Source organism: Elioraea sp. (assembly GCF_022842375.1).
Taxonomy (GTDB): Bacteria; Pseudomonadota; Alphaproteobacteria; order Acetobacterales; family Acetobacteraceae; genus Elioraea_A.
This window is the reverse complement of record NZ_JALHPR010000025.1, coordinates 1-56067: the sequence shown is the minus strand read 5'-3', so window position 1 is coordinate 56067 and position 56067 is coordinate 1. Positions and strand designations below refer to the sequence as shown.

General features: G+C 65.9%; 55 protein-coding genes and 1 tRNA gene (1 of these 56 only partly in view). 35 read left to right on the top strand and 21 right to left on the bottom strand.

Features of this window, described 5'->3' with window-relative positions; genetic code table 11:
- The 7 genes from Q0C38_RS18075 to Q0C38_RS18045 form a co-directional block, all read right to left on the bottom strand.
- A protein-coding gene (locus Q0C38_RS18075; protein ID WP_291298517.1) for a branched-chain amino acid ABC transporter substrate-binding protein crosses the window boundary here: on the bottom strand, positions 1 to 563 show its 5' portion. The gene continues 541 nt to the left of window position 1, outside the view; the window shows 563 of its 1104 coding nt (coding positions 1-563); it begins with the start codon at positions 561 to 563; its stop codon lies beyond the left edge, outside the window.
- Between the two features lie 114 nt (positions 564 to 677).
- Positions 678 to 1391: an ABC transporter ATP-binding protein gene (locus Q0C38_RS18070; protein WP_291298538.1), complete on the bottom strand. Its 714-nt coding sequence runs from the start codon at positions 1389 to 1391 to the stop codon at positions 678 to 680.
- A 23-nt stretch (positions 1392 to 1414) separates the two neighbouring features.
- Positions 1415 to 2227, bottom strand: coding sequence for an ABC transporter ATP-binding protein (locus Q0C38_RS18065; protein ID WP_291298537.1), 813 nt, complete (start codon positions 2225 to 2227; stop codon positions 1415 to 1417).
- A gap of 59 nt (positions 2228 to 2286) precedes the next feature.
- Positions 2287 to 3609, bottom strand: coding sequence for a high-affinity branched-chain amino acid ABC transporter permease LivM (gene livM, locus Q0C38_RS18060; protein ID WP_291298516.1), 1323 nt, complete (start codon positions 3607 to 3609; stop codon positions 2287 to 2289).
- Positions 3610 to 3613: 4 nt separating this feature from the next.
- Positions 3614 to 4528 carry an ABC transporter permease subunit gene (locus Q0C38_RS18055; RefSeq protein ID WP_291298515.1) on the bottom strand — a complete coding sequence of 305 codons (915 nt, stop codon included), beginning with the start codon at positions 4526 to 4528 and terminating at the stop codon, positions 3614 to 3616.
- 131 nt (positions 4529 to 4659) lie between these two features.
- On the bottom strand, positions 4660 to 4941 hold the full coding sequence (locus Q0C38_RS18050; RefSeq protein ID WP_291298514.1) for a hypothetical protein: 282 nt from the start codon (positions 4939 to 4941) through the stop codon (positions 4660 to 4662).
- Entirely contained in the window at positions 4941 to 6053 is a 1113-nt protein-coding gene (locus tag Q0C38_RS18045) for an S-(hydroxymethyl)glutathione dehydrogenase/class III alcohol dehydrogenase (RefSeq protein WP_291298513.1), read from the bottom strand. Before Q0C38_RS18045 ends, Q0C38_RS18050 begins: the two co-directional genes overlap by 1 nt.
- Before the next feature lie 97 nt (positions 6054 to 6150).
- Between Q0C38_RS18045 and Q0C38_RS18040 the strand changes: the two genes are divergently transcribed.
- Positions 6151 to 7497 carry an NAD(P)H-dependent oxidoreductase gene (locus tag Q0C38_RS18040; RefSeq protein WP_291298512.1) on the top strand — a complete coding sequence of 449 codons (1347 nt, stop codon included), beginning with the start codon at positions 6151 to 6153 and terminating at the stop codon, positions 7495 to 7497.
- A 98-nt stretch (positions 7498 to 7595) separates the two neighbouring features.
- Positions 7596 to 8669, top strand: coding sequence for an NAD(P)-dependent alcohol dehydrogenase (locus Q0C38_RS18035; protein ID WP_291298511.1), 1074 nt, complete (start codon positions 7596 to 7598; stop codon positions 8667 to 8669).
- A 23-nt stretch (positions 8670 to 8692) separates the two neighbouring features.
- Here Q0C38_RS18035 and Q0C38_RS18030 read toward each other — a convergent pair.
- Positions 8693 to 8766 (bottom strand) — tRNA-Gln (locus Q0C38_RS18030).
- Positions 8767 to 8906: 140 nt separating this feature from the next.
- Between Q0C38_RS18030 and Q0C38_RS18025 the strand changes: the two genes are divergently transcribed.
- The 8 genes from Q0C38_RS18025 to Q0C38_RS17990 all read left to right on the top strand — a co-directional run bounded on the left by Q0C38_RS18025 (position 8907) and on the right by Q0C38_RS17990 (position 18170).
- On the top strand, positions 8907 to 9968 hold the full coding sequence (locus tag Q0C38_RS18025) for a Ppx/GppA phosphatase family protein (RefSeq protein WP_291298510.1): 1062 nt from the start codon (positions 8907 to 8909) through the stop codon (positions 9966 to 9968).
- 5 nt (positions 9969 to 9973) lie between these two features.
- Complete coding sequence (locus Q0C38_RS18020; protein ID WP_408870046.1) at positions 9974 to 10741, top strand: RlmE family RNA methyltransferase; 768 nt, start codon at positions 9974 to 9976, stop codon at positions 10739 to 10741.
- 90 nt (positions 10742 to 10831) lie between these two features.
- On the top strand, positions 10832 to 12373 hold the full coding sequence (guaB, locus tag Q0C38_RS18015) for an IMP dehydrogenase (RefSeq protein ID WP_291298508.1): 1542 nt from the start codon (positions 10832 to 10834) through the stop codon (positions 12371 to 12373).
- Positions 12370 to 13074: a haloacid dehalogenase type II gene (locus Q0C38_RS18010; protein ID WP_291298507.1), complete on the top strand. Its 705-nt coding sequence runs from the start codon at positions 12370 to 12372 to the stop codon at positions 13072 to 13074. The genes guaB and Q0C38_RS18010 overlap by 4 nt, the downstream gene beginning before the upstream one ends.
- Positions 13071 to 14411, top strand: coding sequence for an RsmB/NOP family class I SAM-dependent RNA methyltransferase (locus tag Q0C38_RS18005; protein WP_291298506.1), 1341 nt, complete (start codon positions 13071 to 13073; stop codon positions 14409 to 14411). Before Q0C38_RS18010 ends, Q0C38_RS18005 begins: the two co-directional genes overlap by 4 nt.
- Positions 14408 to 14983 (top strand): GNAT family N-acetyltransferase, encoded by a 576-nt coding sequence (locus Q0C38_RS18000; protein WP_291298505.1) that lies wholly within the window; start codon positions 14408 to 14410, stop codon positions 14981 to 14983. The genes Q0C38_RS18005 and Q0C38_RS18000 overlap by 4 nt, the downstream gene beginning before the upstream one ends.
- 66 nt (positions 14984 to 15049) lie before the next feature.
- Positions 15050 to 16597 carry a glutamine-hydrolyzing GMP synthase gene (gene guaA, locus Q0C38_RS17995; RefSeq protein ID WP_291298504.1) on the top strand — a complete coding sequence of 516 codons (1548 nt, stop codon included), beginning with the start codon at positions 15050 to 15052 and terminating at the stop codon, positions 16595 to 16597.
- 292 nt (positions 16598 to 16889) lie between these two features.
- Complete coding sequence (locus Q0C38_RS17990) at positions 16890 to 18170, top strand: tyrosine-type recombinase/integrase (RefSeq protein WP_291298503.1); 1281 nt, start codon at positions 16890 to 16892, stop codon at positions 18168 to 18170.
- Here Q0C38_RS17990 and Q0C38_RS17985 read toward each other — a convergent pair.
- The 10 genes from Q0C38_RS17985 to Q0C38_RS17940 all read right to left on the bottom strand — a co-directional run bounded on the left by Q0C38_RS17985 (position 18100) and on the right by Q0C38_RS17940 (position 29544).
- Entirely contained in the window at positions 18100 to 18396 is a 297-nt protein-coding gene (locus Q0C38_RS17985; protein WP_291298536.1) for an AlpA family transcriptional regulator, read from the bottom strand. The genes Q0C38_RS17990 and Q0C38_RS17985 overlap by 71 nt on opposite strands.
- Positions 18397 to 18538: 142 nt before the next feature.
- A complete protein-coding gene (locus tag Q0C38_RS17980; protein WP_291298502.1) occupies positions 18539 to 20239 on the bottom strand; it encodes a recombinase family protein in 1701 nt (566 codons plus the stop codon).
- Entirely contained in the window at positions 20236 to 20736 is a 501-nt protein-coding gene (locus Q0C38_RS17975) for a GNAT family N-acetyltransferase (RefSeq protein ID WP_291298501.1), read from the bottom strand. The genes Q0C38_RS17980 and Q0C38_RS17975 overlap by 4 nt, the downstream gene beginning before the upstream one ends.
- Positions 20737 to 20759: 23 nt before the next feature.
- Positions 20760 to 21065, bottom strand: coding sequence for a DUF1778 domain-containing protein (locus Q0C38_RS17970; RefSeq protein WP_291298500.1), 306 nt, complete (start codon positions 21063 to 21065; stop codon positions 20760 to 20762).
- Between the two features lie 85 nt (positions 21066 to 21150).
- Positions 21151 to 21390, bottom strand: a complete 240-nt coding sequence (locus Q0C38_RS17965) for a hypothetical protein (protein WP_291298499.1) — start codon at positions 21388 to 21390, stop codon at positions 21151 to 21153.
- 147 nt (positions 21391 to 21537) lie between these two features.
- The gene (locus Q0C38_RS17960; RefSeq protein ID WP_291298498.1) at positions 21538 to 22866 is read right to left on the bottom strand and encodes an ATP-dependent helicase; all 1329 of its coding nucleotides are present in this window, start codon (positions 22864 to 22866) and stop codon (positions 21538 to 21540) included.
- Complete coding sequence (locus Q0C38_RS17955) at positions 22863 to 24695, bottom strand: ATP-dependent endonuclease (protein ID WP_291298497.1); 1833 nt, start codon at positions 24693 to 24695, stop codon at positions 22863 to 22865. Before Q0C38_RS17955 ends, Q0C38_RS17960 begins: the two co-directional genes overlap by 4 nt.
- An 84-nt stretch (positions 24696 to 24779) precedes the next feature.
- Positions 24780 to 26744 (bottom strand): AAA family ATPase, encoded by a 1965-nt coding sequence (locus Q0C38_RS17950; protein ID WP_291298496.1) that lies wholly within the window; start codon positions 26742 to 26744, stop codon positions 24780 to 24782.
- Entirely contained in the window at positions 26741 to 29338 is a 2598-nt protein-coding gene (locus tag Q0C38_RS17945; protein ID WP_291298495.1) for a BsuBI/PstI family type II restriction endonuclease, read from the bottom strand. The genes Q0C38_RS17950 and Q0C38_RS17945 overlap by 4 nt, the downstream gene beginning before the upstream one ends.
- The gene (locus Q0C38_RS17940) at positions 29335 to 29544 is read right to left on the bottom strand and encodes a hypothetical protein (RefSeq protein ID WP_291298494.1); all 210 of its coding nucleotides are present in this window, start codon (positions 29542 to 29544) and stop codon (positions 29335 to 29337) included. Before Q0C38_RS17940 ends, Q0C38_RS17945 begins: the two co-directional genes overlap by 4 nt.
- Positions 29545 to 30103: 559 nt before the next feature.
- Here Q0C38_RS17940 and Q0C38_RS17935 point away from each other — a divergent pair.
- The 7 genes from Q0C38_RS17935 (at position 30104) to Q0C38_RS17905 (ending at position 39088) form a co-directional block, all read left to right on the top strand.
- Positions 30104 to 31294, top strand: a complete 1191-nt coding sequence (locus tag Q0C38_RS17935; RefSeq protein ID WP_291298493.1) for an IS110 family transposase — start codon at positions 30104 to 30106, stop codon at positions 31292 to 31294.
- Between the two features lie 432 nt (positions 31295 to 31726).
- On the top strand, positions 31727 to 32938 hold the full coding sequence (locus Q0C38_RS17930; protein WP_291298492.1) for a DUF932 domain-containing protein: 1212 nt from the start codon (positions 31727 to 31729) through the stop codon (positions 32936 to 32938).
- Positions 32939 to 33079: 141 nt separating this feature from the next.
- A complete protein-coding gene (locus Q0C38_RS17925) occupies positions 33080 to 35212 on the top strand; it encodes a ParB/RepB/Spo0J family partition protein (protein ID WP_291298491.1) in 2133 nt (710 codons plus the stop codon).
- A 69-nt stretch (positions 35213 to 35281) separates the two neighbouring features.
- Positions 35282 to 36325, top strand: coding sequence for a toprim domain-containing protein (locus Q0C38_RS17920; protein ID WP_291298490.1), 1044 nt, complete (start codon positions 35282 to 35284; stop codon positions 36323 to 36325).
- A 318-nt stretch (positions 36326 to 36643) separates the two neighbouring features.
- Complete coding sequence (locus tag Q0C38_RS17915; RefSeq protein WP_291298489.1) at positions 36644 to 37570, top strand: DUF2493 domain-containing protein; 927 nt, start codon at positions 36644 to 36646, stop codon at positions 37568 to 37570.
- Between the two features lie 166 nt (positions 37571 to 37736).
- Positions 37737 to 38180, top strand: a complete 444-nt coding sequence (locus Q0C38_RS17910; RefSeq protein WP_291298535.1) for a hypothetical protein — start codon at positions 37737 to 37739, stop codon at positions 38178 to 38180.
- Between the two features lie 584 nt (positions 38181 to 38764).
- Positions 38765 to 39088 carry a DUF736 domain-containing protein gene (locus Q0C38_RS17905; protein ID WP_047558430.1) on the top strand — a complete coding sequence of 108 codons (324 nt, stop codon included), beginning with the start codon at positions 38765 to 38767 and terminating at the stop codon, positions 39086 to 39088.
- A 210-nt stretch (positions 39089 to 39298) separates the two neighbouring features.
- On the opposite strand, the gene Q0C38_RS17900 is transcribed toward Q0C38_RS17905, so the two are convergent.
- Positions 39299 to 39526, bottom strand: a complete 228-nt coding sequence (locus tag Q0C38_RS17900) for a helix-turn-helix domain-containing protein (protein WP_291298488.1) — start codon at positions 39524 to 39526, stop codon at positions 39299 to 39301.
- Between the two features lie 186 nt (positions 39527 to 39712).
- On the opposite strand from Q0C38_RS17900, the gene Q0C38_RS17895 reads away from it, so the two are divergent.
- The 10 genes from Q0C38_RS17895 (at position 39713) to Q0C38_RS17850 (ending at position 45620) form a co-directional block, all read left to right on the top strand.
- A complete protein-coding gene (locus Q0C38_RS17895) occupies positions 39713 to 39976 on the top strand; it encodes a DNA -binding domain-containing protein (protein WP_291298487.1) in 264 nt (87 codons plus the stop codon).
- A gap of 124 nt (positions 39977 to 40100) precedes the next feature.
- Positions 40101 to 40331: a transcriptional regulator domain-containing protein gene (locus tag Q0C38_RS17890; RefSeq protein WP_291298486.1), complete on the top strand. Its 231-nt coding sequence runs from the start codon at positions 40101 to 40103 to the stop codon at positions 40329 to 40331.
- Entirely contained in the window at positions 40252 to 40881 is a 630-nt protein-coding gene (locus Q0C38_RS17885; RefSeq protein WP_291298485.1) for a DUF2285 domain-containing protein, read from the top strand. Before Q0C38_RS17890 ends, Q0C38_RS17885 begins: the two co-directional genes overlap by 80 nt.
- Before the next feature lie 128 nt (positions 40882 to 41009).
- Complete coding sequence (locus tag Q0C38_RS17880) at positions 41010 to 41303, top strand: AlpA family transcriptional regulator (protein ID WP_291298484.1); 294 nt, start codon at positions 41010 to 41012, stop codon at positions 41301 to 41303.
- Positions 41300 to 41446 (top strand): hypothetical protein, encoded by a 147-nt coding sequence (locus Q0C38_RS17875; RefSeq protein WP_291298483.1) that lies wholly within the window; start codon positions 41300 to 41302, stop codon positions 41444 to 41446. Before Q0C38_RS17880 ends, Q0C38_RS17875 begins: the two co-directional genes overlap by 4 nt.
- A complete protein-coding gene (locus Q0C38_RS17870) occupies positions 41443 to 41949 on the top strand; it encodes a DUF2840 domain-containing protein (RefSeq protein WP_291298482.1) in 507 nt (168 codons plus the stop codon). Before Q0C38_RS17875 ends, Q0C38_RS17870 begins: the two co-directional genes overlap by 4 nt.
- The gene (locus Q0C38_RS17865; protein WP_408870045.1) at positions 41946 to 42491 is read left to right on the top strand and encodes a S26 family signal peptidase; all 546 of its coding nucleotides are present in this window, start codon (positions 41946 to 41948) and stop codon (positions 42489 to 42491) included. Before Q0C38_RS17870 ends, Q0C38_RS17865 begins: the two co-directional genes overlap by 4 nt.
- 44 nt (positions 42492 to 42535) lie before the next feature.
- On the top strand, positions 42536 to 42871 hold the full coding sequence (locus Q0C38_RS17860) for a DUF736 domain-containing protein (RefSeq protein WP_291298481.1): 336 nt from the start codon (positions 42536 to 42538) through the stop codon (positions 42869 to 42871).
- A 3-nt stretch (positions 42872 to 42874) separates the two neighbouring features.
- A complete protein-coding gene (locus tag Q0C38_RS17855; RefSeq protein WP_291298480.1) occupies positions 42875 to 43636 on the top strand; it encodes a lytic transglycosylase domain-containing protein in 762 nt (253 codons plus the stop codon).
- A gap of 244 nt (positions 43637 to 43880) precedes the next feature.
- Positions 43881 to 45620, top strand: coding sequence for a VirD2 family relaxase/mobilization nuclease (locus tag Q0C38_RS17850; protein ID WP_291298479.1), 1740 nt, complete (start codon positions 43881 to 43883; stop codon positions 45618 to 45620).
- A 28-nt stretch (positions 45621 to 45648) separates the two neighbouring features.
- On the opposite strand, the gene Q0C38_RS17845 is transcribed toward Q0C38_RS17850, so the two are convergent.
- Together Q0C38_RS17845 and Q0C38_RS17840 are read right to left on the bottom strand one after the other, a co-directional pair.
- Entirely contained in the window at positions 45649 to 46872 is a 1224-nt protein-coding gene (locus Q0C38_RS17845; protein ID WP_291298478.1) for an MFS transporter, read from the bottom strand.
- Positions 46865 to 47416 carry a Chromate resistance protein ChrB gene (locus Q0C38_RS17840; protein ID WP_366937290.1) on the bottom strand — a complete coding sequence of 184 codons (552 nt, stop codon included), beginning with the start codon at positions 47414 to 47416 and terminating at the stop codon, positions 46865 to 46867. Before Q0C38_RS17840 ends, Q0C38_RS17845 begins: the two co-directional genes overlap by 8 nt.
- 186 nt (positions 47417 to 47602) lie before the next feature.
- On the opposite strand from Q0C38_RS17840, the gene Q0C38_RS17835 reads away from it, so the two are divergent.
- From Q0C38_RS17835 to trbJ, 8 genes are all read left to right on the top strand, one after another.
- Positions 47603 to 49591, top strand: a complete 1989-nt coding sequence (locus Q0C38_RS17835) for a conjugal transfer protein TraG (protein WP_291298476.1) — start codon at positions 47603 to 47605, stop codon at positions 49589 to 49591.
- Between the two features lie 8 nt (positions 49592 to 49599).
- Positions 49600 to 50031 (top strand): CopG family transcriptional regulator, encoded by a 432-nt coding sequence (locus Q0C38_RS17830; RefSeq protein WP_291298475.1) that lies wholly within the window; start codon positions 49600 to 49602, stop codon positions 50029 to 50031.
- 218 nt (positions 50032 to 50249) lie between these two features.
- The gene (locus tag Q0C38_RS17825; protein WP_291298474.1) at positions 50250 to 50906 is read left to right on the top strand and encodes a DUF998 domain-containing protein; all 657 of its coding nucleotides are present in this window, start codon (positions 50250 to 50252) and stop codon (positions 50904 to 50906) included.
- Between the two features lie 420 nt (positions 50907 to 51326).
- Positions 51327 to 52310 (top strand): P-type conjugative transfer ATPase TrbB, encoded by a 984-nt coding sequence (gene trbB / locus Q0C38_RS17820; RefSeq protein ID WP_291298473.1) that lies wholly within the window; start codon positions 51327 to 51329, stop codon positions 52308 to 52310.
- Positions 52307 to 52639, top strand: coding sequence for a TrbC/VirB2 family protein (locus Q0C38_RS17815; protein WP_291298472.1), 333 nt, complete (start codon positions 52307 to 52309; stop codon positions 52637 to 52639). Before trbB ends, Q0C38_RS17815 begins: the two co-directional genes overlap by 4 nt.
- Positions 52639 to 52920 (top strand): VirB3 family type IV secretion system protein, encoded by a 282-nt coding sequence (locus tag Q0C38_RS17810; protein ID WP_291298471.1) that lies wholly within the window; start codon positions 52639 to 52641, stop codon positions 52918 to 52920. The genes Q0C38_RS17815 and Q0C38_RS17810 overlap by 1 nt, the downstream gene beginning before the upstream one ends.
- A gap of 8 nt (positions 52921 to 52928) precedes the next feature.
- Positions 52929 to 55367, top strand: coding sequence for a conjugal transfer protein TrbE (gene trbE, locus Q0C38_RS17805; RefSeq protein ID WP_291298470.1), 2439 nt, complete (start codon positions 52929 to 52931; stop codon positions 55365 to 55367).
- The coding region (trbJ, locus tag Q0C38_RS17800) for a P-type conjugative transfer protein TrbJ (protein ID WP_291298469.1) at positions 55364 to 56067 on the top strand (704 nt) is incomplete at its 3' end. The genes trbE and trbJ, both read left to right, overlap by 4 nt.

Below are 56067 nucleotides of genomic sequence, written 5' to 3'. Positions count from 1 at the left end.
GAGGCGTTCATGTTCTTCTTGACCTCGTCCGCCAGGCCTTTGCCGTAGGCGGAGTTGTCGTGAAGGATCGCGACGCGCTGGCCGGGGAATGACTTGGCGATGAACTGGCCGGCAATCAGGCCCTGCTGGTCGTCACGGCCGCAGACGCGGAACGTGTTCCAGCCGCCCTCGTCGGTGAAGCGCGGGTTGGTGCTGGCCGGGCTGATCTGCAGCACGCCTTCCTCGGCGTACACCTTCGAGGCGGGGATCGAGCTGCCCGAGCAGAAATGCCCGGCGACGAACTGCACGCGGCGGCTGGCGAGGCTGTTGGCCACCGACACGGCCTGGCGCGGGTCGCAGGCATCGTCGCCGATCTCGAGCACGAGCTGCTGGCCGAGCACGCCGCCGGCTGCATTGATGTCAGCGACGGCCTGCTCGGCACCGGCGCGCATCTGCGCACCGAAGGCGGCGTACTGGCCGGTCATCGGGCCTGCGGTGGCGATGCGGATCTGTGCCTGGGCGAGGCCGCTGCCGGCGACGAGCGCACCTGCGGCTGCTGCCGCGACGAGCGTTCTGCGGAACATTGTCGTCTCCCTCCGTGGTGTCGGCCGCGTGCGGGCGACCTGGTGCGAATGCTAGTGAATGCCGCGGCGCATGGGAAATGGGAAAGCGCTGCGGCCCCTTCATGCCGTCTCCCCTCAGGCCCTCCCGCCCTCGAGATAGGCCGCCCGCACCTCCGGCCGCGCCAGGAGCTCTGCCCCCGTGCCGCTCATGGTGATCGAGCCGTTGACAAGCACGTAGCCGCGATGGGCGAGACGGAGCGCATGGAACGCGTTCTGCTCAACCAGCAGGACGGTCAGCCCCGTCGTGCGGTTGAGGTCGCGGATCGCGGAAAAGATCTGCCGCACCACCATCGGTGCAAGGCCGAGGGAAGGCTCATCGAGCAGCAGAAGCCGCGGCCGGCTCATCAACGCCCGCGCGATGGCGAGCATCTGCTGCTCGCCGCCCGAGAGCGTTCCGCCGCGCTGGGTGAGCCGCTCCTTCAGGCGCGGGAACAGCGCGGTGACCTTCTCGAGGTCCTCCTCGAAATGCGCGCCGGCCAGCACCTCCGCCCCCATGCGCAGGTTCTCGAGCACCGTCATCCGCGGGAAGATCCGCCGCCCCTCGGGCGACTGGGCGATGCCGCGGCGCATGATCAGGTGCGTCGGCGCGCCGGCGATGTCCTCGCCGTCATAGACGATGCTGCCCGCCCGCGGCGCGGGGCTGCCGCAGATCGTCATCATCAGGGTCGACTTGCCGGCCCCGTTCGCGCCGATGAGTGTGACGATCTCGCCCGGCATCACTTCGAGGGCGACGTCGCGCAGCGCGACGATGCTGCCATAGGCGGTGGTCACGCCCGCGACGGAGAGCAGCGGCCCACTGGTTGCCGATGCCGTCACTGCTGGTGCAGCGCCGCGTCGACCGCGAGCGCCTCCTCCTCCTCGACGCCGAGATAGGCGGCGATCACCTTCGGGTCCTCGCGGATCTCGGCGGGTGCGCCATCGGCGATCTTCCGGCCGTAGTCGAGCACGACGATATGGTCGCTGATCGCCATCACCACCGACATGTCATGCTCGATCAGCAGCACCGAGCAGCCCTGCCCGTCGGCCCCATCGTCGCGGATGAAGCGGAGCAGGTCGTTCAGCTCCTCGCTCTCGCGCGGGTTCAGGCCGGCGGCGGGCTCGTCGAGGCAGAGGAGCTGGGGTTCGGTACACATCGCGCGCGCGATCTCGAGGCGCCGCTGCGCGCCATAGGGAAGGGCGGCTGCGGCGTCGTCGGCGCGGGCGGTCAGCCCGGTCCGATCGAGCCAGAATTTCGCACGCTCGATGGCTGCCGCCTCGCGCTTCACGAAGGGGCCGAAGCCGAGCAGGGCGAGCGGAAGCCGCGCACCTTCGCGCATCAGCCTGTTGTGCTGCGCGACCATCAGGTTCTCGAGCACCGTCATCCCGCCGAACAGGCGGATGTTCTGGAAGGTGCGGGCGACGCGCGCATCACGCGCGATGCGGTGCTGCGCCAGCCGCTCGACCTGGTAGCGGGAGCCGTCGGCGTGGGTGACGGCGATGCTGCCGCCGGTGGGCCGGTAGAAGCCGGTGAGGCAGTTGAAAACCGTGGTCTTGCCCGCGCCGTTCGGGCCGATGATGGCGGTGATCTCGCCGCGCGCGGCGGTGAAGGCGAGGCTGTCGACGGCGACGAGGCCGCCGAAGCGCATTGTCAGCCCATCGACGGCGAGGATGGGCGCTCCGTTCGCCCCCGGGTTTGCTACCGCGCTCACCCCTTGCCCTCTGCCACGTGCTCCGACCCGATGGTCCCGCGCTTGCCGAGGCTGACGGACGGTTCGCGGCCCGAGACCAGCCCGCGCGGGCGCCAGACCATGATGGCCACCATCGCCAGCCCGAACACGAGCATGCGGAACTCCTCGAGCCCGCGGAACACCTCGAACCCGCCGATCATCAGCGTGGCGGCGATCGCCACGCCAAGCTGGCTGCCCATGCCGCCGAGCACGACGATGGCGAGGATCAGCGCGCTCTCGATGAAGGTGAAGCTCTCGGGGCTGATGAAGCCCTGCCGCGTGGCGAAGAAGGCGCCAGCGAAGCCGCCGAACATTGCCCCCGTCGCGAATGCCGTGAGCTTCACCGCCACCACCGAAAGCCCCAGCGCGCGCGAGGCGATCTCATCCTCGCGCAACGCTTCCCAGGCACGCCCAACCGGATGGCGGCGCAGGCGGATAGTGACGAAGTTGGTCAGCAGCGCCAGCGCCAGGATCAGGTAGTAGAGGAACGTGACGCGGTGCAGCGCCGAGGGCTCGAGGCCGAAGAACCCGGCGAAGGTTCCCTCGCCGCCCGCCATCGAGAAGGGCAGGCCGAAGAAGGTCGGCCGTGGAACGCCGCTCATCCCGTTCGGCCCGCCCGTCAACGTCGTCCAGTTGAGCAGCACCACGCGGATGATCTCGCCGAAGGCCAGCGTGACGATGGCGAGATAGTCGCCCCTGAGGCGGAGCACGGGGAAGCCGAGGATGATGCCCCAGGTGGCCGCGAACAGGCCCGTGAGCGGCAGGGCCGCCCAGAACGACAGGTCGAAGAACTTCGCCATGATGGCGTAGCCGTAGGCGCCGACGGCGTAGAACGCGACATAGCCGAGGTCGAGCAGCCCGGCGAGGCCGACGACGATGTTCAGCCCCCAGCCCAGCATGACGTAGGTGAGCACCAGCGTGCCGAGGTCGATCTCGTAGCGACCGATGCCGGGGATGACCGGCATCAGCACCGAGAAGGCGAGCAGCCCCGGTGCGACGAGCTTGCCGATGCGCGCCATCGGCGAAGGCCCGATGCGTGGTGGCGCCTCCGCCTCGCGCCGCGCGGCGCTGCGGCGGTTGGCGAACAGCAGGCCGAGCAGGAACCGCCCGACGAACACGGCAGCGACAGTGGCGAGCAGGAGCCCGGGGCGCGGGATCAGCGCGAGCCCACGCCCGCCTGGCACCGTCTGCATGCCAAGCAGCGGCGCGCCGACGCCGAGGGCGACGAGTGCGGCAAGCCCCGCATCCTTCAGCAGCGCGACATACGGGTTCGCGGGTGGCTTCCGGATCGCCTCGGTCACGCGCTCAGACCTTCTCGACGTCGTTGCGGCCGAGCAGGCCGGACGGCATGAACACGAGTGTCAGCACGAGGATCGAGAAGGCCGCGACGTCCTTGTACTGGACCGAGAAATAGGCCGACCAGAACGTCTCGATCAGGCCGATGAGAAGCCCGCCCAGGACAGCTCCGGGCAGGCTGCCGATGCCGCCGAGCACCGCTGCGGTGAAGGCCTTCACGCCTGCGACGAACCCGATGAAGAAGTCGATCACCCCGTAGTAGAGCAGGTACATCATGCCCGCGACGGCAGCGAGTGCGGCGCCGAGGACGAAGGTGAGGCTGATCGTCCGGTCAACGTCGATGCCGAGCAGCTTCGCCATGCGCTGGTCCTGCTCGCAGGCGCGCATCGCCCGGCCCAGCGGCGTGCGCGAGACCACGAGGGTGAACACCGCAAGCACCACCAGCGTGGTGAGGATGATGATGATCTGCATGATCGAGATCGAGACGCTGAAGCTGGCTTCCTGGTGCAGCACGAAGCCGCCGCGCACCACCGGTTCGAGCGGCTTGACGCGCGCGCCCTGGCTCACCTGCACGAAGTTCTGCAGGAAGATGCTCATGCCGATTGCCGAGATCAGCGGCGCGAGCCGGAAGCTGCCGCGCAAGGGGCGGTAGGCGATCCGCTCCACCGCGAAGCCGTAGAGGGCGGTGAAGCACATCGCGATCGCGAGAACGAGCACGAGCGCGATCGGCACCGCGGTGATGCCGCCCGCACCCAGCAGCAGGAACGAGATGAGCGAGACGAAGGCGCCGATCATGAACACGTCGCCATGGGCGAAGTTGATCATGCCGATGATGCCGTAGACCATGGTGTAGCCGAGGGCGATGAGCCCGTAGATCATTCCGAGCGTCAGCCCGTTGACGAGCTGCTGGAGCGCGTAGTCCACGCCCGGTCTCCCCCAGTTGCTGGACCCTTCCGGGTCGCTGGAACCCTCGCGACGCCGCTCGGTCGGACGCCTTCCGATACAATCGAATGGCAGAACCCCGCCCGCTTCGCAACTATGTCGCGATCAGCCCCTCAGTTGAGCAGCGCGCTCACGATCGCGCGCCACTCCGCCTGGAGGTCGCCGGCCGCGACCGGCCGGCCGGCCTGGCGGTACCAGTAGGCGGCGTTGGCGAGGTCATGCTCCTTGCGGTGCAGGTAGGCGTGGACCCAGGCATGGGCGGCATCGTCGCCGGCCTGGGCGACGCTGTGCGCCTGCTCCCAGTTGCCCTTCGCGTCCCACCAGAGGGCGGCAAGCGCGCCACCAACAGGCGGCGCCTCGCCGGCAATGCTCGCGGTGAAAGCGGGGACATCCATCAGTAGACGACGACCGAGCGGATCGACTTGCCCTCGTGCATCAGGTCGAACGCCGTGTTGATCTCCTCGAGCGGCATGGTGTGGGTGATCAGGCTGTCGATGTCGATCTTTCCGTCCATGTACCAATCGACGATCTTCGGTACATCCGTCCGCCCGCGCGCGCCGCCAAAGGCGGTGCCTTTCCACACCCGCCCGGTGACCAGCTGGAACGGGCGTGTGCTGATCTCCTGGCCGGCGGCGGCGACGCCGATGATGATGCTCTCGCCCCAGCCGCGATGGCAGCATTCGAGCGCCTGGCGCATCGTGGTCGTGTTGCCGATGCACTCGAACGAGAAATCCGCCCCACCGCCGGTGAGGTCGATGATGGCCTGCACCACCTTGTCGCGGCCCACCTCGTCGGGGTTGATGAAGTCGGTCATGCCGAACTTCATCGCCTGCTCGCGCCGCGCGGGGTTGAGGTCGACGCCGATGATCCTGTCGGCACCCACCATGCGCGCACCCTGGATCACGTTGAGCCCGATGCCGCCCAGGCCGAACACGACGACGTTCGCACCGGGCCACACCTTGGCTGTCCACAGCACGGCGCCGATGCCCGTCGTCACGCCGCAGCCGATGTAGCAGATCTTGTCGAACGGCGCGTCCTCGCGAACCTTGGCGAGCGCGATCTCGGGCAGTACGGTGAAGTTCGCGAAGGTCGAGCAGCCCATGTAGTGGAACACCGCGTTGCCCTCGCAACGGAAGCGCGACGAGCCATCGGGCATCAGCCCCTTGCCCTGCGTGCCCCTGATCGCCGTGCAAAGGTTCGACCGGCGCGAGAGGCAGGTTTTGCACTGCCGGCACTCGGGCGTGTAGAGCGGGATGACGTGATCGCCGGGCTTCAGCGTCGTCACGCCGGCACCCACCTCGCGCACGATGCCAGCACCCTCATGGCCGAGGATGGCGGGGAACAGCCCCTCGGGGTCGGCGCCCGAGAGCGTGTAGGCATCGGTGTGGCACACGCCGGTGGCCATCACCTCGACCAGCACCTCACCGTCCTGCGGCCCGCCGATCTCGATCGTCTCGATCGTGAGCGGCTTGCCTGCTGCCCAGGCGACGGCGGCGCGTGTCTTCATGTCTCTCTGTCCCCCAGGGTCTGTGTGTGGTGGTCTGTCGTCGTGCGGGGCGGCACGATAGGGTGCGGCAGCGACGACCGCCATGGGGAGGACCACAATGAACCTGCACGCCAAGCTGCGTGCCCGCGAAGCCGCGGGCGCGCCCATCCGTATCGGCCTGATCGGCTGCGGCAAGTTCGCCTCGATGTTCCTCGCCCAGGTGCCCCGCACGCCGGGGATGCATGTCGCCGCCATCGCCGACCTGGCCCCCGCCCGCGCGCGGGCGAACCTCACGCGCATCGGCTGGGCGGCCGGCCAGGCGGATGCCGCGGGCCTCGATGCCGCCATCGCCGCCCGCACGACCTGGCTGACCGAGGACGCGATGGCCATGGTCGCCGACCCGCGGATCGATGTGGTGATCGAGGCGACGGGGCACCCCTCGGCCGGCGTCGCGCATGCCCGTGCCGCGATCGCCGCGGGCAAGCACATCGTGATGGTGAACGTGGAGGCCGATGTCCTCGCCGGCCCCGCACTTGCAGCCGAGGCGGCGAAGGCCGGCGTCGTCTACTCGCTCGCCTATGGCGACCAGCCGGCGCTGGTCTGCGAGATGGTGGATACGCTGCGCGCCTCTGGCTTTCCCATCGTCGCTGCCGGCAAGGGAACGAAGTACCTGCCCGCCTACCACGCCTCGACCCCCGAAACCGTCTGGGGCCACTACGGGATCAGCCCGGAGGCGGCGGCGGCGGGCGGCATGAACCCGCAGATGTTCAACTCCTTCATGGACGGCACCAAGAGCGGCATCGAGATGGCCGCGATCGCCAATGCCACCGGGCTTGCCGCGCCAGAGGATGGGCTGCTGTTCCCGCCCTGCGGCGTCGATGACCTGCCGCTGATCCTCCGCCCCCAGGCAGAGGGGGGCGTGCTGGCGGGCAAGGGGATGGTGGAGGTTGTCTCCTCCATCGAGCGTGACGGGCGCGGGGTGTTCCGTGACCTGCGCTGGGGCGTGTACGCGGTGTTCGAGGGCGACACGGCCTATGTGCGCCGGTGCTTTGCCGAATACGGCGTGCACACCGACCCGTCTGGCCGCTACGGCGCGCTCTATCGCCCCTATCACTTCATCGGGCTCGAACTCGGCATCTCGGTCGCCTCCGCCGCACTCCGGGGCGAGGCGACGGGCGCGCCGGAGGGCTGGCGGGCGGATGTGGTGGCGGTGGCCAAGCGCGCGCTCAAGCCCGGCGAAATGCTGGACGGCGAGGGCGGGGCCACGGTGTGGGGCAAGGTGGTGCCGGCCGCGCGGTCGCTCGCGCTGGGTGGCGTGCCGATCGGGCTCGCCCACGGCGTGGCGCTGACCCGCCCCGTGGCGGCCGGCGCTGTCGTCACCTGGGCCGACGTCCAGGCCAAGGACGATGCCGCGACGGCCTACCGGCGGGCGATGGAGGCGGGGGAGACGCGGCGGGCTGCGTGACGCCGCGCGGCGCAGGCGGGGCATTGCTCTCGATCAACTCCCCGCAAGGCTGAGCGTGCGACACCTTCCGGCAACGCCACTGCCGGGAGGGATGGACCATGCCCATGATGAAGGCCGCGATCTTCGCCGAAAAGGGCCGCATCGTGCTCGACGAGAAGCCGGTCCCCGATGTCGGGCCGCTCGACGCGCTGGTCCGCATCACCACGACGACGATCTGCGGCACCGATGTGCACATCCTGAAGGGCGAGTACCCTGTCGCGAAGGGGCTCACCATCGGGCATGAGCCGGTGGGCGTGATCGAGAAGCTCGGCTCTGCCGTGATGGGGTATCGCGAGGGGCAGCGGGTGATCGCCGGGGCGATCACGCCATCGGGTACCTCCAACGCCTGCCAGTGCGGCCGGTGCTCGCAGGATGGCGCCGGCACGAAGCATGGCTGGAGGCCGATGGGCGGCTGGCGCTTCGGCAACACGATCGACGGCTGCCAGGCCGAGTACGTGCTGGTGCCCGACGCGATGGGCAACCTCGCCCCCGTGCCTGACGGGCTGACCGACGAGCAGGTGCTGATGTGCCCCGACATCATGTCGACCGGCTTCTCGGGGGCGGAGAGCGGCCAGATCCAGATCGGCGATGCGGTCGCGGTGTTCGCGCAAGGCCCGATCGGCCTCTGCGCCACGGCGGGGGCGAAGCTGATGGGAGCGTCCACCATCATCGCGGTCGATCGCCTGCCCGAGCGGCTGGCGATGGCCAGGCGGCTGGGCGCTGACCATGTGGTTGATTTCTCGAAGGAGAACCCGGTCGAGGCGATCATGCGGCTGACGGATGGCCGCGGCGTCGATGTCGCGATCGAGGCGCTGGGCACCCAGGCGACGTTCGAGGCCTGCCTCAGGGTGCTGCGCCCGGGCGGCACGCTGTCGAGCCTCGGCGTCTACTCGTCAGACCTGACCATTCCCGTCGGCGCCTTCGCCGCCGGCCTGGGCGACCATCGGATCGTCACGACGCTCTGCCCTGGCGGGAAGGAGAGGATGCGGCGGCTGATGGGGGTGATCGAGAGCGGTCGCGTCGACCTTGGTGCGATGGTGACGCACCGCTTCAAGCTCGACGACATCGAGGCGGCCTACGACCTCTTCGCCAACCAGCGCGACGGCGTGTTCAAGGTGGCGATCACGCCCTGAGGCGGGAGGGGGGGCTGGTAGGGTGGCTGGGGGACCTGGATTCGAACCAAGGCTGCCCGGTTCAGAGCCGGGAGTTCTACCGCTAAACTATCCCCCATCACGCCAGAGGCGGGGCGGATAGCACAGGCGGCGCAGGGCGGCAACCGCCGCATGCCGGACCCACCCCTCACCACGCTTGCAGGACAGGCAGCAACGGACCGATCATGCACCCTCAACAGAAGGTGCCAAGCAAGCCCGATGCCGCCACACGCGCTGCTCGCGGACCATCAGGGTCCCCCGCTCTATGCGGCGCTGGACCTCGGCACCAACAATTGCCGGCTCCTGGTCGCGGCGCCAACGCAATCGGGCTTCCGCGTGCTCGACAGCTTCTCGCGCATCGTCCGCCTCGGCGAGGGGCTTGCCACCACCGGCGCGCTCTCGCCCGTTGCGATGGACCGTACCGTCGCCGCGCTGGGCATCTGCGCCGACAAGCTCACCCGCCGGCCCGTCCGCCGCCTCCGTGCCGTCGCCACCGAGGCCTGCCGCAGGGCGCTGAACGGGCCCGGCTTCCTCGCCCGCGTGCGGGCCGAGACGGGCCTTGCCTTCGAGGTGATCGGACCGCGCGAGGAGGCGGAACTCGCGGTCGAGAGCTGCGCGCCGCTGCTTGCCGGCCCTGAGCGCCGGGCGCTGCTGTTCGATATCGGCGGCGGCTCGACCGAGCTCGCCTGGCTGCGGATCGCGCCCGATGGCGACATCGCGCTGATCGGCTACGCCTCCGTCCCCCTGGGCGTCGTCACCCTGGCCGAGCGCTGGGGACCCGCGGCGTTCACGGCCGAGGGGTTCACGGCGATGACGATGGAGGCGATGGCCGCCCTCCTGCCGTTCGATGCCGTGCACTGCATCGGCTCCGAGGTGGCGCGGGGGGATGTGCGGCTCGTCGGCACGTCGGGCACCGTGACCACGCTGGCCGGCGTGTCGCTCGGGCTCGAGCGCTACAGCCGCGCGATGATCGATGGCCAGGTGCTCGAGGCCGGCACGGCCGACGCGGCGCTCGCCTGCGTCCGTGCCATGGGGCGCGAGGGGCTGGCCGAGCATCCCTGCATCGGGCCGCAGCGGGTCGATTTCGTGCTGCCGGGCTGTGCGGTGTTCGCCGCGATCCGCCGACTGTGGCCGACGGGGGCCATCGTCGTCGCCGATCGTGGGCTGCGCGAGGGCATGCTCCTGCGGATGATGCGGTCCGACAGGGAGGAGCGCCGGCGCCGCCCGCGCCCGGCCCGTCCCTATGGCTACCGCGATGCCCCCCACCCGAGCGGGGCCTGAGGCGCATGGCACGGAAAGGTGGCGGATCGCCCGGGTCCAGCGCTGGGTCGCCAGGCAAGGCATCGCCAGGCAAAGGATCGCCAGGCAAAGGATTGGGGGGCCGGATGCTCAGCGTCACGGTCAAGTCCTCCAGCAAGCGTGACCCAGGCAGCACACGCTGGCTGCAGCGGCAGTTGAACGACCCCTACGTGCAGGCCGCCAAGGCGCAGGGGTTCCGCTCGCGGGCTGCGTTCAAGCTGGTCGAGCTCGATGATCGGTTCCGCCTGCTCAGGCGCGGTGCCCGCGTGCTCGACCTCGGTGCCGCGCCGGGAGGGTGGACGCAGGTCGCCGTCCAGCGTGTCGGGGAGGGGGGCCGGATCGTCGGCGTCGACATCCTGCCGACCGAGCCTGTCTCCGGCGCCACGATGATGCAGGGTGACCTGACCGACCCTGCCGTCGCCGATGCTGCCGTGGCGGCTCTTGGCGGCAAGGCTGAGCTCGTGCTGTCCGACATGGCGCCGAACACGGTCGGCCATGCGGCGACCGACCATATCCGCATCATGGCGCTGGCCGAGATCGCGGCCGATGTCGCGCTCTCGGTGCTGGCCCCTGGCGGGGCCTTCGTGTGCAAGGTGCTCCAGGGTGGGACGGAGCGCGATATGCTGGCCATGCTCAAGCGCCATTTCGCCCAGGTGCGCCACGCCAAGCCGCCAGCCAGCCGCAAGGACAGCGCCGAGACCTATGTCGTGGCCCAGGGCTTCCGCCCCACCCAGGATCAGGCCCCGCAGGGGTGACCTTAAGGTGACGCCGGGCTTCTCCGCTTGCGGCGGAGGCGGTCGCGGGTTACGAGACGCCGCCAAGGTTGCGGACGAAAGGCTCCCACCATGGCACCCGACACGACGCCCCCCTCCCTCCCGGCATCCGAAGCGGTCACGCGCGGTGCCGAGCTGCCGCGGCCACGCCGCAGCATCACGGAGGCGCTGGCGTTCGACGATATCCTCCTCGTCCCCGCCTATTCCCAGGTCCTGCCGAGCCAGACCGCCGTGGCCACCAGGCTGACGCGGCGCATCGGCCTCAATATCCCGCTCGTCTCCTCGGCGATGGACACCGTCACCGAGTCGCAGATGGCGATCGCGATGGCCCAGGCCGGCGGCATCGGCGTGATCCACAAGAACCTGGAGCCCGAGGACCAGGCAGCCCAGGTGCGCCGGGTGAAGAAGTTCGAGAGCGGCATGGTCGTGAACCCCGTCACCATCCACCCCGACCAGACGCTGGCCGATGTGCACGCGCTCATGGCGATGCACCGCATCAGCGGCATCCCCGTGGTCGAGCGTGGCACGGGCAGGCTCGTCGGCATCCTCACCAACCGCGACGTGCGCTTCGCGCAGGACCCCGGCCAGCGCGTGTACGAGCTGATGACGCGCGACAACCTTGTCACCGTGCGCGAGCATGTGGCGCCAGCCGAGGCGCGCAAGCTGCTGCACACCCACCGCATCGAGAAGCTGCTCGTGGTGGATGATGCCTATCGCTGCGTCGGCCTCATCACCGTGAAGGACATGGAGAAGGCGACCGCACACCCCTCCGCCTCCAAGGACGAGATGGGAAGGCTGCGGGTCGCTGCCGCCACGGGGGTTGGCGAGGACGGGATCGCGCGGGCCGAGCTCCTGGTCGCGGCGGAAGCCGACGTGATCGTGGTCGACACCGCGCACGGGCACTCGTCCGGCGTGCTGCGCGCGGTCGAGCGGATCAAGCAGCTTTCCAACAGCGTCGAGGTGATCGCGGGCAATGTCGCGACGCCGGAGGCAGCGCTGGCGCTGATCGCGGCAGGCGCCGATGCGGTCAAGATCGGCATCGGGCCTGGCAGCATCTGCACCACGCGGGTCGTTGCCGGCGTCGGCGTGCCGCAGTTCACGGCGGTGCTCGAGACGGCGGAGGCCTGCCGGTCGAAGGGCGTTCCCGCGATCGCCGATGGCGGCGTGCGCACCTCCGGCGACGTGGCGAAGGCGATCGCGGCCGGGGCCGACGCGGTGATGATCGGCAGCCTCTTCGCCGGCACCGACGAGAGCCCGGGAGAGGTGTTCCTCTACCAGGGCCGGTCCTACAAATCCTATCGCGGCATGGGCTCGATCGGGGCGATGCGGAAGGGCAGCGCCGATCGCTATTTCCAGCAGGACGTGGGCGAGGCCGACAAGCTGGTGCCAGAGGGCATCGAGGGGCGCGTCGCCTACAAGGGACCGGTGGGGGCGGTGATCCACCAGCTCGTCGGCGGGTTGCGCGCCGGCATGGGCTATGTCGGAGCCGCAACGGTGGCCGACATGCAGACGAACACGCAGTTCCGCCGCATCACCGGTGCCGGGCTTCGCGAGAGCCATGTGCATGACGTGGCGATCACCCGCGAGGCGCCGAACTACCGGCTGGAGCAATGACGCCGCCACCCCGGGCGGTCGTCTTCGACGCCTATGGCACGCTGTTCGACGTCCATGCAGCGATGGCGCGGCACGCCCGCGGCATGGGCGAGGGGTGGCAGGCGACGAGCGCTCTCTGGCGGCAGAAGCAGCTCGAATACGCCTGGACCGCGACACTCGCCGGCCCCGAATACTGGCGTGACTTCGAGACGATCACGCGTGAGGCGCTGCTCACCGCGCTGAACTGGAACGGCGGGGCGGACGGCAAGGTCGTCGACGCGCTGATGGACGCCTACCGCTCGCTGCCTGCCTTCCCCGACGTGGTGGATGCGCTGGCCGACCTCCGCGCCGCCGGGGTGGCGACGGCGATCCTCTCCAACGGCTCGCGCGGCATGCTTGATGCCGCGGTGAAGTCAGCGCTGCTCGATGGCCTGCTCGATGCCGTTCTCTCGGTCGATGCCGTGCGCGCCTACAAGCCCGATGCGCGCGTGTACCGCCTCGCCGAGATCGCCTTCCGCTGCCATGCGAGCGATCTCGTGTTCGTCTCGTCCAACGCCTGGGACGCGCGTGCCGCTGCCGGCTACGGGTTCAGGACGGTGTGGGTGAACCGCATCAACCAGCCGACTGAATTCGCGCTTCACCAGATCGCGACCATCCTGCCCGACCTGGCGGGGCTCCCAGCCCTGCTGCTTCCCGATCAGGAAGGAATTCGCGCGCCGTGACGCCCCCCGCCCGCGTGCAGGCGGGGATCGACCTCCTGACCGCGACCGACAGCGCCTCTCACGCCCCGGCAGACCAGGTTGCCAACAGCTTCTTCCGTGCGCGCCGCTTCATCGGTGCAGGTGACCGGCGCGCGATCGCCGACCGGCACTGGGCGATCATCCGCCATGAGGCACGCCTCGCCTGGGCGCTGAAGCGCGCCCGCGCGCCGATCACCCCGCGCACGCGGATGCTCGCGCAGCTCATTGCAGAAGGGGAGGGGGCCGACGCCGTGGCCGGCCTCTTCGCAGGCCAGCAGCACGGCCCAGCACCGCTCGCCGACGCCGAGCGCCGGGCGCTGCACGCGCTCGCCGCCCTTGCCCCCGACGACGCCGCGATGCCGGAGGATGTGCGCTTGGGCGTGCCCGCCTGGGTCCTGCCGCACCTCGCCGCGCGGTTCGGCGAGAGCCTTGCCGCCGAGATGGCGGCGATGGACGTGCCGGCAGCGACCGATCTCCGCGCGAACCTGCTGAAGACGACGCGCGCGGCCGCACAGGCTGCGCTCGCCGCCGAGGGCATCGAAGCGGCGCCGACCCGCTTCTCGCCCTGGGGCCTCCGCGTCGAGGGCCGCAAGCCGGTAACGGCGACGACAGCGTTCCGCGAGGGGCTGGTCGAGATCCAGGACGAGGGCAGCCAGCTCATCGCCATGCTGGTCGATGCGAGCCCCGGGCTTCGCGTCGTCGATTTCTGCGCCGGTGCTGCCGGCAAGACGCTGGCACTTGCCGCGACCATGCAGAACCGCGGCCGACTCGTGGCCTGCGATGTCAGCGCGCCACGGCTCGAGGCAGCGGTGAAGCGGCTGCGGCGCGCAGGCGTCGGCAATGTGGAGCGACGGCTGCTCGAGCCCGGCGAACGCTGGACCAAGCGCTCGGCCGAAGGTTTCGATCGCGTTCTCGTTGACGCGCCCTGCACCGGCACGGGAACATGGCGACGCAACCCGGATGCGCGATCGCGGTTGGTGGAACAGGATCTCGCCGAGCTCGTGGCGAAGCAGGCGATGATCCTCGACCGTGCATCACGACTGGTGAAACCTGGCGGGATGCTGGTCTATGCTACCTGCTCGCTGCTGCCGGAGGAGAACGAGGCTCAGGTGAAAGCCTTCTGCGACCGCCATTCCGCCTTCGCGATCGTCCCCTTGGCCGAGGCCTGGGCGGCCGCCTCCGGCGCTGCTTCCGCCCGCTTCGAGCCTCCCTGCGACGGCCCGTTCCTGTCGCTCACGCCAGCGCGGCACGGCACCGATGGGTTCTTTGCCGCCATGCTGCGACGCAACGCGGTGTCATCCTCGGGTGGTGCCACGTGATCGCCATCCGCCGCGCGCGCCCTGGTGACGCTGACGCGATCGGCGAGGCGCATGTGGGGGTATGGCAGTCGAGCTATGCGGGCATCCTGCCGGAGCGATACTTGTCGGAGATGTCCGAGACGCGGCATGCCGCTGAGTGGCGGCGCGTCCTCGCCTATCCCCCTGCCGGGCATGCGGCCTTCGTGGCCGTCGCCACCGGTCCGGACTCGCCTGATCTCGACGCCGGTGCGCCGCGCGTCGTCGGCTTCGCGTCCGGCGGGCGGGCGCGGTCTGGGGTGCGCGAGGCAGGCGAGATCGAGACGCTGTACCTGATGGAGGATTGGCGCGACCGCGGGGTGGGGCGCCGGCTGATGCGCGCGCTCGCCGCCCACCTGAATGCGATTGGCTGCCGCTCGGTCATGCTCTGGGTGCTGCGCGACAATCCCTCGCGCTGGTTCTACCAGCATCTCGGCGGACGGCCGGTGGCGGAGCAGACCATCCGCTTCGCCGGCGAGCCTGTGGTGCAGCTCGGCCTGCTCTGGGAGCCGATCACGGTGCTTCTCGCCGCCACCGCCCCCACCGCAGACCAGTAGGCCCCGCAGGGCAGCAGCGGCGCCGCAACAGCTTTCTTTTTGCGGGGGTTTCTGTATCAGTCCGCCATGACGGACCGAATCCTCATCCTCGACTTCGGCAGCCAGTTCACCCAGCTCATCGCCCGCCGCGTGCGCGAGAGCGGTGTCTATTGCGAGATCTGGCCCTTCAACACCAACCCGCAGCGCATCGCCGACTATGCGCCGCGCGGCATCGTCCTCTCCGGCGGGCCAGCGAGCGTGCACGAGGGGAACTCCCCCCGCGCACCGGCGATCGTGTTCGAGCTCGACATCCCCGTGCTCGGCATCTGCTACGGGCAGATGACGCTCTGCGCCCAGATGGGCGGGGAGGTGCAGGGCAGCGACCACCGCGAGTTCGGCCGCGCCTTCGTCGACGTGACCGACGAGTGCGCGCTGACCCAGGGCGTGTGGGCGAAGGGCGCGCGCGAGCAGGTGTGGATGAGCCATGGCGACCGCATCACCCGGCTCGCACCCGGCTTCCGCACGGTGGGGGTGAGCGAGGGCGCACCCTTCGCGGTGATCGCCGACGACACGCGCCGGTACTATGGGCTGATGTTCCACCCCGAGGTGGTGCACACCCCGCACGGCGCGCAGCTTCTGCGCAACTTCACCCACGGCATCTGCGGCTGTTCCGGCGACTGGACGATGGCCGGCTTCCGCCAGGCCGAGATCGACAAGATCCGCCGCCAGGTTGGAACGGGCCGCGTCATCTGCGGGCTCTCGGGCGGTGTCGACAGCTCCGTCGCCGCGGTGCTGATCCACGAGGCGATCGGCGACCAGCTCACCTGCATCTTCGTCGACCATGGCCTGCTGCGCGCCGGCGAGGCGGAGCAGGTGGTGGCGACGTTCCGTGACCGGTTCAACATCCGCCTCGTGCACCGCGATGCCTCGGAACTCTTCCTCGGCCAGCTCGCCGGCGTGACCGACCCCGAGGTGAAGCGCAAGACGATCGGGCGCCTCTTCATCGAGGTGTTCGAGGAGGAGGCAGCGAAGATCGGCGGCTCCGACTTCCTCGCCCAGGGAACGCTCTACCCCGACGTGATCGAGAGCGTGAGCTTCACCGGCGGCCCGAGTGTCACGATCAAGAGCCACCACAACGTGGGCGGCCTGCCTGAGCGGATGCGCATGGGCCTCGTCGAGCCGCTGCGCGAGCTGTTCAAGGACGAGGTGCGCGCGCTTGGCCGTGAGCTCGGCATTCCCGAGGAGATCGTCGGCCGGCATCCGTTCCCGGGGCCGGGCCTTGCCATCCGCATCCCTGGCGACGTCACGGCCGAGAAGGTGGCGCTGCTGCAGAAGGCCGATGCGATCTTCCTCGAGGAGATCCGCTCGGCCGGCCTCTATGACGCGATCTGGCAGGCCTTCGCCGTGCTGCTGCCGGTACGCACGGTGGGCGTGATGGGCGATGGGCGGACGTACGACCAGGCGTGCGCTCTGCGTGCCGTGACGAGCACCGACGGCATGACGGCGGATGTGTACCCGTTCGACATGGCGTTCCTGATGCGGGTGGCGAGCCGCATCGTGAACGAGGTGCGCGGCATCAACCGCGTGACCTACGACATCACGAGCAAGCCGCCGGGCACGATCGAGTGGGAATGATTTTGGCCCATCCCAGGGTATCCCGCAGTATCCGGGAAAACGATACAACACTCTGATATAAAAAGATAATCTAGCATTACCGTTCGAGGACTATCGGCCGGCAGAGATTGCGGCTGACGTACTCCCTGACGGTGCGCTTCCCCATTGCGAAAATGGATTTCGTCCGATACCGTCAAGGTCTGAGCGCCTCTGACGGTCTTTTTTTCTTTGTAAGTAGCTGAAAGAAAAAGGATTTATGTCGAATTGGCGCCCGAAAGCGGCCTGACGGTCTTTTTTCGCGGAGGCGGCCCAAATGTTGACCGATGCAGCCCTTAAGCATCTGAAACCAAAAGAGAAGCTCTACAAGGTCACGGACCGGGACGGCATGTATGTGCTCGTAAGACCGTCGGGGATACTCACTTTCCAGCTCGATTATCGGATGAACGGACGGCGCGAGACCGTCACCTTCGGCAAGTACGGCCCGGCCGGGTTGTCGCTCGCCCGGGCGCGGGAGCTGTGCATCGACGCTCGGCGAGCCATTGGCGAAGGGCGATCGCCGGCGATTGAAAAGCAGCGCGAGAAGCGCCGTCTCTTGGAAGCAAAGAGCTTTGGCGAGTTCGGCGAAAAATGGCTGACCGCGGCGCCGATGGCGGACAGCACGCGGGCGATGCGCCGCTCAATTTTCGAGCGTGAGCTGATGCCGGTCTGGCGGAACCGTTTGCTGACCGAAATCACCCCCGATGACCTGCGCGCCCATTGCGCCAAGATCGTGGAACGAGGCGCGCCAGCGACGGCGATCCATGTGCGCGATATCCTCAAGCAGATCTACGGCTTCGCCATTCTCCACGGCGAGAAGGTCGCAAACCCGGCCGATGACGTTGGTCCTGCCTCGATCGCCACGTTCACGCCCAAGGACCGCGCGCTCTCGCCTACCGAGATCAGGATCATGCTCAGGCAGCTTGAGAAGGTAGCGACGCTGCCGACGATCAGACTCGGCATGCGCCTCTATCTCGAAACTATGGTGCGGAAGAGCGAGCTGCAGGACGCAATATGGGATGAAGTCGATTTCGAGAACGCCGTTTGGACGATCCCGAAGGAGCGGATGAAGCGCTCTAAGGCACACAACGTCTATCTGTCGCGCCAGGTGCTCGACATCATGATCGCGCTGAAAACATGCGCCGGGAATTCGAAGTATGTCCTGCCATCTCGCTACGACGCGGATGCGCCGATGTCGCGCGCGACATTCAATCGCGTCACCTATGCGGTCGTCGAGCAAGCGAAGAAGGAGGGCCTGCCGCTGGAGCCGTTCACGGTTCACGACCTACGAAGGACGGGCTCAACGCTGCTCAACGAGCTGGGCTTCAACAGCGATTGGATCGAGAAGTGCCTTGCGCATGAGGACGGTCGTTCCTCCCGCGGCGTCTACAACAAGGCGGAGTACGAAGTGCAGCGTCGCCACATGATGCAGGAATGGTCGGACATTATCGACGCCTGGGCCGAAGGCAAGAAGCGCATGCCGGTACTCATCCCGCCTTCGATGCCGCTGTTCGAGCCAGACCCGGCTCTCGAACTGGGCGCGACCGCCGTTGCCTGACATCTGGCGATTGCGCACGGACAATTGCAGTTGATCGGCGCGAGGCCAACCAGGCTTCGACCTCCGCCAGATCCCATACGACGCAACGCGGCGAGAGAGCGAAGCGTCGGGGAAACTCACCGCGCTGTTCCATTTCGTAGATCGTGCTGTCGGCGAGCGGAACTATCTCGCGAAGTTGCTGTCGACGGATGGTCCGCCTGATTGGAAGGTCACTTCGGTGAGCCATCATCGTCCCCTCAGTTCGTCTTCCTGAGGAAATGAGCGCGATAGATCCCGAAAGGGAAGGGAGCAAATTCAGATGTCGGATAAGAGGATACCGTGGCGTATGAATAGAAAGACTCTGGCCTGGTGATCAATGCACCGATCTCTCAAAAAGCCGTGGCGCTCCGAAGGTTCGAATCGTGTCGGGTGCGCCACTTCGGTATAAAACTGCGAACGCCACCAGCCGCCGATTCTACGCCCGCGGCGGCGACAAGTGTCCGTAGCAGTTCGGTTTTCGTGCCGAGGATGCGGATTTCGCTCGGATCGATGACTTCGACACGTTGCGCGAGCGCACGTAAATGGTCCCGCCGATAGGTTCCATCTTCGTTCCGCAGCTTGCGTCGAGCGGCGAGCGCGAACCGCCGCAAACTCTCCGATGTGATCGCGGGCCCGAGGCGCTCTACCGCAGACGTTGCGCGCTCCGCGTCAGCCTGCGCCTGGTCGCGCACTGCGGTGAGTTCTGCGATGCGATCTTTCAGCGACGGGTCGGCCATGTCGACCACGCCGTTCTCGATCGCCTCGTAAAGACGCTTCAACTTCGCTTCTGCTTCGGCGGCGCGCTTGCGCAGCTCCGCGATGTGCCCGCGACGGCGTTCATTCCATTCCTCACGTCGCTCAAGCAACTGATCCATCATCGTCGTCAAGCGCGCCGGATCGAGCAGCCGCCACTCCAGGTGATCGACGACCGCGCGGTCGAGCTTGTCCATCGGCACGGTCAGACCGCGACAACCACGCTCGCCCTGCCGCGCCTTTGTGGAGCAGGTGTAGTAGCGATACATGCCGCCGGCGCTGCCTTTGCCGGTCCGTAGCGTCATCGCACCGCCACAGGATGCGCAAAAGCAAATCCCTGTCAGCAAAGTCGGACCGCTCACCGCGCGCGGCGGCATCCATTTCGGACTGCGCGCCTTCAACGCCGCCTGGACTGCCTCAAACTCCACTTCGGTAATGATCGGCGGAACGTCCATGACCGCATGCTCGGCCTTGGGTTTTGCCGTGCGCGTCTTGTGGTCCCGCGTATTGAACCGATGTTCGCCGATATAGGTGGTGCGCGTGAGTATCTGATGCACCGAGGCGATGCCCCACCGTCCGCCGTCGCGGGTTCGAATGTTGCGCTCGTTGAGATAGGTGGTGATCGACTTGATGCCCATCGGACCGCTGTCGCCGTTGCCGGTTACTGCGAGCCTGTAGATCAGGCGCACGGTGTCGGCGTGGATCGGGTCGATCTCCAGCTTCTTCTTGATCTTCGCGCCGCGCTGTTCGGCAGCGACGATGCGATAGCCGATCGGCGGCAGCGCGCCGTTCCAATAACCCTGACGTGCATTCTCCTTCATAGCGCGCAGGGTGTGCTTGGCGTTCTCCTTCGACTGGTATTCGTCGAACAGCGTCATGATCTGACGCATCATCACGCTCATCGGATCGTCGCCGAGGTCCTGCGTAATGGAGATCAAGCGCACGCCGTTCTTCGCGAGCTTGCGGACGTAAAATTCAAACTGGAACTGATCGCGGAAAAAGCGTGAGAAGGAGTGGACAATGATGACGGTGAAGGTCGGCGGCTTCATCAGCGCCGCATCGATCATCGCCTGAAACGCTGGCCGGCGATCGTCGGTGGCGGTGTTGCCCGGCTCGACGAATTCAGCCGCGACGTCCCAGCCTTTGGCAACGCAATAGGCAGTGATCTGTCGCCGCTGATCGGGGATCGAAAGATCGCTCTCCGCCTGCCGTCCGGTCGAGACGCGCAAATAGAGTGCCGCCTTTGCAACCGCAGGCGCAACCGTCACGTCAGGCGATGCAGGTGCTGCGTCGGTCATGGTTCCACCAGTCGCTGGATCGCGTGCATCGGCAGCGCCAACCGAAGCGAATCCGGCAGGCGCACGAAACCGTTTCCCTCATAGAAGGCGGCGGCGCGCTCGCTGATGGCGTCTACCACCAGCATCGAGGAACCGACGGTGGCTGCGCTCGCATAGGCGCGTCGCACGGCGTCGGCGAGAAGCATCGCGCCCAGGCGCTCGCCCTGCCGCGCTTCGGAGACCGCCAGCCGTCCGACCAGCGTGGCGCTGACCAGAGGATAGCGCGGGATGTGCTTACGGGCGACGGCCGGCACGTCGCCCTGCGCCACGCCGGTCGCGCATAGCGTATAGTAGCCCAGCACGATATCCGGCTTGTTTGGCTCGACCAGAATGAAGACCCCATTCGCCTTGCGCCGCACATCCTGGCTCGCCTGCGTCCGGAGATAGCGATCGAGGCTGTCGACGCCGCAGGAAAAGCCATCCCGGTCGTGATGCGCCGCAAGCGCCTCGATCTTCAAATCTGGCCGAGCCACCGCCATGCTCAGGAAGCGACCCGGCGCTTGTGCTCGGCCAAAGCGCGGACCAGCCTCTCGCTCGGCTCGGGCGGATTGATCAGTGCGTCGAAGAATGCCGCGCGATCGCGATCCGACAGCACCAACGTCTCATGCTCGGCGATCGTTCGGCGTGCTGTGTCGGTGAGGGCGGTCACGCAGAAGTCGCTGACCTTGCGCCGTGACAGATGCGCTGCCCGCTCGATAAGGTCCTTCGTCTCTTCATCCAGCCGGAATCCGAGCCGCTCGACGCGGTTGGGCGTTTCCCGTTCGATCTTGGGCTGCTTGCGTGGCATTGGGGTCACTCCAGGCATGGTCTGTGTTTCCCCAACAATGTACGTCATATAGACGAACAAATCAACTTCCGATTTCTGCCACTTATCAGGCTCGCGGCCCGAAAAGCTCGTCCAGCTCGTCGGCGAAATGGCCTTCCATGACCCTCAACTCGGCGTCCGTGATCGGCACGATCTCGGACCAGTCGTCCGTCACCGTGATCGCCCCCGCAAAGCGCAGGGGCGGCCGCCCCGCGCGCGGCGCTGGCGGACGCGCATAGTCATAGAGGTCTTCAGGATCGCCGGACCATTCAGGCAGGACCTGGCGTATATCTCGCTTCTGGGCCATGCCTCACTGGAGCGATCTGCGGCGCCCCGCGCAACCGAAACGGTGTGGCGTCGTGCCGTGGCGTAGGAAGACAGGCGGTCGGCGGGCAATGTCCCGCAGAAGAAGACTGACATCCCGGATGATGGAATTCGTTGGCCTGCCGCAAGATCATGCAAAGGGCGGCGCGTTCAACCGATTCTGGCCCAGCACAATCACGGTGCAATGGTTCTGCGCGCGCGTGATACCGTTATAGAGCAATCGCCGCAGATGCTCGGCGCTGCCTGTTGCCGTATGCGGCCAAAGGACAATCACATTCGGAAACTCGCGGTTCTTGGCGCGCTGGATTGTCATAACAAGATGACCGCGTTGCTGCCGGAAGCCCAGACGCGAACGGTTACGCACGGAGTCCCGCACAAACTCGGTGACTTGCGCGGCGGTGAAAGCCGTGTGCCCGTGCGCGCGGCGCAAACGGTCCATGCGGCTGAGCGCCTGTGCGATAGGCGCGTTTCCGGCCAACGGCGTGAGAAGCGCGCGAAGATCGGCGCAGGACGCCGTTTCCGGCAAGGTGATGTCGGCCAGCAAGGCGTTGGCTTCTTCGTTGTCGTGGCGATCCCATGTATGCGGATACGGCCCGAAGGTCGCGCCGTTCTTGCGTGTATGCTGCTTGGTTTGAAGGGTATTGAGCGCGGCGCGGAGTATCGCATTGCTTCCATCCGGTGTGAGAATGACCACCGGGCCTTGGCGCTGCGCGATATCGTTGGCAATCGCCCATGTCAGAAGCGCGTGATTGGCATTCATCGCGGGCGCATCGAGAAGCCGGAATCCCGCACCGTTCCATGATGTTCGGTTGTTGAAGGTGTTGGCGGTCAAAACGGCCTTCATATCCCGGCCTTCGCGCACGGCCAGCGCAGCGGCCAGAAGCCCCTGCTGCGTGGTGCGCCGAACCTGCGTGAGACGGTGTGTTTGTCCCGCGCCTTCAAGCCACCCCATCAAGGGCGCGGTGTCGCGTCCGTTGTGAAGGCACTGGAAGGCGTCCGCCGCCGCCACGATCCGGCACGAGGGCGAAAGTCCTTGCAGAACGCGCATCCGGTGTTCGTCGAGGTCTTGCGCTTCATCGACCAGAACCAGCGGGAAACTTCGCGCGACCCATTGCCGGACGGCTTCATTTTCCAGAAGTCCCGCCGCCAAGGCGCATGGCCCGTCAAATTCGCTCAACGCATCGGCCTGCGCCTGCATCGCTGCCGTAATCAAGCCCCTGCGCCGCGCGGCCAATGTCCGGGCGAACACATCGAAGGTCTGGCAATCAAAGCGCCGACGGAAGGCCGGGTTCTCGCCAAGCCGCACATCCAGACGGCGGCGCGCGCCGTTCATGAAGGTGAGCGCTAAGAGCTTGTGGCCTTCACCAAGCGCGCCGTCCTGAACGATCTCTCCCGCGCGGCCCACGAGATTGTGGGTCTTTCCTGTCCCCGCCGCGCCCTCGAAGAAATCGAACGTCATGCAGGCACAAACCGGAAGACGTGCATGTCGGCGGTCGAGTCCGCCGCGATGCGCGTAAAGAGCGGCGTGTTGGCGCTCGAAGGATCGCGCAGCACAGCGCACAAGGCATTGAGCACCTGCGCGGCTCGCGCCCGGCAGGCCGCATTGCCCATGAGGATAATGGCGGCGCTCTCATGGGTCGGCGCATAGGATTTTTGCGTAAGCAAGTGGTCGGTGAGCGCCTGAGTGTCGGCGAGCAGCGTTCCCAATGCGGCCCCAAGCGCGGCCAGCATCGCGGCTTCATCTGCGCCTGCGATCCATGAAACCACATGCTCCATTGCCCAGCCTTGCCGCCAGAACACGACTGCGCGCGGCGGTGGGTTGCTGGCTTTCACCGCATCGAAGTAGCCGCGCCCTTCATTGTCTCCGTCCACGAGGATGCAGGGCCGGGCGTGAACGGCGCTGACCAGCGCGAACGTATCGGCAATCTTGGCGTCGATGGTTGGCACAACTCCAACGAAGGTGGAGAGAAGCGGCGCGCCGTCTCCGGCGTCCTGCCAGCCTTGATGCAGTTCAAGGGCGGTTTGCAGCGCCTCAAGCCATGCCACGTCCGAAACCCCTTCGGGGATCAGGACGCATTCGTGCATGAGCGCGCCTACAAGTTTCTGCCGCCACGCAAAGAGAAGATGCTGCTGGTGATTGGTCGGCTGCGCGGGCACGGGGTCCGTGAGCGGCTTGGCGTTCAGGATTCCCCCGCGCGTTTCGATAAAGAGCGTATCGGGCGCAGGAAACATCGCGGCCACGATGGGCGAATGCGTGGTCACGATTGTCTGGTTGCAGAGCGCATTGAGGCGGTTGACCAGCCGCTTCTGCTGCGAAGGCTGGATGTGAAGTTCGGGTTCCTCGACGGCCAGCACAAAGGACTGGCCCGTTTCCGCGCGCGCTTTGCCGAATTGCATGAGCAAGAGAAGGCTTTGCAGTGAGACAAGGCCCGTACCCTGCCGCTGTGAGGGAAGGGTTGGCCCCGTGCCGTGCGCGAAGTGCGGGACCACGCTTTCCAGAACGGAGTCGCTGTCGGTCGAAGTCAAACGCAACTGAAGTCTGGGCGCGCTGGCCATGAGCGCGCGCAACTCGTCATTGGCCGCGCCGACGATCTCGGAAAGCCCCGGCTGGTCTTCAAGCCGTGTGCCTTCGGGCGGCGTCCAGAGACGCGCTCGTTCGGCCCGCACGGCCTGCGCGGGCATGTCCCCGCGTGTCGCCACCACGCGGCGAAACAATTCCGACGAAAACGAAATCCACTTATCCCAAGTGCGCGAGGCCGGGACCAGAAAGAAGCCCAACTCTTGGAGACTCTTGGTGTGGATGGTGCGCAGGTGCGCATCTTCCGCGAACGGATCGCCTAGCGTGGCCTCGTCGTCCACGAAGAAGCGGATCGTCTCCGCTTCCAGTTCGTCCAGATCGAACCGCGCGGCGAAACCGATTTGCACGGCCAGGTCGGTATGCTGCGCATCCGGCGCGGCGCTTAGGGTCTTGGCGTTCGGATCGTACCATTTCTCAACGCCGCGTTCGGGGCTGAACCAAGAGGAATGGTGCTGCGGGTCGTGGGGCGTGAAACCCGTCACGGTGGCGATGCACAGGATGCGGGACTGCTCGTCCGGCGCGCTGCCGTGAAAATCATGCTCGGTGAGGCGGCGCACCAGACGGTCGCGCCCGAACAGCAAGGCCAGCGCCTCAATGATGGTGGTCTTGCCGCTATTGTTTGGCCCCACCAGCACGGCATGACGGCCCAACGTAATGTCCGCCGCAGCGACGCCCCGGAAGCCGGAGATTTTGAGGCGGACAATGTGCATTCCGATAGCCCCCGTTTTTAGTCTGCGTCACAAGTCTCCGGTTCGGCCATCTTCGGATCACTCGGGCAAATAACTGCCGCCCACCTATTTCAACAGGCCATTCAGATGCTTGAATGCGGCCTCGAAGCGATCCTTGGTGGCGTTTGAAACCTTGGGCCAGAGCGTGGCCGCATTCTCTACAAAATACCGCGCGGGCCGATAATGGCCGAACGCGCCGGACTTCAGGGGATTGTCCGCAAGGAACGCCTCAATCGCCCGCAACGTGCGCGGCTCCTTGGCATTGAGGGATGCCGTGCCAATGGGCTTTTTGAGTTCCTTGGAAAACTCGGCATTCACAAGGTCCACGTAGAAATCGCGCTCGAACATGTCCTCCACGTCCGCCTCGGCTTTTCCGGCGAAGTCGCCGTAGGTGGCGACCTGCTTCTTCTTGAGCAGCTTCTTCTTGTAGAGGTCTTCAATCTGGGCGCGGTCGCTGTTCTGGATATCGAGCAGCGTGGCGACATTCATGCCCTTCTGGGGCGCGAGCAGGGCAACAAAGGCCGGAACCTTGCCGCTGCCGCCCGTCGGCGTGATGACCCAATTTTCGGAGAGGCCCTCGCGCCCTTCGCGCTCAAGCTCGGCGGACACGGCCCGCAAGAACAGCATGTCGGCGGGGCCTTCGACCACGAGCGAATTGGGGCCAATGAAAAGCGTTTGCTGAATCTCGTAGCCAAGCGCCCCCTGCAAGGGAAACAGGCTGTCGTCGGTGGCGTCGAACACGTTGGTCAGAACCTTCGTGCCGTCCTGATCCTTGGGCAGCGGCTCTTTCGCGTCGATTCCTAAATCCTGCACGATCCGCACCCGCTCGAACTTTGTGGGGTCGATCATAAAGGGCGAATGGGTCGTGTAGATCAGTTGGTGGGCGGACAATTCCGCCTCGAAATACCGCAGAAGGTCGGCCTGCGCGCGCCCGTGCAGCGAAAGCCCCGGCTCGTCCAGCAACAGGATGACGTTCTGCCTCTGGCGCTTGATATCCTCGTACCATGCAAGGAACGAGAAGAACCAGACGAAGCCGCGCGAGCGGGTGCGTAGCGGCGTGTGCGCCCAATGCACGGTGTCGTACACCTCGCCCCAGACGTTGATGCCTTGGCGCATCCCTTCCGGGTCTTCGGGCTTGGCGTCACGCACATCGAACCGCATCTGGATATGGCGGTTCTGGGACCAGTATTTGACGATCCGGTTGGTCAGGTGGTTTCCAGCTCCTTCGAGCTTGTTCTTGAGTTCGGTCGTGTTCTTGGTTTGAACAAGCTTGCGGTGATCGAGCCGCGCGAGATTGATCAGGCCGATCAGCGGGTAATCGGAATCTTCAAGGGTCTTGGCATCCTCGCGGGCGATCAGGGCATTGAGATTGGCTTGCCCCTCCATCTGATAATATTCATCGAAGTAGAGATATTTAGGCGCGCGCGGCCAGATCAGGGAATTAAAGATATACGAGGCAAGACCCTTTTCGCGGACCTTGGCCACAAGCCCCTTGAGCGCCTTCACGGCTTCGGTGGCCTCCGCCGCGTCCAGCGCGGCGGCAAACGCATCCCAATCCGCAGCCCCGGTGAGCGTGGCCTTGAGTTCGTCGGGCAGAGCGGGATTGTCGGCCAGATGTTTGCGCGCGACTGCGTCGTCGGCTGAAAGGATGAAGCGGCTCTTGGCTTGGCCGTACAAGGTTTCGCGCTTGAAAGTCTTGCCCTTGAGCACCTTCGGTCCAAAGACCGATGTGACGGCCTCGCAATCGTCCGGGTCCATCTCATAGAGGCATTCGACAACCACGGCTTCTTGACGGTCGCCGTTCTCGACCGCGAAGCGGTAATCCTCGACCTCGCGCTTCGGGTAGTCGTAGGTTTCATCGAACACCGCGTCCGCCGCGATGATCGGGTTCGTGCGGTAGAGCGCGGTGAGAAGAGTTGTCTTTCCGGCCTCATTCTTGCCGACGAGGCAAGTGGTCTGGCCATCGACCTTGACCGGGCCGGAATCCCAGATGCTGCGAAACTCGCGGACAGTAAATTCTTTGAGCTTCATTGTCCGCCCTTCTCGTAAGGCCCCAGAAAACGCTCGCCGTTAAAGTGGATGAGATGGGTGGGCGCATCGGCGCACCAGACTTCCGTTTCCCATGAGATTTCGCCCAAGTAGCGCCCCATGATGCCTCGGTCCGGGAACGCGGTGACATAGACCAGACCGGGTTTTGAGTCCTTGAAGAGCGCAGCCAGTTCGTTGTGGCGCTTGGAATCGACGGGGCCGTGGCTGGTGACGGACTCGACGAGAAGCAGCCAGTCCTTCTTTCCGAAGTAAAGCACCACGTCCGGCATCTTGCCGTGGCGGTCCACCGTGACGCCGAGCGCGGCCAGCCGGTCTTTCTCGAAGTAGCCCACCTTGTCGCCCGTATCGCCCACGTAAATGACTTCGGCTCCCGGCGCGAAACGCGGGGCAAAGTCGGTGATGATCTTCTTGATGAGTTCGCTATGCGCGCCGGGCGTAAGGGTGATCTCCTTGCCGTCCGCAACCTGCACAGGGATCATCTGCATCTCGCGGTGCTTGGCCCATTTCGCGGCCAGCGTTTCCTGCCCTTCAAGGTAGGTGTCGAGCGTTCCCTTCCATGCATCGCTCCCGAAGGTGAGGATGACGGCAAACGCTTCCTCGCTGATCTGGTAACAGGCTTTGGGGCTGTTTACGGGCCGCGCGGGATCGTCTGGATTGTAGAGCGCAATTCCGGCTTCGACGAATTGATGCATGGTCTGGCGGCGGAAGGTTTCGCGCGTGTTGGGCGCATATTCGCGGCCATAATGCTCGCGCGTGAAGTCCATGATGGGCGTGATGCCCATGAGCGGCTTGTGCAGCGCGTTCCATGCGCCATCGGGTCGGAGATTAAGCAGTGCGAGCAAGGTCAGGGCCGAGCGCTCATTGCGCTGGCCGCGCGGCATTCCGAGAGCGGTCAAGATCTTCAAAGCATCGTCGATCTTCTGCTGGGCTTGCAGTGGATTCTTATCGTCGGTCATATGGGCAAGCTCCCCCTCAATGATGGTGTCAATGTCCTGCTGGGAGAGGGCGGCGCTGCCAGCATCCTGTCCGATGCGCTCCAAAACCTCCCGGTCCGGGTATCTGAGCGACCGGAGATCGGTCGCGTTGACCTGCGTGTGCCCGTTGAATTGCCGGAAAAACCGATCCACGAGGCTGCTATTAAGAAAAAGGGCCAGCCCGCGCGCCAGAGCTTCCGAACACCCGGCCTGCTTGACGTGAAAGACGTTCAGGTGGTTCTCGAAACCGATCAACTCGCCGGGAAGATCAGAGGCATAGACGGATGCAACAATGCGTCGGCGCTCTTCCTTGGAGGTGAAGCGCTTCGTGATGACGAAGTGCCCCTTATTCTCCCAAAGCCATCGACGGCTTTCAGACGAAACGCGGATGGCGTTGGGCTTCTTCGTGATCTTTGGCCAGAGCAGCGCACCGTTTTGGAAATGCGCAGCATAGAGCAGCGGAACGGCGCCCTTCTCGGGCTGGGCGCGCAGATCGTCCTTCAGCCGGAAATCCACCACCGGGCCAGTCGAGACTTCAAGGCCGATATCCGCCAGCGTGGCCGTGAAGTGCGCCATGCGGTCCACGATCCCCTGTTCGAGGTCGTTGACGGCGATGTGGACGAAGCGGTCGGGATCGGCGGCGCGGATCACGCTGCCATAGGGCACTGTACGCTGCGTCATATCCTCGGCAACACAATGCCCGTCAGCATCCAGATGGAAATCCCCGCCATTGCTGGTGGTGATCAGCACTTCGGATGACCGCGCGCCTTTCACGGCGTGAAGGATGATGTTCTCCTGCAGGACTTCATCGCCCTTGAACGCGCTATTGCGCTTTTCGAAGATGTGGATGTGGCGCAGGCCCATCATGGCGAAGAACTGTTCGCGGAACGGCTTGAAGTAAGGGCCATTGCAAAACGACCGGGGGACGATGGCGACCATCTCGCCGCCCACGCGCAGGCGTTGCGCCGCCAGAAACATGAAGGCGGTATAGAGATTGGAGGTCTCGATGCCTGCTTTGCGCAAGGCAATGCGGTGAGGTGAGCCGGAACTGATCTTCTTGTAGGGCGGATTCATGAGGACATGTGAAAATCCGCCGCCATCGCCTCGCCCCAGATCGAAAATATCCGGTTGCTGCCCGGACAAATGGCTCAGAATGAAATCCTCATCATGCAGTTCGCTGTTGGCCTTGATCTGCGCGAGGCGGCATTCGCCAACGGCTTCATCAAGCGTGTTTCGCAGGTAGGCGCTCAGAACGGGTTCGATCTCGTAGGCTGTAAGGGATGCGGAACGGGGCTTTGCGGCTGCGCCGCAAACTCGCTCGACGAACGCCGCCGTCAATGAGCCGACACCTGCGCCGGGATCAAGCAGGCGGATATCGCCCGACACGTCCGCAAACAGGCTGGCCATGAACCGCGCAATGGGCGCGGCAGTCATATACTGGCCGAGGTCTGACCGCCTGCCCGGATCGAGCTTAAGCGCTGCATCGGCGCGATAAAACTCCGCCGTGTCTGCGAAGGAAGATGCGCCGATAGGTTCCCCGCCGTGTTCCACGAGGGCGGATGCTGCGCGCCGGGCGACACTTGTGCGGCCTGCTGCGCTCATCGCCTGCTCCGTTTTGCCGAAGAGTGTGCCGGAGTCAGCGTGATGGCACCCCCCTCGTATTCGTCGAGAAAGCGCCGGATGGCGAGGCGCACGGTATATTGCAGCGAAAGCGGCGGACGCTGTGCCTGCGCGAGCGCACACAAGGCCTCGTAGTCTTGCGCGTCGAGCGAGACGGTAAAACGCTTGAGCGTCGTCGGGTCGGGCATCGGTCCATTCCGTGCTTACAAGGGCGAATCGAAGTCTACACAGCGCTGCACCAAAATGCACCAGGAACTACCGCACCCCCCACTTGGCTGTGGAAAACCGCACCAAAGCGGCGGCGCCTGGGTCGACGGAACCGCTTCGGGAAACACCAGGTCGAGACCGCGGCATGTCGCACACGAAGAGATTGATCGCCGTGCTGCCGTTGAATACGAACGTGTCGTCGACAAGTACCAGCGGTACGGCGCGCGCCAGCAGCCGCGCGCTCTGGAGAGAGAGACGGGGTTCATGGCTTCAACACGAGCGGAGCCCGTCGGCGGAGCGCGAGACCCACGGTCGGTCACAGCTAGGCTTAGATTTAGATTTGGCCCCGTCGACGTCGTTGAACTACGATAATTCGCACCATCTCAATGGGAGGAAAGTCTTCCCCCGCAGCCGAGCCGAGATTTCCGCCGACCCCGTCTGTGGGGACACCCCCCGCAACGTCCCGAGAGATCCTATGGGGAGGGACGCATCGGACGGCTACGACTTCACGCGGCGTCCACCCCCAAGGAGACCTCGATCATGCCGACCGTGAAGGAAACAATTGAGCCATCCATCTCAACCGACCTCGCGTCCGAGCCCATCTTCGTTTCGGTCGAAATGAGCCGCTCGAAGTGGGTGGTCGGCGTACATGCGCCCGACTCCGACAAGATCGGCATTCACACTTTCGATTGGGGCGACGCTGCCGGCCTGCTGGCGCTGATCGAGCGGGCCCGCTCGCGCTTTTCGGAGAGGCTTGGCGTCACCCCGCGGGTTCTGTGCTGCTACGAGGCAGGGTACGAGGGCTTCTGGCTGCACCGCGTGCTGACGGCGGCTGGCCACAGGTCGCTGGTCATCGACCCGGCAAGCCTGCTGGTGAACCGCCGCGCCAAGCGCGCCAAGACCGATCGCATCGATGCCAGGGCGATGGTTCGCGCCCTGATGGCCTTCGAGCGCGGTGAGGACCAGGTGCTCAGCGCCGTCCACATCCCGACGGTCGAGCAGGATGACCAGCGTCGTCTGATGCGCGAACGGCAGCGGCTCGTGAAGGAACGAACCGCACATTCGAACCGCATCAAGGGGCTGCTCATGACGCAAGGCATTGTTGGCTTCGACCCTCGGGCAGGCGATTCCGTGCAGCAGCTCGACCAGCTCAGGACCGGCGACGGCCGCGCCCTTGCACCTCGGCTGAAGGAAGAGCTCAGCCGCGAACTGGTGCGCCTGCGGCTAGTGATGGAGCAGCTCACCGCCGTCGAGGCCGAGCGCGACGCCGTCGCGCGAGCCGCGTCGGACGAGGCCTGCGCATCCGCGGTCGCAATCACCGACCGAGACGCTGCGATGATCGCCGCGCTCAGCCGGATAAGGGGCGTTGGCACCAACGACGCCTCCGTTCTCGTGCGCGAGGCGTTCTGGCGTGGCTTCCGGAATCGACGCGAGATCGCCGCCTGGAGCGGCTTCGCACCGACTCCCTGGTCGAGCGGCCCCACTTCGCGCGATCAGGGTATCACCAAGGCGGGGCCAGCCAACATCCGCGCCCACATGATCCAGATCACCTGGCGCTGGCTGCAATGGCAGCCCGACAGCCGTCTGTCGCAGTGGTTTCAGGAGCGAACCCAAGGCGCCATGGGCCGCTTGCGTCGGATCATGGTCGTCGCCCTCGCGCGCAAGCTGCTGGTCTCGCTATGGCGCTACGCGACGACGGGCCTGGTGCCTGTAGGCGCACGCGTCGCCTGACCAATTGAGTTTCTTCTGCCGGCAACGGCAGGAGGGACCGGAGGGACGTGTGACCGCCCTCTCACTTGGCTGAGAAATGCCGCTCGCAGAGAAGGGTCCCGTCCGCCGGAGCGTCAAACCCGCAGCAAACGGGATTGTGGTCGCGACCTCCACCGCACGGCGGAGGCATCGAACCGGATAAAAGTCGAGCCGGCGAGACGCCGGCGTTGCCGAGACGACGCTCTCTCCGGGTTGTTTGTGGCTGCACGGCCTGACGTACACTGCCGCGACCGTTCACGTGCCGCTCATCGCCGGCGATTGGCTCCGCGTGTCCGCCTGGAGGATCCGCTTGACACGGAAGGGCCCATAAAAGTGAGAGGGCTGCGGCTGTCGCCGTGACGGGTTGAGGGTCGAGAGAGAGGCTCCCGGCCGGCCCGTCATGGAGATTCTGCCATGACCCGGATAAGCACTATTGCCGATCGCGACGACTTCGGTGCCCCGCCGGCTTCAGCCGGCTATAAAGTCGACATCTCGCGCGGCGAACGGATCGGGCGCGTGTCGTCCGAATGGTTCTCGCGGCCCGACGACGAGCGCTATCTGTCGCTCAGCGCTCTCTACGCCGCCGTTCGCGCGCGCGCCGACCGCGCCACCGCCCGCACCGTCGAGACCCGGACCCTTCGTGTCGAGGCCAGTCGCGATAACGCCGAACGTCTGGCGCTGATCGTGCCCGGCCGCGAGGAGCCCATCGCTCCCACGCACTGGTCATTCGGCCAGATGTGCAGCCTGGTCGGCGCGCCCGCCGGCTATATGCGGCAGCTCCCCGCGCCGCTTGCCGGCATCAACATGCAGCACGGGCTGCTCTCGCACCGGGCCGAGCTGGTGAAGACGCTGGAGGCGGACGATGGCCGGATCGAACTGCGCGCCGTCACCGGCCCGGACTATGGCCGCATCTGGGACCATGAGCTGGTCGCCGCGGTCATGAAGATCGCCGGTGAGGGCACGGGCGATACGCGCTGGAAGGTCCCGGGCCTGCTCGACTGGTCGACCATGACGCACAACCCGTTCGTCGAAGTGACCAAGGACACAACCACCCTCTACGCCTCCGATCGGGATGTCTTCCTCTTCCTGGTCGATGACGCCCACCCGATCGAAGCCGGCCGGCTGCCCAACGGCGACCCGGATCTCTACTTCCGGGGCTTCTATTGCTGGAACAGCGAGGTAGGCTCCAAGACGCTCGGCATGGCGTCCTTCTATCTCCGTGCCGTCTGCATGAATCGCAACATCTGGGGCGCCGAGGGCTTCGAGGAAATCTCGATTCGCCACAGCAAGTTCGCCAGCAACCGGTTCGCGCATCAGGCTGCACCGGCGCTGGAACGCTTCGCCACCTCGTCGCCCGCGCCGTTTCTGGCGGGGATCAGGGCCGCACGCGAGCAGATCGTTGCCCGGAAGGACGAGGATCGCGAGAGCTTCTTGCGCCGGCGCGGCTTCTCGCGTCCAGAGACCGAGAAAATCATCGCCACAGTGCTGGAGGAAGAAGGGCGGCCGCCCGAATCGATCTTCGACTTCGTACAGGGGATCACCGCGCTCGCCCGCGCCAAGCCGCATCAGGATGCGCGGATGGAGCTGGAGGGCAAGGCCGCGAAACTGCTTTCCAGCGTCCGATAACAAGGGAAGGCGTGGAGCCGGGTTCGCGGCTCCACGCCTTTACGATACCGCGCAGCCCCAACCTCCTAGAGGAAGAGGGCTGCGCTCGCTTCGTGACGGGTTGAGGTCGAGAGAGAGTCTCACGGCCGCCCGTCATGGAGAATGACCATGACCCGAGTTCAGAAGATCGTCCTGTCCTCATCGCGGGACATCCCGTTCAACAAGCTGGTGCTGAGCCAGTCGAATGTTCGCCGGATCAAGGCCGGCATCTCGATCGACGAGCTGGCCGAGGACATCGCCCGGCGCACGCTCCTGCAGAGCATCACCGTGCGGCCGGTTCGCGATGCCGAAGGCGTCGAGACCGGCATGTTCGAGATTCCGGCCGGCGGCCGTCGCTTCCGTGCGCTCGAACTTCTGGTCAAGCAGAAGCGCTTGGCCAAGACCGCGCCCGTGCCCTGCGTCGTGCGCGAGGACGGCATCCCCGAGGAAGACAGCCTCGCCGAGAACGTCCAGCGCGCGCCGCTGCATCCGCTCGATCAGTTCCGGGCCTTTCTGGCGCTGCGTGAGAAGGGCCAATCCGAGGAGGACATCGCGGCGGCCTTCTTCGTCGCCGTGTCGGTCGTCAAGCAGCGCCTGCGCCTCGCATCCGTCTCGCCCAAGCTGCTCGACGTCTATGCCGACGACGGCATGACGCTGGACCAGCTCATGGCGTTCACCGTCAACGGCGATCATGAGCGCCAGGAACAGGTGTTCGAGCGCCTGAGTCAGTCCTACTCCAAGGAGCCGCATGCCATCCGCCGGATGCTCACCGAGGGCGCCGTGCGGGCGTCTGACAAGCGCGCACAGTTCATCGGCCTCGACGCCTACACCGAGGCGGGCGGCGTGATTCTGCGCGACCTGTTCCAGGGCGATGACGGCGGCTGGCTGCAGGATGTCGGTCTCCTCGACATGCTGGTGGCCGAGAAGCTGCGTGAGCAGTCCGAGGCGATCCGCGCCGAAGGCTGGAAGTGGATCGATGTCGCGCCTGACTTCGCCTACGGTCACACCTATGGTCTGTGGCAATTGCGCGGCGAGAAGGTTCCGCTCACCGACGATGAGCAGGCGAAGCGCGATGCGTTGCAAGCCGAGATGGACGGTCTGGAGGAGACCTACGCCGAAGCCGAGGAACTGCCCGACGAGGTCGATCAGCGGCTCGGCGAGATCGAGACGGCGCTTGCCGCCTTCGATGATCACCCCCAGGCCTTCGTTCCCGAGGAGATCGTGCGAGCTGGCGCCTTCGTCAGCATCGACGGTTCGGGCGCCCTGCGCGTCGAGCGCGGCTATGTCCGCCCCGAGGACGAACGTCCAATCATCCCGGAGAACGACGCCGAGACCGATCCGGCCGACGAGCCGACGATCACGGTGCGAGCCGAGCATGACGGTACGAGCGTGGTCGCGGGCACGGAGGCTCCTGCGGATGAGCCCGAGGACGATGGTATCAAGCCGATCCCCGACCGGCTGATGACCGAGCTGACGTCCCATCGGACCCTCGCGCTTCGGCACGCGCTGGGCGAAAATCCTGACATCGCCTTCGTCGCGGCGCTTCACGCCCTGTGTCTCAAGGTGTTCTACCGCTATGCGCAAGACACCTGTCTTGAGCTTGATCTAAAGAGCGCCGGTTTCAGTGCTCAGGCGCCGGGCCTTGCCGACAATGCGCTTGCCGCCGCATTCGACGCCCGGCATCAGGCTTGGCTCACTGCCCTGCCTAAGGAACCGGCCGAACTTTGGGACGGGCTTATGACCTTCGACGGTGACAGCCGTCAGTCGCTGTTCGCGCATTGCGTCTCGCTATCGGTCAACGCGATCTATGAGGCCTACAGTCGCAAGCCTCGCGCGCTGGCCCACGCCGACCGGATCGCCCATGCCGTCGATCTCGACATGGTCGCCGCCGGTTGGACGCCGACGATCGACACCTATTTCGGCCGGGTGACCAAGGCCCGCATCCTCGCAGCCGTGCGGGAGGCGAAAGGCGCGCGGGCGGGTGACCGCATCGAGCACCTGAAGAAGGCCGAGATGGCGGCGCAGGCCGAGACGCTGTTGGCCGGATCTGGATGGCTTCCGGAGCCGCTGCGCACACCCGGTCGCGATGTGCCGAACGCCGTTGCGACCGACGCCATCGACGCCGCGGAAGCAGACGCCGATGCAACGGGCGAAGAAATGACGGCGGACGGCGGCGAAACGGCCGTGGTGGAAGACGAGGAAGTGGCCGAGGATGACTCGGTCGCGCTCGAAGCCCACGCGACCGCGGCCGAATAACGAAGGCGCCAACCGCACCGCCAGGGGCCCGCCAGCGATGGCGGGCCCTTTTTCGTCTCGGAGGACACAATGTCGGACAATGCATCCGATCTAGCACGCCGTATGGCCAGCCAGGCTGAGGCGGTCTGCCGTCACTATCTTTCCAACGGCCGTCGTGAAGGACGCTATTGGCTGGTAGGCGATGCCCGCAACACGCCGGGGCGGTCGATGTTCGTCCGCCTAAAAGGCGCCGAATCCGGCAAGGGCGCTGCGGGCAAATGGACCGACGCCGCCACTGGCGAACACGGCGATTTGCTCGATGTTATCCGCGAGACGCGCGGCCTGATGGATTTCAAGGACGTCGCCGAAGAGGCGCGCGCCTTCCTCAGCCTTCCGCATCCCGAGCCTGAGCGGCAATCAAGTCCGCAGCAGGCGCAAGTTCCGACCGGATCGCCGGAGGCGGCACGCCGGCTCTTCGCGATATCGCAACCGATTCCGGGCACTGTCGTGGACAGGTATTTGCGGGCACGCGGCATCACGGCTTTGCACGGAACCGGATCGCTGCGCTTTCACCCGCGATGCTATTACAGGCCGGACGAGCATAACCCGACCGAGAGCTGGCCGGCGATGATCGCATCCGTCACCGATCTCGGCGGCCGGATCACTGGCGCCCATCGCACCTGGCTTGCACCCGACGGCAGCGGCAAGGCGCCGCTCGACACGCCCAGGCGGGCGATGGGCGACCTCCTCGGCCACGCGGTTCGGTTCGGTATGGCGCATGATGTGATGGCGGCCGGCGAAGGTATCGAAACCATTCTGTCGCTGCGGATGGCGTCGCCCCGCATGCCGATGGTCGCCGCGCTATCGGCCGCGCATCTCGCAGCCATCCTGTTCCCGGCAACACTCCGCCGGCTCTACATCGTGCGTGATGACGATCCGGCCGGTGATAGCGCGCGAGATAGCCTGATCGACAGGGCAAACGCTGTCGGGGTCGAGGCGATCGTGCTGTCGCCAAGGCTCGGGGATTTCAACGAGGATCTCAGGCTGCTCGGCACCGTCGCACTCTGCGCAAACGTCCGCGTCCAGCTCGCCCCGGAAGATGTTGCACGCCTCATGGCGGTCGATGCGACGTAGTGCGGGAAGGCGAACGCGATGCTGGCGGGCCATGTCAGCGCGACCGCTCTGGCTGCTTCCCATCTCGCCGGAGAGACCGCACCCGGCCTTCGAGAGGGCGATCGGCCGTCAAACGGTCCGGCCCGGCAATGGCTGCGCCCGGTTCTTTTCCGCCGGCCCTCCGGGCCTTTGCATCGCGAAGCAAAACAACCGGGCTTCGCCATCCTCCGCTGACGCTTCGGCCCTGCGCTTCGCTCCGGGTGCAGGTCCGGCCCGCCCGACGGCTTTCGTCGCCAGAAGGCCGCGAGGGTCGCGGTCAGACCGACGAAGGAGCATCCCATGTCAAGCGATCGCGACGACTTCGAGCCACATCACACGTCATCGCCTACCGACCACGTTCTCACCGAACTCCAGCTTTACGGCTTCCGCCCTTTCCAGGACGAACTCGACCCGAGGCCGCTGCCCGAAGGGAACACCGTCGCCGGCGCCATCGCCGACATCTTCGATGCGCTGATTGTCACCCTACAGGACACGCGCCTCGAACCTGACCTCGACGACTTGCTCTGGTCGACCGTCAATCTTTTCCATCGCGCCACCGGCCGGATCGAACGCGAGCTGGACGACAACGAGCAGGCGCAGCGGCGGAGCCAGCGAGAACAGGACGGCTCCGAGGTGAAGTCCGTCGAGCTGGAGCGGCTCACCGCCGAGGGCCAGACCCTCGTCGAACGACGCGATGCCTTCGAGTTGATGCGCGACCAGGCCGCCGAGCACTTCGAGCACCACAGCGGCTCAAGCTGGAAGCCCCGCAGCGGATCGATGGTCAACCACAAGGCCACGACCTCGGCCATGATCGACAGTCGCGATTTCCTCGCTGCGAAGCGCCGCGCCGAAACCGAAGTGATGCTGCCAACGGGTCCGAAGATCGCCCTGACCGGCGGCCTCGACTTCAACGATCACCGGCTCATCTGGGCGAAGCTCGATCAGGTCCACGCCAAGCACGCCGACATGGTGCTGATGCACGGCGGTTCGCCGAAGGGGGCCGAACGGATCGCGGCCCGCTGGGCCGATCACCGCCAAGTGCCGCAGATCGCTTTCAAACCCGACTGGACGAAACACGCCAAGGCCGCGCCGTTCAAGCGCAACGATCAGATGCTCGAAATCCTGCCGATTGGCGTCATAGTCTTCCCCGGCACCGGCATTCAGGAGAACCTCGCCGACAAGGCCCGCAAGCTCGGCATTCCCGTCTGGAAATTCGGCGGCGCTTAGGCGCCGCCACCGAATGACGGTGGTGAAGAACTTGCGCGCGGGAGCGGAAGTCCTACGAGATTTCCTCTCCCGTTTTCGCTCGATTTCGACTACTATTGCGCCGCGCCGCGCCGCGGTGGTGGTGGAAGGCGCGACCGTCAGACATTTCTCACGGGAGACCATCGCCATGATCTTCATTGGTATCATCGCCAGCATCGCAGCGATCGGCGTCCTCTGCTGTTTGCTGTTCTATCTCGCAGTCTATGCGCTGCCTTTGTTCGCCGGCGTCACAGTCGGCGCATGGGCTTACGGCACTGGCGCGGGATGGCTCGGAGCTATTGCCGTCGGATTTGTCGCGGGCTTGGTCACGCTCGGCGCCGGCCAGCTCCTGCTCTTGTTCGTGAAGCCGCTCTGGCTGAAGCTCGCGATCGCCATCGCCTTCGTCGCGCCGGCCGCAATCGCCGGCTACCACGCCACCCACGGCATCGTGAAACACACCATGCCGTCCGAGACGTGGCAGATCATCTTCTCTGTGATCGGCGCCATTGCAGTCGGCGTCACCGCGTTCGTTCGCGTGACGACGCTGGCTGGGCCCGCGCCCTCGGGACAAGGCGGCATGGTGCGCGCTTAAGCGCGCTGCACGGAAGGTGCGGCCGAGCAAGGCTTTCCATCCGCCGCCCTTGTCGTCTGTTGGCAAGGCGATGCGATAGAGCGCCTCTCGACTAGACTTGAGCAGCCTACATTGAAGCCCTTCGGAAAACGCAAGCCAATCGGCGAAGCTGCTCGCTCAACACCACGATGGTGAATCCTTGAGACGTCTTTCGTCTACGCGGCCGGGGCGACGCTCCCCTTTCATCGGCCGGACGCGGGTACGGATGCCGTGCTGAACGTGCCGGTCTAGCGGGGAAGGCGACGGGTCGGCCACGTTCTCCTCGACACACCTCTGTCTAATCGAGCACTCCAAGCGACCTCTTCGATGGGCTGATCTGGCCGAAGGTCGGCTGCGCCTCGATCGCCTATGCCGCAATGGCGCCGATCGACTTTCTTCCCCTGCCGGCTACGCCGGCATTCCTCGCGAAACAACAAAGTCGCCTGGCTGCCATCCTCCGCTGCGCTTCGGCCTGCGCGCAGGTGCGGCGTCGATCGCCTTCGGCCTGTCGATCACCATCGAGGCCGCATGGTGCGGGCTCGAAACAGACATCAAGGAGAATTACCATGGCGACCATCGGCACCTTCAAGAAGACCGGCAACGAGTTCAGCGGCCAAATCGTCACCCTCAGCGTCCAGGCGAAGAACGTCCGCATCGTTCCCGAAGCCAACCGCTCCGGCGAGAACGCCCCCAGCCACCGCGTCTTCGTGGGCCGCGTCGAGATCGGCGCCGCCTGGGCCAAGCGATCCAACGAGGGCCGCGATTATCTGGGCCTCAAGCTCGACGACCCGAGCTTCACCGCCCCGATCTACGCCAACCTCTTCGACGACGAGGACGGCGAGGGCTACAGCCTGATCTGGTCCCGCCCCAACGGCCGCCGCGCCGACTAACCACCCGCGACGCCCCGCCCGATCCTCGGGCGGGGTAGTCGTTCAAGGCGCCACGAAGGCACGCACGCGCGCACCCCGAGGTTGGCCCGAACGGGCTGGCCTTACGACTTTGCACCTCATCGGTTTTGCGGATCGGCGGCAGGCCGGCTTTGTGCTTTCCAACAATCCGGCTTGCGACCGCGGCGGGACTGTCACGCGACGGGCGTAGAGTCAGGATTCATCGTCCTCAACCGTCTCATCGAGGAGGTCGGCAGGTTTCACCTTCAACGCTTTCGCCAAATGCCACATCGTCAACAGCGTGACATTTTGCTGGCCACGCTCCATGCCGCTCACATAGGCGCGGTCCACACCCATTTTCACGGCGACTGCCTCCTGGCTCAGACCAGCCGCGACGCGATACCTCCTGACGTTGGCTCCAAAAACGCTGCGAATGTCCATCCGCAGGATAGGAGGCAATCGTGCATTATACCGCTACGTGTTATAATACACGGGCACGAGGCCAACGCGCGATGCCGCCAATGGGCTGGCGCGATGCGTGAAAAGCATCGGGAAAATTCAGCTACCGGTCTGGTTTGCATTGGCGATGCGGATACGATCGGTTAACCAAAGACGATGAGCGCGTCGATGACCGTCATAACCTTCCGGGATAGTCCGCCCGATTGTGAACGCCTGACATGCTACGACGAAAGCCATCTTGCGCTCTATATACGGCTCCTTGACGCCGCCGCCGAAGGCGCCGATTGGCGCGAGGCCGTGCGGATCCTTTTCGGGCTCGATCCCGATCACGATCCTGACCGCGCGCGGATGGTTCATGACAGCCATCTCGCCCGCGCCCGCTGGATGACCACCAGGGGCTATCGCGAGCTCCTCCGTCCCCGCGCGTCCTAAAGCGACACACGCCTACGGTTGTACGGGGCATCACGCCGCGCAATTTCAGGGACTTCCGCCGCGCCTCGGCAGCTGCAAGCTTTGCGTGCAGGGGGCTACTCAGAGCGCGGACGTGGAGACGCGTATGGCCGAGCCCACCGATTGGAGATCGCAAACAACCGAACGCGCGCTGAACCGGCTGGAGCGGCAAGGCTTCGCGTGGGAGTTTCTACGCCGGAATCCCGACTATCGCAGCGACTATGACCGCATGCGCGGTACACCGGCCAGCCCGCCAAGTGTTTCACTCCCCCAGAGGAGCGTGGCCCATCAATGGGGGTTGCGATTTCCTGATCGATCCCGATCGCTCGGCTACTGAAACCGCGATCTTCTGGCGGCCCGAGCTTGTCGCCAGCGTTCTGTTGCTTGAAGCCGCGCCAGCCGTCTACCGCACGGCCCGGCGGCTCGAACAACTGGACCTGACCCACGCCACTCTGCACATGCGGCCCGGCGGTGAAGGTGCGATTGTATTGGCCGATCCCGTCGGCGATCATTATCTGGTCGTCGGCGCCATCGGCCCGGCTCAGCCGCTCGCCGTCCTTCTGCCGCTCGACGACAGCTTCCACATCCGCGCCGAAGCGGCATTGCGATTCCAACGGCGCCTATTCGGACGTGCCGCCGGTTCTCTGCCGCGGGCGCTCGCACTCACGCCGCGCCATCGTGTGCGGCTGGTGCGTATGGTGCGCGCGCTCGATGGCCGATATCTGGGCGCCAGCTATCGCGAGATCGCCGGCGTACTTTTCGACATGCCCTCGCAATCCGCCACCGAGTGGAAAACGTCGCCCATCCGCGCCCAGACGATCCGCCTGGTCAAGGATGCCCAGAAAATGACGCGTGGCGGCTATCTCCGCTTGCTCGCCCGCCGCTGACCCTCAGCCCCTGGGGTACGCGCGCGCAGGGCTCTCACTTCGTCATCCACCCTGACGCCGCTGGCTCGCCATCGTGATCGCCGCTCCGCCACCGCACGCTGGAGGCGCAGCCAACGCCCGGAGGCAATATGTCAGCAACGCGATCCGACCCCCCGCCACGCTATCTCCGCACGCCTGAGGCGGCGCGCTTTCTTGGCCTGTCCGGCCGCACACTTGAGAAGCATCGCACCTACGGCACCGGACCAGTCTATCGCAAGCTGGGCGGCCGCATTGTCTACGCTCTCGATGACCTCCAGGCCTGGGCCAATCGCGGCACGCGGCTTTCCACATCCGATCCGGGTCATGACACGATCCATCCCGCCAAGCCCCACGCAGGGATCGTCCAGAGGATTGCTGCCCGGCGCGGTGGCGGCGCGTCATGATCTTCGCGCTCCTCAAGCAGCAGGACGGCGTCGGCAAGACGCTTTCGCTCCATCTCGCCGGTGATTGGGCAAGCACTGGAGCCGACATGCTCTACGACCTGCACGCCCGCGAATTTCCCCCAACCGAAGGAGGTACGCCATGAACGGCGCGCCTGGCTTGCGTCGCGTCGCGACGCCGGCGGTGGTTGGTCTGACTCACGTCGAACTGACTTGGATTGAAAAGAAAATCGAATACTGGGTCAGGTTCGGTCAGGACGTCCACGAACAGATTCTCGACCGGCGGCGGCGCGTCGTCAGCTTCCCGCCTCACAGCGTCTTCGCCTTCGTCCGTTGGGCGGCCAACGACTTCGGGACGATCATCTCACGCATCGACATCGTGCGCGCGATCTCGCCGGGCGAAGCCTATCAGACGCTGCCCTTCGTGCGCCCCGGTGGCGACATCCTGCTGAAGGCCGAGAGCTGGCCGAAAGTCGGGCGCGTACTCCAGATCGTCGACGCGATCGAGTCGCTCGGCATCAATCCCTCCGAGGTCTCGCCGCATCATTGGCGGCACGTACACAACCGTCTCGCTGCCGGCCAAGAGCCACGCAGCTACACGGCCGAACAGCATCGAGCCATCCTTTTGCGCCGAAGGGTCGAACCATGACCCGCTTCGGCTACGTCATGACGACGTACTTCACCGTGATGCTGATCGGCGGCCTGTCGCTCATCCACATCACGCCAAGGCTGATCTGGAACGCATCCGCTAGCACACCGGTCGGACTCTATGCACTCGATCGGGCGCCTCGGCTCGAAGTGACCGACGTCGTCGCCGTGGACGCCCCGGAGCCGCTCGCGTCATTCCTCGCTGAGCGTGGCTATCTGCCGCGCGGCGTCCCTCTCATGAAGCGCGTCGCCGCACTTCACGGACAGCAGGTCTGCCGCATTGGCGCACGCGTGACGATCAACGGCGTCGCCATGGGTGAGGCGCTCGACCGCGATCGGCTCGGCCGCGAACTCCCGGTCTGGCACGGCTGCCGGCGCATCGCTGAGGGCGAGATCTTCCTCATGAACTGGTCCGTCGAGGACAGCCTCGATGGCCGCTACTTCGGCCCAGTTTCCGCACGCTCGATCATCGGCCGCGCCACTCCGCTGTGGACCGATGAAGACGGCGACGGCCGCTTCGAATGGCGCGCCGCAACGCGGTGAACGACGCGCCTTTCCGCCCACACCGCAACACAAAGGAGATATCCATGGCGCAGATCGGTCAATTCACCCGCGACAACGCCCGCTTCGTCGGGCGCATTCACACGCTCACTCTCTATCGCGATCTCACCATCGTTCCGGCCGAGCCGTCCGATGTCGAGAACGCGCCGGACTATCGTATTCATCACGGCAATGAGGACGGACCGGAGATCGGCGCGGGCTGGAAACGCACCGGCGAAAAGGCCGGCGACTACGTCTCCTTGCAGATCGACGACCCCACGCTGGCCCAGCCGATCCGTGCAAATCTATTCCAATCGACAGACGATAAATCCGCCTGGAATCTGCACTGGAATCGACCGCCCAAGCGCAGCGAGCGGGACTGAACGATGTCCGCCTCGCGCCATCGCGCTGTCGTCGGGCGGCTCAGCACCGTCCGACTGACAGCCTTCCTTCTCCTTTCCGGTATGCTCCTTGGCACGTCGTTCAGCGCCACGGCCAACGCTCAGAATACGCCGGCCACACGAACAGCGCCGACCCATCCGTTCGCCGTCTACATTGACGAAGCTGCGCAGCGCTTCGGCATTCCGGCTGCGTGGATTCGCGCCGTCATGCGTGTGGAAAGCGCGGGCGATGTGCGTGCGATCTCCTCTGCCGGCGCGATGGGTTTGATGCAAATCATGCCTGAGACCTGGGCGGAACTCCGCATCCGCCATCGCCTCGGACGTGATCCATATGATCCGCGTGACAACATTCTGGCGGGCGCGGCATTCTTGCGCGAGATGCATGATCGCTATGGTTCGCCGGGCTTTCTTGCGGCCTATAACGCGGGACCTGGACGCTACGAAGAGTATCTCGCCGGACGCCCGTTGCCGGCCGAAACCCGCGCGTATGTCAACGCATTGGTCCCTTCCTTCGGCGGCGGTGAATTGCCCGCAATAATCACCGTCGCCGCAGCCGATCCTCGCGACTGGACTCGCGCACCACTGTTTATCACGCGCACCGACGGCATGACCAGCGTTGATCCAGCGCAGTCGGAAAGCCACTCGGACGACGCTCCGGCAGCAGTTCCGGTGCGCGAGGTTTCCGCGATCATGCCGCAGTCGGCTGGCCTGTTCGTTGCGCGATCCGTAAACCGAGGCCCGCGATGACGAGCGTCACCCTCTTTCGCAGTCTGGCGTGCGCCGTCGCATCATGGAGTGCGCAGAGGGGGAAGCAGGGCAACACGACCGCACGATGGCAGGATAAAGGGGCGCGATGTGCGCCTTGGTTCGGTTGTGCTTTTTCAATGGCTTACGCCGCGAATTCGCGAGGTGCGCCTGACCGGCGCAGCCTGCGGGTTCCGCGATTCTCCAGGATTATCCGCGCGATGGCGCGATGTGCGGGCTCGCGGCGATGAGCAGCGAAGACGATTTCCGCGTCCGGCCAGGCCGCATCCGCTCAACGCGCGCGCAGCGCGCGAGACCGTTCATCGCCCAGGCGCTCGCCGCCGCCCAGCGCGCCGGCGGCTCCGTCTCCCGCAAGGGGACGATCGGGCCTGGCCACCGCTCCCGGTTCGGCCTGGGCCAGCGCGCGTCGGTGCAGGCCAACCGGCTTATCACCTCCCGCTCACGCGGCGCCGTCGTCAAGGCGCGCGTCGTCCGTCACGCCGGACGCGGCGCGCCACTCGCTACCCATCTCAACTATCTGCGCCGCGACGGCGTCACCCGGGACGGAGAGAAGGCCAGGCTGTTCGGCCCCGGTGCGGATGACGTCGATCCGAAGGAATTCGCCGAGCGCTGCGAGGATGACCGGCACCATTTCCGCTTCATCGTCTCGCCGGACGACGCTGTGGAGATGTCAGACCTCAAGGCTTTCGCACGCGATTTGGTCGGGCAGATGGAGAAGGACCTCGGCACCAAGCTCGAATGGGTCGCCGTCGATCACTGGAACACCGAACATCCGCACGTCCATCTGATCGTGCGCGGCGTGCGCGAGGACAGCGAGAATCTCGTCATCTCCCGCGACTACATCAAGGAGGGGATGCGGGATCGGGCGCGGGATCTGCTTACCCAAGAACTGGGACCGCGCACCGATCATGAAATCCGCCGCACGCTCGAGCGCCAAATCGACACGGGGCGCTGGACCAATCTTGATCGGCAGCTCGCTCGCGACAGCTACCGCACCGGCGTCGTCGACCTCGCGCCGCGGCCCGACCGCCAGCCCGACGAATTTCATGCGCTCAAAGTTGGACGCCTGCGAAAGCTTGAGTCCCTCGGCCTTGCCGAGCAGATCGGTCCCGGCCAGTGGGCGATTTCGGAGAACGCCGAGACGACGCTGCGCCAGCTCGGTGAACGCGGCGACATCGTCAAACGCATCCATCGCGGCCTGGCCGAACGCGGGATCGAACGCGGCGTCGCGAGCTATGTGCTGGCCGGCGAAAGCCTGGACGATCCCGTCGTCGGCCGACTGGTCGCCCGCGGCCTCGACGACGAACTGAAGGGCAGCGCCTATGCCGTGGTCGACGGGACGGACGGGCGGACCCATCACCTCAAGCTGCCCGACCTCGACGCCGCCGGCGACAGCGCGCCGGGTTCGATCGTCGAGCTGCGCAAGTTCGACGACGCCCAAGGCCGACGCCGCGTCGCGCTGGCGGTCCGTTCGGACCTCTCGATCGAGCGCCAGATCACAGCGACGGGCGCCACTTGGCTTGACCGGCAGGCGATCGCCCGTGAGCCCGTCGCGCTCGGGGGTGGCGGCTTCGGCGCCGAGGTGCGCGCGGCGCTGGACCGCCGCGCCGAACACCTGATCACGCAAGGTCTGGCGGAACGTCAGAGCCGTGGCGTCAGCTTTAGCCGCAACCTGATCGAGACGCTGCGCCGGCGTGAGCTGGATGCCCTCGGCGAAAGGCTTTCGGCGGAACGCGGGCGGCCACTGACGCAGTCTTCGACTGGCGAATATGTCGCCGGCACCTACAGGCAGCGCTTCGCGCTCGCTTCCGGCCGGTTCGCGATGATTGATGACGGCCTCGGCTTCCAACTCGTTCCCTGGTCGCCATCACTCGAAAAACAGCTCGGCCGGCATGTCTCCGGCGTCGTCCGAAGCGACGGCGGCATCGATTGGAGCTTCGGCCGCAAGCGGGGATTGGGTCTCTAATCATACCGGGTGGCCGGCGAGCTACATTTCAAGGTCGGTGAGACACCGCGAGATCAGGAAGGCGCCAGCGCACGATGCCCAATCCCACCAGCGCGAGAGCCGTGAGTCCGGCGCCGGCGAGGAATGTCGCCTGTGCACCAAGCTGATCCCACAGGAGACCCGCAATGACGCTCGCGGCGAGCAGCGCCAGGCCCCCGAGGAGGTTGAAGACTCCGAAAGCGGTGCCGCGAAGCTCAGGAGGCGCGGTATCGGCGACAAGCGTCGCCAGTAGCCCTTGGGTGAAGCCCATATGCAGGCCCCATAGCACCACGCCCAGTGTCACCCCGAGCAGGCTACCCGAGAACGCGAGGGTCAGGTCGGCCGCGATCAAGAGTGCGAAGCCGATCATGAGCACAGTGAGGCGGTTGAACCGGTCCGCAAGCACGCCGGCGGGATACGCCGTAAGTGCGTAGACGACGTTCATCACCACCAACACCATCGGGACGAGCACAATCGGCAGGCCGACCGCTTGGGCACGCAGGATCAGGAACGCCTCGCTGAATCGCGCCAAGGTGAACACGGTCGCCACCGCGACGACGAGCCAGTACGCGGAACCCAGCCGCCGCAGCTCGGGCAAGCTCAGCGGGAAGCGCACCTTGCGGAGGCCTGCTGGACGCTCCGGTTCGTGCACAGCAAACAAGAGTAGCCCGACAGCGAGAATGGCCGGGATCGCAGCCACCCAGAACACACCCTGGAAGTCGTTGGACATAAGCCACATGAGGCCGACCGCAGCCAGCGGCCCGACGAAGGCGCCCACGGTGTCGAGCGACTGGCGAAGCCCAAAGCTGGCGCCCCGGAGGTGCGGTGGTGCGATGTCCGCCACCAGGGCGTCACGCGGCGCGCCCCGAATTCCTTTGCCGACCCGATCGATGAAGCGCGCGACCACCAGCCAGCTCACGGTGGAGGCAAGGGGGAAGATGGGCCTGGTGAGCGCCGCGAGGCCGTAGCCGATGACGGCGAGCAATTTGCGCTTGCCGAACCAGTCGGAGATCGCGCCCGAGAAGATTTTCACGATAGACGCGGTCGCCTCGGCAATGCCCTCGATGACGCCAACCGTCACCATCGAGGCGCCCATGACAGTCACCAGATAGACGGGCAGCAAGGCGTGAATCATCTCTGACGACATATCCATCAGCATTGAAACGAACCCGAGCGCCCAGATCGGCTTGGGGATGGCGCGCCAGCCCAGCCTCGGCTTCAATTCCTCAGCCATCAGAGCCCCCCGTCACCCCTTCGCGCGCATAAACCTCTGCAGCAAAGACGGCGAGGGCAGCGCGGCAACGCTCAATTTCAGCCATCGCCCCTTGCAGCCGCTCCCCAGCGAAAAAGTCGCGGGGGCGGACTTTGCCAAGCCAGGATTCCAGTTTCTGAAAATCGTCCTCCACCTCCTCCAGCTCGGCGAAGGTGAACTTTTCCAGCGCGGTTTCCCGCTCCAGCTCTTGAAGAAATGCGCCGGTATGTTCCGCCAGCTCGTCGTATTCGCGTCCGCGATCCTCTTCGAACCGTTTCCGAACCGCCGCATCTTCCTCCGGGCCAAGCGACTCGGCCGAAAACAGGAAGGCTTGTCCCCCATGCCCTCGCACCGCGGATGCCACTTCATTGAAGAGCTTCTGATGCTCGGCGCCATGCGGGAGCACCCACGTGCCGTTCGTCATCCCCGCTGCACCGACAAACTTGAGGCGACGCCAAGCCGCTACGCGCGCGCTAGACGGCGCGGCCGGGAGCTGGAGGGACAGAACGAGCCACGGATGCAACATGTGTTGCAAGGTATGCGACGCGCCGACCGCATGCAACACGTGTTTCATGTAGGCTGGGCTTGATCGTCGATCTACGCCATTCCCTGTATTCCTGCGCCACAGCACGATCAGTTCATGCAGCGCGCGCTTTAGGCTTGAAACGAGCCTCTTTGGCCACCGACCTTCTATGCGAAAGGAGAAGGTCAGGTGTCAGCCACCAAGATTCTTTGGGGCCAGATCCTCGTCGTCTCCCTGATCGTCCTCACGACGACATGGACGGCAACGCAGTGGACGGCGTGGCAACTTGGCTTCCAGCCGCAGCTCGGGCGGCCATGGTTCGAGCTGTTCGGCTGGCCGGTCTACCATCCGCCGGCCTTCTTCTGGTGGTGGTATTTCTACGACGCCTATGCGCCGCCGATCTTCGTCGAGGGCGCCTACATCGCCGCCTCGGGCGGCTTCATCGCCATCGCCGCCGCGATCGGCATGTCGGTCTGGCGAGCGCGCGAGGCCAAGAATGTCGAGACCTATGGCTCGGCGCGCTGGGCGCGAGCCGACGAGGTGCGAGCCGCCGGATTGCTCGGACCCGATGGCGTGGTGCTCGGCAAGTTCGACCGCGCCTATCTTCGTCATGACGGGCCGGAGCATGTGCTGTGTTTCGCGCCGACCCGCTCCGGCAAGGGTGTCGGCCTGGTCGTGCCGTCGCTGTTGACCTGGCCGGGCTCCGCCATCGTTCACGACATCAAGGGCGAGAACTGGCAGCTCACGGCGGGCTTCCGCGCCCGGCATGGACGCGTGCTGCTGTTCGATCCCACCAACGCGAAGTCGTCCGCCTACAACCCGCTGCTCGAGGTCCGCCGCGGCGCATGGGAAGTACGCGACGTGCAGAACATCGCCGACATCCTGGTCGATCCGGAAGGGAGCCTGGAGAAGCGGAACCATTGGGAGAAAACCAGCCACGCGCTGCTGGTCGGCGCTATTCTCCATGTCCTCTATGCGGAGGCGGACAAGACCCTCGCGGGCGTCGCCGCGTTCCTGTCCGATCCGAAGCGCCCGATCGAGTCGACGCTCGCCGCCATGATGAAAACGCCGCATCTTGGTGAGGCGGGTCCTCACCCCGTCATCGCCTCGGCCGCGCGCGAGCTCCTGAACAAATCTGACAATGAGCGCTCAGGCGTCCTGTCGACCGCCATGTCGTTTCTCGGGCTCTATCGCGATCCGGTAGTGGCCGAAGTGACGCGCCGCTGCGATTGGCGCATCGCCGACATTGTCGGCGGGCCACAGCCATCGACGCTCTACCTCGTGGTGCCGCCCTCCGACATCGCCCGGACGAAGCCGCTGATCCGTCTCATCCTCAATCAGATCGGGCGCCGGTTGACCGAGGATCTCAACGCCAGACGCAAGCGGCATCGGCTGCTGCTCATGCTCGACGAGTTTCCCGCGCTCGGGCGCCTCGACTTCTTCGAGAGCGCCTTGGCATTCATGGCGGGCTACGGGCTCAAGAGCTTCCTGATCGCGCAGTCGCTCAATCAGATCGAGAAAGCGTATGGCCCGAACAACTCGATCCTCGACAACTGCCATGTCCGCGTCAGCTTCGCCACCAACGACGAACGCACAGCCAAGCGCGTCTCTGACGCGCTGGGGACCGCGACCGAATTGCGGGCGATGCGCAACTACGCCGGGCATAGGCTCAGCCCGTGGCTCGGCCATCTGATGGTGTCGCGGTCGGAGACCGCGCGCCCGCTGCTGACGCCGGGCGAGGTGATGCAGCTCCCGCCCGCCGATGAGATCGTCATGGTGGCCGGCACGCCGCCGATCCGCGCCAAGAAGGCGCGCTACTTCGAGGATCGCCGCTTTCAAGAACGCGTGCTGCCGCCGCCGGAGCTTGGAAAGCCAGCGGCGGGAAAGCCCGACGATTGGAGCACCCTGCCAGTGCCGTTGCGGTCGGAACACGATGGGGCCGCCCGGCAGGACGGCGCTGGCGATGACGACGACCCGACGGGCTCGGAACGGCGTCGGCAACCCGAATTGACCGCGGCGAGGACCGTCGAGAAGAAAGAGCCGATCGGCAACGAGTTCGACCCCGATGATGTCGACGATGCCGATGGTGACGCCGCGCGTGCGGGCCGGCTCACCCGCGTGATGCAAGGCATCGCGCGGCAAGTCTCGCTTGATCCCAACGACGGGATGGACCTCTGAGCATAACCATGACGAAGACTCCGAAGAAGCAGCGCCTCTCGGTCTATCTCGAACCGGACATCCTGAGGTCGCTCGCGGCCTATGCCGCGCGCCGCGATCAATCGCGATCGCTGATCGCGGAAGCGGCGATCGCCTCCTTCCTGTCGCCCGACGCCGCCGAGCGCCAGGAGGCGGCGACCACCAAGCGATTGGACCAGCTCGACCGGCGCATGACGCGCCTGGAGCGCGACCTCGGCATTGCCGTGGAGATGCTGGCCGTTTTTGTCCGCCATTGGCTCGCGACCAATCCACCGCTGCCGGAGCCGGCGCAAGCGGCTGCACGCGCCCAGGCGGGCGAGCGGTACGACGCCTTCGTCGCCGCGCTCGGACGGCGACTCGCGAAGGGACCGAAGCTGCGGGAAGAGATTTCCGAAGACATCGAGCCGAGGCGAGATGCTTGAGGCCGCGGCGTCATGCGCACGGGGAATAGAGCTGGAATCCGAAGCACATCTGCCGGCGGCAATCTCGACGATCCGGATCGTCGGTGCCCATTCAGCCCGCTACCGCAACTGGTTGGGCTGGGGTAGCACGGTGCATGGTACGATTACGCCAATATCTACGAGCCGTCAGCAATGGCGACGAGGGCTCATGAAGCGACCGGAGTGATTGAAGCAAGGTGATGTCTGACAGCGCCGGTTCGCAAAAACTCTTGCCGTTGATGGCGATCTTGGCAGTCGTCATCTACGGCGTCGGTGATGTTGTTTCCGGACTCCTGTACACAGGATACAGTTTTCGCGACCAAGCAATCAGCGAACTGACCGCATTCGGGTCGCCCGTGCGGGCGTTCATGATGACGATCATGCTTGCGCACGGCGGCCTGCTCGTGATCTTCGGCGTGTGCCTTTTCCGTTCGGCGTGCTCACGCGCTCTTCGCTGGACCGGCGCGCTGGTGAGTGCCGCAAACCTGGTAACGCTGCCGACCCATACGATCTGGGCGATGAGTTCGCGGGGCATGCAGACGGGCGTCAACGACACCTTGCATGCCCAAACGACCATCGCCTTCAGCCTCTTGGTCGGGGCTGCGGTAGCATTGTCCGCCATTGCCATACGGGGATGGTTCCGGCCGTTCGCATTCGTGGCGCTTGCCGTGATCATCGCCTTCGGAGTCGCTGCCTCCGGGGCCATGACCGGGATTACCGAAGACGACACGCCCTGGGCGGGCGCATACGAGCGGATCAATTGCTACGTTTACTTTCTGTGGCTTGTGGTTCTGGCCCTTCTGGCGCCGCGTGAATTTCCCCCGAGCTGTCGCGAGACCGCCAGAGAGACCGCTTGATCAACAACCTCGAGGGAGACGACTGAAGTGGCGAGGACCATCATCCTGTTGGAACGAGCGAAGTGATCCACGTGATCGGATCACCGATACCGATGGCAGGCAGATCGCCTCCGCCCAGAATCTCCTGATGTCCTGCCTTCGCCCTCGTGGGGGAATGTCTATGTGGCGCCCTCGAACGCCGACTCGCGAAGGGACCGAAGTTGCGTGAGGAGATTTCGGACGATGTCGCAGGCCTCCCGGGTGCGGAATAATCATCGCGCGAGGCGTCGCAAGAGTTTGGCAATTCCGCCGTCGCCCTGTCTTTGTACGCCACAGCACTACGACCCCATTGTGGTTGTTGTCATGCCCTGATTTCTGCCTCTTCTACTGATCCCCGATCCAGGGCCGCACATCTGCGGTCCCGTACAAAACGGGGACGACATGGCGGTTTCTCACCAGCAATCCGAGGCGATCCTGCGAGGCGCGCGCATGTTGCGCACCGCCCTTGGCCCCGCCATCGCCGGATTCCTGGAAGACCCGTCGATCGTCGAGGTAATGCTCAATCCCGACGGGCGGCTCTGGATCGACCGGCTCTCCGAGGGGCTCTCCGACACTGGAGAGCGTCTGTCGCCCGCTGATGGCGAACGCATCGTTCGCCTCGTCGCGCATCACGTCGGCGCCGAGGTTCATTCCGGTTCACCGCGCGTTTCGGCGGAGCTTCCCGAGACGGGGGAGCGGTTCGAAGGCCTCCTGCCTCCTGTCGTGGCGGCCCCGGCGTTCGCGATCCGCAAACCGGCCGTCGCTGTCTTCACGCTCGCTGACTACGTCGCCGCCGAGATCATGTCGGCCGAACAGGCTGAAATCCTCCGCCGCGCCGTCGCGGACCGTCGCAACATCCTCGTCGCCGGCGGCACCTCAACCGGCAAGACCACGCTCACCAACGCCTTGCTTGCCGAGGTCTCAAAGTCCTCCGATCGCGTTGTCCTGATCGAGGATACGCGCGAGCTGCAATGCGCCGCGCCCAACCTGGTAGCCATGCGGACGAAGGACGGCGTCGCATCGCTTTCCGATCTCGTCCGCTCCTCGCTTCGCCTCCGTCCGGATCGCATTCCGATCGGAGAGGTACGCGGCGCCGAGGCGCTGGACCTGCTCAAGGCATGGGGTACGGGACACCCCGGCGGCATCGGCACCATCCACGCCGGCAACGCGCTCGGCGCGCTGCGCCGGCTCGAGCAGCTCATCCAAGAAGCCGTAATCACCGTCCCGCGCGCACTGATCGCCGAGACCATCGATCTCGTCGCGGTGCTCAGTGGCCGCGGCTCGCATCGCCGCCTCGCTGAACTCGCCCGCGTCGAGGGTCTCAAGCCGGACGGCGACTACCGCGTCATCCCCGTGACCCAACCTACCTCAGGAGATCCCGCATGATCCGCCATGCCTTCCGTATTCGCCGTCATATCGCGACGGCCGTGTCCGTCACCATCGTCAGCATGATGCTGGCTCCGGCCGCCCATGCATCCGGTTCGTCGATGCCGTGGGAAGCGCCGCTGCAATCGATCCTCGAATCCATCGAGGGTCCGGTCGCCAAGATCATCGCCGTGATGATCATCATCATCACCGGCCTGACACTGGCCTTCGGCGACACGTCGGGCGGCGCCCGCAAGCTGATCCAGATCGTCTTCGGCCTCTCGATCGCCTTCGCCGCGTCGAGCTTCTTCCTGTCGTTCTTCTCTTTCGGCGGCGGAGCGCTCGTCTGATGGCGAGCCTGATCGACAGCGCCCGCGAGGTGCCAGGCTACGCCGTCCCGGTCCATCGCGCGCTCACCGAGCACATTCTGCTCGGCGGCGCGCCGCGTTCGATCGCTATCCTCAACGGCACGCTGGCGGCGGCGATCGGGCTCGGCCTGCGCCTCTGGCTTGTCGGTCTCGGGCTTTGGGCGATCGGCCATTTCGCGGCCGTGTGGGCGGCCAAACGCGATCCGCAGTTCGTCGACGTGGTGCGCCGTCACCTCCGCATCCCCGCCCACCTGAGCGTCTGAGGCCGACCATGATGAACCTCGCCGAGTATCGCCGGACCGCGACCCGCCTCGCGGACTTCCTGCCCTGGGCCGCGCTCGCGGGCGAGGGCATCGTCCTCAATAAGGATGGCAGCTTCCAGCGGACCGCCCGATTTCGCGGTCCCGACCTCGACTCGGCGGTGCCGGCCGAACTCGTCGCAGTGGCCGGCCGGCTCAACAACGCCTTCCGCCGGCTCGGCTTGGGATGGGCGATTTTCGTCGAAGCGCAGCGCCATGGCGCAGGAGCTTATCCGGCGAGCCGCTTTCCTGAGGCCGCGTCGGCCCTGGTCGACGCCGAGCGCAAGGCCGATTTCGAAGAAGACGCCTCGCACTTCGAGTCCAGCTACTTCCTGACTTTCGTCTATCTGCCGCCAGCCGAGGACGCCGCCCGCGCCGAGAGCTGGCTCTATGAAGGCAAGGCTGACAACGGTCTTGACCCACATGAGGCGCTACGCGGCTTTGCTGATCGCACCGACCGCGTGCTCCAGCTCATCGAGAACTTCATGCCGGAATGCGCATGGCTCGATGACGGCGAAACGCTGACCTATCTTCATTCGACCGTCTCGACCAAACGCCACCGCGTGCGCGTGCCCGAGACGCCAATGTATCTCGACGCGCTGCTCGCCGATCAGCCGCTCACGGGCGGGCTCGAGCCGCGTCTCGGCGATGCGCATCTGCGCATCCTGACGATCGTCGGCTTCCCGACGGCGACAACGCCCGGGCTGCTCGACGACCTGAACCGGCTCGCCTTTCCGTACCGCTGGTCGACGCGCGCCATCCTTCTCGACAAGACCGACGCCACCAGGCTGCTCACCAGAATCCGGCGCCAGTGGTTCGCCAAGCGCAAGAGCATCATGGCGATCCTGAAGGAGGTGATGACCAACGAGGCCTCGGTGCTCGTCGATACCGACGCGGCGAACAAAGCGGCGGATGCCGACTTGGCGCTCCAGGAACTTGGGCAGGACTATGCCGGCCAGGCCTATGTCACCGCGACGGTCGCGGTCTGGGACGCCGATGCGCGCATCGCCGCCGAGAAGCTGCGCCTGGTGGAGAAGATCGTTCAGGGCCGCGACTTTACCGCGATGGCGGAGACGATCAACGCCGCCGATGCCTGGCTTGGCTCGCTGCCGGGCCATGTCTACGCCAACGTCCGCCAGCCGCCGATCTCCACACTCAATCTCGCCCACATGATTCCGCTGTCGGCGGTGTGGGCGGGGCCGGAACGGGACGAGCATTTTGCAGCACCCCCTCTGCTCTTCGGCAAGACCGAAGGCTCGACCCCGTTCCGGTTTTCCCTTCATGTCGGCGATGTCGGTCACACGCTCGTCGTCGGGCCGACCGGCGCCGGCAAATCCGTGCTCCTGGCGCTGATGGCGCTGCAGTTCCGGCGCTATCCGGGCGCACAGGTCTTCGCTTTCGACTTCGGGGGCAGCATCCGGGCCGCGGCGCTCGCGATGGGCGGCGACTGGCACGATCTCGGGGGCGGCCTGACGGAAAGCGCGGCCGACAGCGTCTTGCTGCAGCCGCTCGCCCGCATCCACCACGTGCCGGAACGCGCCTGGGCGGCGGACTGGATCATCGCGATCCTTGAGCGCGAGGGCGTGACGATCACCCCCGAAGTGAAGGAATACATCTGGACGGCGCTGACCTCGCTCGCGAGCGCGCCCGCCGGCGAACGCACGCTCACCGGCCTGGCCGTCCTCCTGCAATCGAACGACCTCAAACAGGCGCTCCGGCCCTACTGCGTCGGCGGCGCTTATGGCCGGCTGCTCGATGCCGAGAGCGAGCATCTTGGCGAAGCCTTGGTGCAGGCGTTCGAGACCGAGGGCCTGATCGGCACGGCCGCTGCGCCCGCGGTGCTCGCCTATCTCTTCCACCGGATCGAGGACCGGCTCGACGGCAGCCCGACAATGCTTATCGTCGACGAAGGCTGGCTCGCGCTCGATGACGCGGACTTCGCCGGCCAGCTTCGCGAGTGGCTGAAGACGCTGCGCAAGAAGAACGCCTCTGTCATCTTCGCCACCCAATCGCTGTCCGACATCGACAGCTCGGCCATTGCGCCCGCCATCGTCGAGAGCTGCCAGACCCGGCTGCTGCTGCCGAACGAGCGCGCGATCGAGCCACAGATCACCGCGATCTACCGCCGCTTCGGCCTCAACGACCGCCAGATCGAGATCCTCGCCCGCGCGATGCCGAAGCGCGACTATTACTGCCAGTCCCGGCGCGGGAACCGGCTCTTCGAGCTCGGCCTCTCCGACGTGGCGATGGCGCTCTGCGCCGCGTCTTCAAAGACCGATCAGGCCGCGATCGATCGCATCGTGGCGGAGCACGGCCGTGAAGGATTCCTGCCGGCCTGGCTGCGTCTGCGCGGCGTCGCCTGGGCCGCCGACCTCATCCCCGACCTCACCAACCTGGAGACCCAGCCATGAATTTCCGTCGCTCGCGCACGGCGATGCTCGCCGCGTCGATTCTGTCCGTCCCCGTCGCGATATCGCCCGTGATGATCCAGCCGGCGGCCGCGCAGTGGATCGTCTACGACCCAACGAACTACGTGCAAAACGTGCTCTCTGCGGCCCGCGCGCTGGAGCAGATCAACAACCAGATCGCCTCGCTCCAGAACGAAGCGACGATGCTGATCAACCAGGCGCGCAACCTCGCGAGCCTGCCTTACTCCTCGCTTCAGCGCCTGCAAAGCTCCGTGCAGCGCACGCAGCAGCTCCTCGCTCAGGCGCAGCGCATCGCCTACGACGTCCAGCAGATCGACCAGGCCTTCATCTCCACCTACGGCAGCGCGTCGATGTCCGCCTCCGACCAGCAGCTCGTGGCGCAGGCCCGCGAGCGCTGGCAGAACACGGTCGGCGGCCTGCAGGACGCCATGCGCGTTCAGGCCGGCGTCGTCGGCAATCTCGACACCAACCGCGCCGAGATGTCAGCGCTGATCGGCCAGAGCCAAGGCGCGACCGGCGCCTTGCAGGCGGCGCAGGCCGGCAACCAGCTTCTCGCGTTGCAGGCCCAGCAGCTCGCCGATCTCACCGCCGTCGTCGCCGCCAACGGCCGGGCGCAAGCGCTGAGCGAAGCGGAGCGTGCGGCGGCTGCCGAGCAGGGCCGCGAGCAGCGCCGCCGCTTCCT

What these genes read in the sequence shown, in the direction of transcription:
- Q0C38_RS18065 (WP_291298537.1), bottom strand. Translation starts at nt 2,227, where the DNA reads ATGCGCTTCGGCGGCCTCGTCGCCGTCGACAGCCTCGCCTTCACCGCC.
- Q0C38_RS18050 (WP_291298514.1), bottom strand. Translation starts at nt 4,941, where the DNA reads ATGGATGTCCCCGCTTTCACCGCGAGCATTGCCGGCGAGGCGCCGCCT.
- Q0C38_RS18045 (WP_291298513.1), bottom strand. Translation starts at nt 6,053, where the DNA reads ATGAAGACACGCGCCGCCGTCGCCTGGGCAGCAGGCAAGCCGCTCACG.
- Q0C38_RS18040 (WP_291298512.1), top strand. Translation starts at nt 6,151, where the DNA reads ATGAACCTGCACGCCAAGCTGCGTGCCCGCGAAGCCGCGGGCGCGCCC.
- Q0C38_RS18035 (WP_291298511.1), top strand. Translation starts at nt 7,596, where the DNA reads ATGCCCATGATGAAGGCCGCGATCTTCGCCGAAAAGGGCCGCATCGTG.
- Q0C38_RS18025 (WP_291298510.1), top strand. Translation starts at nt 8,907, where the DNA reads ATGCCGCCACACGCGCTGCTCGCGGACCATCAGGGTCCCCCGCTCTAT.
- Q0C38_RS18020 (WP_408870046.1), top strand. Translation starts at nt 9,974, where the DNA reads ATGGCACGGAAAGGTGGCGGATCGCCCGGGTCCAGCGCTGGGTCGCCA.
- guaB (WP_291298508.1), top strand. Translation starts at nt 10,832, where the DNA reads ATGGCACCCGACACGACGCCCCCCTCCCTCCCGGCATCCGAAGCGGTC.
- Q0C38_RS18010 (WP_291298507.1), top strand. Translation starts at nt 12,370, where the DNA reads ATGACGCCGCCACCCCGGGCGGTCGTCTTCGACGCCTATGGCACGCTG.
- guaA (WP_291298504.1), top strand. Translation starts at nt 15,050, where the DNA reads ATGACGGACCGAATCCTCATCCTCGACTTCGGCAGCCAGTTCACCCAG.
- Q0C38_RS17990 (WP_291298503.1), top strand. Translation starts at nt 16,890, where the DNA reads ATGTTGACCGATGCAGCCCTTAAGCATCTGAAACCAAAAGAGAAGCTC.
- Q0C38_RS17985 (WP_291298536.1), bottom strand. Translation starts at nt 18,396, where the DNA reads ATGGCTCACCGAAGTGACCTTCCAATCAGGCGGACCATCCGTCGACAG.
- Q0C38_RS17980 (WP_291298502.1), bottom strand. Translation starts at nt 20,239, where the DNA reads ATGACCGACGCAGCACCTGCATCGCCTGACGTGACGGTTGCGCCTGCG.
- Q0C38_RS17970 (WP_291298500.1), bottom strand. Translation starts at nt 21,065, where the DNA reads ATGCCACGCAAGCAGCCCAAGATCGAACGGGAAACGCCCAACCGCGTC.
- Q0C38_RS17965 (WP_291298499.1), bottom strand. Translation starts at nt 21,390, where the DNA reads ATGGCCCAGAAGCGAGATATACGCCAGGTCCTGCCTGAATGGTCCGGC.
- Q0C38_RS17960 (WP_291298498.1), bottom strand. Translation starts at nt 22,866, where the DNA reads ATGACGTTCGATTTCTTCGAGGGCGCGGCGGGGACAGGAAAGACCCAC.
- Q0C38_RS17955 (WP_291298497.1), bottom strand. Translation starts at nt 24,695, where the DNA reads ATGCACATTGTCCGCCTCAAAATCTCCGGCTTCCGGGGCGTCGCTGCG.
- Q0C38_RS17950 (WP_291298496.1), bottom strand. Translation starts at nt 26,744, where the DNA reads ATGAAGCTCAAAGAATTTACTGTCCGCGAGTTTCGCAGCATCTGGGAT.
- Q0C38_RS17945 (WP_291298495.1), bottom strand. Translation starts at nt 29,338, where the DNA reads ATGAGCGCAGCAGGCCGCACAAGTGTCGCCCGGCGCGCAGCATCCGCC.
- Q0C38_RS17940 (WP_291298494.1), bottom strand. Translation starts at nt 29,544, where the DNA reads ATGCCCGACCCGACGACGCTCAAGCGTTTTACCGTCTCGCTCGACGCG.
- Q0C38_RS17935 (WP_291298493.1), top strand. Translation starts at nt 30,104, where the DNA reads ATGCCGACCGTGAAGGAAACAATTGAGCCATCCATCTCAACCGACCTC.
- Q0C38_RS17930 (WP_291298492.1), top strand. Translation starts at nt 31,727, where the DNA reads ATGACCCGGATAAGCACTATTGCCGATCGCGACGACTTCGGTGCCCCG.
- Q0C38_RS17925 (WP_291298491.1), top strand. Translation starts at nt 33,080, where the DNA reads ATGACCATGACCCGAGTTCAGAAGATCGTCCTGTCCTCATCGCGGGAC.
- Q0C38_RS17920 (WP_291298490.1), top strand. Translation starts at nt 35,282, where the DNA reads ATGTCGGACAATGCATCCGATCTAGCACGCCGTATGGCCAGCCAGGCT.
- Q0C38_RS17915 (WP_291298489.1), top strand. Translation starts at nt 36,644, where the DNA reads ATGTCAAGCGATCGCGACGACTTCGAGCCACATCACACGTCATCGCCT.
- Q0C38_RS17910 (WP_291298535.1), top strand. Translation starts at nt 37,737, where the DNA reads ATGATCTTCATTGGTATCATCGCCAGCATCGCAGCGATCGGCGTCCTC.
- Q0C38_RS17905 (WP_047558430.1), top strand. Translation starts at nt 38,765, where the DNA reads ATGGCGACCATCGGCACCTTCAAGAAGACCGGCAACGAGTTCAGCGGC.
- Q0C38_RS17900 (WP_291298488.1), bottom strand. Translation starts at nt 39,526, where the DNA reads ATGGACATTCGCAGCGTTTTTGGAGCCAACGTCAGGAGGTATCGCGTC.
- Q0C38_RS17895 (WP_291298487.1), top strand. Translation starts at nt 39,713, where the DNA reads ATGACCGTCATAACCTTCCGGGATAGTCCGCCCGATTGTGAACGCCTG.
- Q0C38_RS17890 (WP_291298486.1), top strand. Translation starts at nt 40,101, where the DNA reads ATGGCCGAGCCCACCGATTGGAGATCGCAAACAACCGAACGCGCGCTG.
- Q0C38_RS17880 (WP_291298484.1), top strand. Translation starts at nt 41,010, where the DNA reads ATGTCAGCAACGCGATCCGACCCCCCGCCACGCTATCTCCGCACGCCT.
- Q0C38_RS17875 (WP_291298483.1), top strand. Translation starts at nt 41,300, where the DNA reads ATGATCTTCGCGCTCCTCAAGCAGCAGGACGGCGTCGGCAAGACGCTT.
- Q0C38_RS17870 (WP_291298482.1), top strand. Translation starts at nt 41,443, where the DNA reads ATGAACGGCGCGCCTGGCTTGCGTCGCGTCGCGACGCCGGCGGTGGTT.
- Q0C38_RS17865 (WP_408870045.1), top strand. Translation starts at nt 41,946, where the DNA reads ATGACCCGCTTCGGCTACGTCATGACGACGTACTTCACCGTGATGCTG.
- Q0C38_RS17860 (WP_291298481.1), top strand. Translation starts at nt 42,536, where the DNA reads ATGGCGCAGATCGGTCAATTCACCCGCGACAACGCCCGCTTCGTCGGG.
- Q0C38_RS17855 (WP_291298480.1), top strand. Translation starts at nt 42,875, where the DNA reads ATGTCCGCCTCGCGCCATCGCGCTGTCGTCGGGCGGCTCAGCACCGTC.
- Q0C38_RS17850 (WP_291298479.1), top strand. Translation starts at nt 43,881, where the DNA reads ATGAGCAGCGAAGACGATTTCCGCGTCCGGCCAGGCCGCATCCGCTCA.
- Q0C38_RS17845 (WP_291298478.1), bottom strand. Translation starts at nt 46,872, where the DNA reads ATGGCTGAGGAATTGAAGCCGAGGCTGGGCTGGCGCGCCATCCCCAAG.
- Q0C38_RS17840 (WP_366937290.1), bottom strand. Translation starts at nt 47,416, where the DNA reads ATGTTGCATCCGTGGCTCGTTCTGTCCCTCCAGCTCCCGGCCGCGCCG.
- Q0C38_RS17830 (WP_291298475.1), top strand. Translation starts at nt 49,600, where the DNA reads ATGACGAAGACTCCGAAGAAGCAGCGCCTCTCGGTCTATCTCGAACCG.
- Q0C38_RS17825 (WP_291298474.1), top strand. Translation starts at nt 50,250, where the DNA reads ATGTCTGACAGCGCCGGTTCGCAAAAACTCTTGCCGTTGATGGCGATC.
- trbB (WP_291298473.1), top strand. Translation starts at nt 51,327, where the DNA reads ATGGCGGTTTCTCACCAGCAATCCGAGGCGATCCTGCGAGGCGCGCGC.
- Q0C38_RS17815 (WP_291298472.1), top strand. Translation starts at nt 52,307, where the DNA reads ATGATCCGCCATGCCTTCCGTATTCGCCGTCATATCGCGACGGCCGTG.
- Q0C38_RS17810 (WP_291298471.1), top strand. Translation starts at nt 52,639, where the DNA reads ATGGCGAGCCTGATCGACAGCGCCCGCGAGGTGCCAGGCTACGCCGTC.
- trbE (WP_291298470.1), top strand. Translation starts at nt 52,929, where the DNA reads ATGATGAACCTCGCCGAGTATCGCCGGACCGCGACCCGCCTCGCGGAC.